This window comes from Microcoleus sp. B9-D4 (genome assembly GCF_036705105.1).
Taxonomy (GTDB): domain Bacteria; phylum Cyanobacteriota; class Cyanobacteriia; order Cyanobacteriales; family Microcoleaceae; genus Microcoleus.
This window is the reverse complement of the sequence record NZ_JAUBTS010000022.1, coordinates 1-57,671: the sequence shown is the minus strand read 5'-3', so window position 1 is coordinate 57,671 and position 57,671 is coordinate 1. Positions and strand designations below refer to the sequence as shown.

Below are 57,671 nucleotides of genomic sequence, written 5' to 3'. Positions count from 1 at the left end.
GCGGCAAAGGAGTTGACCCCCTCGCCGGCGCGGAAGCTGTGATCAGCCACCTCGTCGTCAGGACGTTTAAAATCCCCTGCGCCCACGCCCCCGCGCTGTCTGCGCTTCCCCTCGATCCGCACCTGTCCCCGCGATCAGCTGCTGAGGAAATCGGCTATACTTTCCTACCTTGTGTGCTTGCCGGCCTCAGCAAAGCTCCCCAATTGGTAGCGCCAGAAAGCCAGCAGCACAATCAATTATCAATTACCGCTGATCGAGTCGATGCGGTGGTGATACCCGCCACAGCCTGCGGCGGCAGTGCTATTCTGAGTTTGAGTGGGCGATCGTCCGTACAAATCATCGCTGTCGGGGACAACAAAACCCAGATGCAGGCGACTCCAGAAAAACTCGGAATCAAAGCTTTGCAGGTAAACTCATATTTAGAGGCGATCGGAGTTTTGGTCGCTTTGCGAGCCGGCATCAGTCCAGCTTCCTTGGGTGCAGACATCTCCCCCCTGCGTTGTTTGTCTGACTCAACAAAACAAATCTAAAATCTCAAACCTCAAATCTAAAAGTGATTAAGTGGCAGAAAAACTTCCCGGAAATCCTGAAATTGAACCCTTGACGCGCACCCAAGTTTTAGTAGCAATGGGCGTGACAGCAATTATGTTGCTGGCGGTAGCTAAATTGTGGTTACTATTTGGATCGGTATCGCTTTTGCCAGTCAAATTGATAGGAATGGACTTGCTCAAAGGATTTGCGCTCGGACTGGCAATTACAGGCGGCAGTGCGATCGTTTATCACCTCTGGCCCGGTTATCGCCGGAGTGCGGATGTTTACTTGGAAGTAGTGCTCAAACCTTTGTTTTGGCCTGATTTAATTTGGCTGGGACTCCTGCCGGGACTTAGCGAAGAATTGCTATTTCGAGGCGTGATGCTGTCTGCTTTGGGATTGAATGTTACCAGTTTAGTTTTATCGAGTTTTTGTTTCGGCATTCTGCACTTGGGAGCCCTGGATCAGTGGCCTTATGCTGTTTGGGCAACGGCTGTCGGATTGCTGTTGGGTTACAGTGTTTTAGCTACTGGGAATTTGTTAGTGCCAATTACGGCTCATATCTGCACAAATTTGATTTCTAGCTGTGTTTGGAAGTGGGAACACAATCTGGTGAAGCGTTAGCTCGATCGCAATTCCAAAGTGATTGAAATCGCGCCTGGGCGGAATATATAGCAATAAATGCCAAGGCGCAAGGGGGTTTTGAGATTGAAGGAACCGCGAAGACGCGAAGGGCGCGTTCGGCGAAGCCGTTCCCGAAGGGTAGGGAGAGGAAGAGTTCACAGAGGTGAAAAGGTTTTAACCGCCGAGTTTTATCTGTGTTAAGGCAGTTTGTAGCTGCTCGATCGCACAATCAATTCACCTTGACTGGGGTTACGACTGAAAATAAAAGCTCCTTCTTGAGTTTCACCACTTGACAAAAAATCAATTTGCTGGTCGCCGGATTCTACAACTTCACCGTTGACGCGCAATTCGGCACTAATTTGCACTGATTCTGCCGTTTCGCCGCCCGTGTTTGTCACTGTAAACGGTACATAAAATTGCCCTTGAGTTTCACGAATAGGCGTGTTCCGAGTGACAGAAATAATCGGAGGTTCGTCTTTTTTAGTCACCCAGTTGTAGATTACGAGTCCGGTGAGGGTAAAAAGGATCAAGCAGGCGATCGCAAATGTCACCCATTCAGCAGGAGTTCTTTTTTCTTGCTGTTCGTTATTACTTTCACTCATACCGCCAACCTCCCCGCCGCGCCCCCAATAGTCGCCGGCAATCCCAATACTAACGTATAGTTCAACCAAATCGACCACGGGTCGTCAAAACTGAGTTTGTGGAAGAAAAACATCATAAATGCAGAAGCCGCCAGCGACACTAAATAGGCCATGACAGTTTCGCTGAGGGGACGCTGAAAAATCCCTTGCTGCTGCTGTCTTTTTGCTTGATAAGTAAAGCCTGCTACAAATACAATACCGTAGGAAATTAGCAGCGAAGCGGCGATAATTGCTAATTGCGTAGGTGGCGAAATACCGGCCGCTAGCATGGGAATTTCGTCAGTTGGGGCGATGTTGAAAGCTATGATCATCGCGCCGATTAAAGTAGCGCCGATATCTGCTACAGTTGGATTGATGCTAGGTTCCTTTTCGCTGTCTGAGCTTTGATAGCGATCGCCGCTCAAGAAACCGCTTGCCAGGGCAACTCCCAAGGAAAACGGTAGGCCTTCAAATATGATTTTTCCCAAAGTTTCTTGCAGCGGAGTCTCCGGGGTAATTTCCCTGAGCAAAAATAGGACAAAAGCCGCACAAACAATGCCAATGGCGATCGCTTCTACGGTATCGATTGCAGCATCTAGCCAGCGGATGTCCTTAGTTTTGCGAAAACCCTCCGTGCGAGTCAACAAGAAAACGACGAGAAAAGTAGTTGCGATCGCGATCGACATTTCCGCTGGTTTAGTATACGAACCAATCCACCAAACCTCCATCGTATAAAGCAGGGGAATCCCGAACAAAAAGCCGCCAGATGCACCTCGAATGATGTCGTTTAGTTCATTTGACCACTGATTTTTACGTCTTTTTGATTTTTTCATGTTTGATTGAAAATGCACCTCAAAAAAGGCAATCTCTAATTTGACATATTTCAAGTGTTATCGTATATAGCATCTGCACTCAACTTTGTGCATAAGCTATTAAAAATTCCTCTCTAGAAATTCCCACCTGAGTACAAATTGCTCTCAGTGTCCCTGATTTTATTTGATCGTGGTTAGGCATTACTAACGGAGTCTCCGTGCCATCCTGATTCTCTCGCACCATGACAATATGTTCGCGTTCTCTAATAATCCGAAAACCCAACAACTGAAAGGTTCTGATGACTCGTCTTTTAGAAGCATCGACAGGAAACTTTGACATTAAATAGCCACCTCTGCTTCTACTAAAAAAGTCTCGATCGCAGGTGATTCGTTTTCCATTGTTTCTTTGCCAAATACTTCCATGTAGCAGCGAATAGCTGACTTGACATCAGCTAAGGCTTCTTCATAGGTGTCACCTTCACCAACTACGGCACCTTTGATGCCAAGGGGATAGGCTACATAACCATCGGAATGTTTTTCAATGATGATTCTAAATTGTTTCATCTTCGCCTCTTTATTTTTAAACTAACTTACTTCACCACACCCGCGCGATCGCATAAGCATCAAAAATAGCATCAACACTCAAAATCGGTATCTGTTGGGCCATAGATTGTGCAATTATCAGCCTGTCAAATGGATCGCGGTGATGCAAAGGCAGTGAAGCCACAACCTCAATGTGCTGGAGATTAATCTCCAGTAGTCCGATATTGCTAACAGTGAGTTGCTGTCCGACAAACTCCATAAAAGGCAGACTAAAGTTTAGCCTGCCTATGCTGTGCTTAATCGCCATTTCCCAAATGCTAGCTATACTGACTAGCTTCTCGTTATTTTCATCCTCAATTAGCAGTTTGACATGGGCGCTAAGTCTAGGGTTGTCCGTGACATACCAAATGAAAGTATGAGTGTCCAACAACAACCTCATTCCATATACTCCTTAAACTCTTCTAGCGGTTCGTCAAAATCATCGGACATCCAAACCATTCCTTTAGCACTCCCAGCTTTGGATGGCCAGCGCTTCTTATTAGCTGACGGTATTCCTACCAATTTTACAACAGGCTGGTTATCTTGAGTAATCGCAACTTCTTCGCCTCTCATCGCCGCTGCGATTAATTCCAGAAGCTTTTCTTTGGCCTCAATAATGTCTACTTGATACATACTTCGTGCCTCCTTACTCTCAATTTTCCACATCACCATTCTAACTCAATTAAACAAATCCTCTGCCTCCACATCAACAGACTGTAATTCCATATCACCCGACTGCAACTGAGCCGGTGTAGCAGGAATCGCTGCAATTATTGCATCGATTACCTTCGCCACCGGAATAATCTCCATTCCTAACTCCGGCACCGGTTGATTCTTAGGAATAATCGCCCTTTTGAACCCCAACTTAGCCGCTTCCCTTAGCCGCAACTCTAATTGGGAAACTGGCCGCACCTGTCCCCCTAAACCCACTTCCCCAAGCAAAACAGTGCGTGCATCAATTACCCGATCGCGAAAACTGGCCACAACGGCGATCGCAACTGCCAAATCCGCCGCCGGTTCATCCACTTTCAACCCGCCCACCGTCGCCAAAATCACATCTAATTTAGATAAAGGAATCCCCACCCTTTTCTCCAAAACAGCTAAAATTTGCTGCAATCTAGCATTGTCCACACCAGTAGTAGTGCGGCGCGGGGAACCGAAACTTGCAGGGCTAACTAACGCCTGAATTTCCACTAAAATCGGTCGAGTTCCTTCGCAAGTAACAGTCGTCGAAGTACCAGGAGAAAATTCATCTCTATTCCCTAAAAACAACTCCGACGGATTATCTACTTCTCGCAAACCGTTGGCTACCATTTCAAAAACACCGATTTCGTGAGTAGCGCCAAAACGGTTTTTCATCGATCGCAAAAGTCGATGAGAAGCAAAGCGATCGCCCTCAAAATACAGTACAGTATCTACCAAATGTTCCAAAACCCTCGGCCCCGCCAAAGCTCCATCTTTCGTAACGTGACCGACAATAAATAAAGTAATATTTTCCCTTTTCGCAACCTGCATCAAAGCAGAAGTACATTCCCGCACCTGAGCCACCGAACCCGGAGCCGATGTTAAACTAGCAAAATAAATAGTTTGGATGCTGTCAATCACCGCCACATTCGGTTTCAGCGCTTCCAACTCCCGCAAAACAACTTCTAAATCCGTCTCTGGAAGCAAATAGAAATTCTCCGCTGAATTGTCCTCGGAATCCTTTTTAGCTTCCCCGTTACTGCCAGATTTATGCCCGCCGTTGCTTGACAATTCAACCGGATTAGCCACACCCAAACGCTGCGATCGCAACTTCACCTGCTGGCCGGACTCCTCCGCACTGACATACAGTATCCGATCCTTGCGGGCCAACATATTCGCCACCTGCAACAGCAGCGTCGATTTCCCGATTCCCGGTTCCCCCCCAATCAACACCAGCGAGCCCGGAACAATCCCGCCTCCCAAAACTCGATCGAGCTCCCCGTAACCAGAAGGCCAGCGAGACTGAGTTTGGTCGGAAATCTGCGATAATCTGAAAGATACCCTGGGTTGACCCTTCGACTTATCAGGGGGCGAACCGCCCACTGTCTTAGTTGTCACCCCTGTTAAACCAGCCCGCGGCACACCAACAGTAGGTTGTTCTAACTGCTCGTCAAAAGAATCCCACTTCTGACAGCTAGGACACCTGCCAAAATATTGTGGTGAATCATAGCCGCATTCCCGACAAATATATTGTATTCGAGGCTTAGGCATTGTTTACTATGATAAATAGTCACCCTAACATTTAGAAAAGTCTGAGTTAAAGCAATTATCAAGCTTTCAGACCGATACCCACACATGATTCAATTTGTGTCTTCTATGATAGGGTACAAAAAATTAACATTATCTGAAATGTAACTTAAGGAGTGCTCGGTAACTTGGAAAACCATAAAGAAAAAATTCTGGTAGTCGATGACGAAGCCAGTATCCGCCGCATTCTGGAGACTCGCCTTTCCATGATTGGCTACGATGTCGTCACCGCTGCTGACGGCGAAGAAGCTCTCGAAACATTTCGCAACACCGAACCCGACTTAGTGGTTTTGGACGTGATGATGCCGAAGCTAGACGGTTACGGCGTCTGTCAGGAGTTGCGAAAAGAGTCAGACGTGCCTATCATCATGCTAACTGCTTTGGGAGACGTAGCCGATCGCATCACCGGTTTAGAATTAGGTGCCGACGATTACGTCGTCAAACCTTTCTCTCCCAAAGAACTTGAAGCCCGCATCCGTTCGGTACTGCGGAGGGTTGACAAAAACGGAGCATCGGGCATTCCCAGCTCTGGAGTCATCCACGTCACCAATATTAGGATTGACACCAACAAGCGCCAAGTTTACAAAGGCGACGAACGAATTCGCCTCACGGGCATGGAATTCAGCCTGTTAGAACTGCTTGTCAGCCGTTCTGGAGAGCCTTTTTCGCGATCGGAAATTTTGCAGGAAGTGTGGGGATACACGCCAGAACGCCACGTAGACACCCGCGTAGTGGACGTTCACATCTCCCGGCTTAGGGCGAAGTTGGAAGACGACCCCAGCAATCCCGAATTAATTCTCACCGCCCGCGGCACCGGCTATCTCTTCCAGCGAATTGTCGAAATTGGAGAAGTAGGATAAAGTCACTTGGCAGTTGGCAGTTGACGGTTGACGGTTGACGGTTGACGGTTGACAACCAACAGTCAACAGTGAACAGCCAACAGTGAACAGTCAACAGTGAACAGCCAACAGTGAACAGCCAACTGACAAATGACTAAATCTGATCCCAATAAAGTTTTGCGGCAATTGCCCTTAGTTGCAGGAGGGTTAGCAGGTACGCTGCTAATGGTCAACCGCTTGCTGACAGAGCAAATTACAGATTCTCAAGCTCGATCGGACGCTTTGGGAGTAATTATCAGCGCTTTGCTGATTTTAACAGGTTTGCTGTGGCAGCAGGTGCAAGCGCGATCGCCCGATTCCGTAAAACTTATCGGCGAAGAAGGTTTTGAATTTGCGCCGGATTTGCCGGAGGCCGTGAAAATAGAATTAGCCTGGGCGTCGCGTTTGCTGTTGACAAATACCGCCACAAGGTCGATCGTAATTGTGTATCAGGGAAAAGTTCTATTGCGGCGCGGTATTTTAGGCATCAATCCCGAAGTCAAACCAGGGCCGATATTGCAGCGAGTGCTCGACAAAAATAAACCAGTTTATTTAGTAAATCTTAATATTTACCCCGGCAAAATTGAATTTGACTATTTGCCAGAAAATACTCAAGGAGTTATCTGTCAGCCGATCGGCACCCAAGGCGTTTTAATCTTAGGTGCTAACGCGCCCCGCAGCTACACAAAACAAGATGAAAACTGGGTTGAAGGCATTGCCGACAAACTAGAAAATACCATCAATCGATTTTAGATTTTAGATTTTAGATTTTAGATTTTAGATTGTGGATTGTGGATTTTAAATTTTAGATTGTGGATTTTAGATTAGGGATTTTAGATTAGGGATTGTGGATTAGGGATTGTGGATTAGGGATTGTGGATTGCACAATGCCAGCCCGCGTCAAGGTGCGATCTTCTTCGAGGGCTGCGCTAACGACGAATTTGCCTCATTCTCGGTGTTGGCTATCGGCAATAAACAAGATTTATTACCGATATCTTTTGAAAAGAAGAAGAGCCAGCGCTGCCCCCAACGAAATTTCCAGGGTTTGAGGGTCTTCTTAACCACCAAGACGCGGGCTGCGTGTACAGGGCGCATCTTAGTCCTCAACAAGACTCTCCGGGTGCGCTAGGCGCACCTTAGTAGCTCAAAACTCGCAACTCAAAACTCAAAACTACTAGCGAGCCCAGTCAGTACCGCGCCACAGCGTAAAAAACAAAACACTAGAAATCAGCGCGCCCAGCAGCCACTTAACAGCATTTTTAAATAACCCCACGCGCTGACTTTGCTGAACCGCAGCACTTTGCGTCTGTAACCGTTCCTTAGCCGGAGTAATTCTCGAAAGAATTTGCTCTTTCAATTGCTGTGGGTTTTGCGTATCCGCTTCTACCCCCAAACGAGTAAGTTCCCCCGCCAAATTCCTTAAATCTTCAGGACTACCCTTATTCAGCCGTTCTTCCACCTGCTGTAACTGAGCTAATTGTTGGTTTGCTTGAGTAGTAATTTGCTCGTTGTTTTGGTTGTTGACGTAGATAGTGCCAAAAATTCCCAAAGGCAGCATCAACAGAAAAACCAGACCTAGCAGCAGACAAACCCAAGACAAAACCTTCAAAAAAACGTCTTCCAAACCTCTGCGGTCGTACCCTTCGCCAAAAAATATCAGCGCCATTGCCAGTAGTGGAACGGGAACCCGTTCCACTACAGCCCCAATCGTTTGCAATTCCCAGAGGCGATTGCCAAAATTGGCTGGTATAAGAACTGCGATCGTATCTAATACAGACAAAATTAATAGACCGTAGCCAATCCAACGCAGTCTGTAGATAGAAAAACCTTGTTCGCCTTGTAAGTCATTCATAAAATAATCAGAGTTGTTGTTAAGAAAAATGTCTCTTGACCCCGCTCAAGAACGGATACAAGCCCCCGACAACAGTCGTGGAGAGTCAAACATTTTAGACTTTTGTCCCAGCTTCCCGATTCACCTGTGGAGTAAATCTAAAAGCTAAAAGCTAAAATCGACTGAATCGAGTCAAGGCTCGGGGAATCGCGGCTGCCACCACTCATACCAAGAAACCCAAGCATTCTCTAGAATTTTTTTGGCATCTTCTGGAGTTGTTTTATCCAAAGGCACAGACATCTGAGTCCACAAACAGCGCCGGTCTTGAATATTTCCCCTACCCAACAACCAAAACAGAATACGGTTTGGCTGCCAATCGCGAGTATTTCGATTATATCTAAACTGTTGGGAAGTTACTGTAGCACTGCCACGAGGATTGATACACGAACTCAAATACAGTCGATCTTGCTGTTGCAAAATTCCGTGAAACCCCGCGCCTTGAATGTTTGCCAATGCTAGTTTACCAGGAGACGACTTGAGAACTGTATGTCCCCTCATCATACCTTCCACTGCCCCAATGGTGTCTACCGCATAGCGCATCTCTATTTCTAGAGCCATGCTATTTTTTTGATATTCATATTTCCTGGCAGCTTTGAATTCTGAATTGTCGCTAAGTTCGATCGGCGCGCTCTTGTTTAGTTTCCAATCGGCTAAAGGCACCGACTCGGGAAACTCAAACGGGGTGGCCACAGGCTTGCCATCCGAGGGATAGAAAACCAATTTTCCGGCAACCAACAAAACCCCTCCCAAAGTAACAGCCAACAGGGAAAGCCTAATTGGTTTCCAAGAGGTAATAGCCATTAGCAATTCTGTCCTTCCTTATTTTGGGGTTGGTCTTTCAAAATTGCAAACCAGCAGAATAACCCGAAAATAAATACAGCAATCATCGAAAATATTACCGAACCATTTCCTTCGTGCCAGTATTTAAATGCTGCGGGTTGAGATAGCGATACCAGCACGGCTAGGAGACCCACTCGCGCGGCATTAACTACAAATGCAGTAATTATTGCCACGAATGGCAATACAATTTTCTGACCCGTAGTGGTAGGAAACATCAGTAAGAAAACCAGAGCTAGTCCTAACAATTGTAGCATCGCATTCACCCCGGAACAGCCGTGATTCACTTCCACGCTTCCCTTTTCCAGAATTAGAAAAACCCCTTTTCGCACCACGTCAAATCCTACATAGTGCAGGATGAAAGCTGAAAATTTAGCGGTTAATTGGGGGACATCAACCAATACTCCGATCAATCCTGGAGGAATAGCTGTATAGCCAAGAATTAAAAGTTCCTGCCAATATTGTTTCAGTCCTTTTGTGCCGGAAGCAAGCAAGGCGAGACTGATTGCCGACAAAAAAGGCGTTGCTCTGATAAAAAAGTCGTATCCAGATATCGACGAACTTTTGAGCAATATTAAAGCAATTAACGATGTCCCAAATAAGCTGGCAAAAATTCCGCTTTCAAAAGTTAAGGATTCGTGCCTTTCCCAAATGAGAAATGCTACGACTCCCCAAAACAGGAACATTGTACCGAACAGGTCTGTGTCGTTTGTTCTGGAAGTTAGAGTTAGGTGTAGGGCAATCAAACCGGAGGCGATGCCTAACAGCCAGTATTTAGGTTCTTGGATGTGCTTGAGCCAGTTGATTTCCGTCATTGCTGCTTTGTGTTTTTCCTAAAAGCTTCTAAAATGCTTAATCTTGTAACTCTATTAAAATTATCAGCTACAAACACTTGAATTTATACGTTTGGGATGATTTTTCACTAAATCTTCACAAAGATTGACAAGGGGGAATGTGTGTGATAGTCACCTGCACCTAATTAAATCTGAAGTTAGGAGCAAAGACCAAAGAAAACAGGTTTTTTAACTCGGATCGATCGCACTTAACGAAAGATTTTCCTTTCTCTAACCGGGTTTTTGCGCCGGGAGTTTAAATGTAAAGTTTGAAGGCAAGACAGAAACCTTTCTGGACGCACTCTTGAGCTGGAAAACCAGTTTTTTACTGGTTCTGGTTTTTTGTAGCCGGTGCGTCCAGGAGGAGATTAGTTAGAGTAGACTTTCCGGTAGTAAGTTTGATATTCCTCCGAAAGCAGGGGTTCCCACCACTCTCGATGGGCTAAGTACCATTCTACAGTCTGTCGCAAACCTTCTTCAACTGTTACTGAGGGAGTCCAACCTAACTCTGTTTTAATTTTGGTGGCATCAATAGCGTAACGCCGATCGTGCCCCGCTCTGTCCTTGACAAATGCGATCAATTGTTCGCAAGGACGCGCGGGCAAATCAGAAGCTAATTCGTCCATTAGCTGGCACAGCATTTTTACTAAATCGAGATTTTTTACCTCGTTGTTACCGCCAACATTGTAGGTTTCCCCTGGTTTGCCGCGGTGGATAACGGCATCTAAAGCGCGGCAGTGGTCGAGAACGTAGAGCCAATCTCGCACGTTTTGACCGTCGCCGTAAACTGGTAGCGGTTTGCCCAATAGCATATTGATGCACATTAATGGAATGAGCTTTTCGGGGAAGTGATAGGGGCCGTAATTGTTGGAACAGTTGGTGATAATTGTTGGGACGCCGTAGGTGTGGAAATAGGCGCGGGCGAGGTGGTCGCTGCCAGCTTTGGAGGCGGAGTAGGGACTGTTGGGCGAGTAGGCTGTTGTTTCTGTGAAGGCTGGGTCATCGGGGCCGAGACTGCCGTAAACTTCGTCGGTAGAAACGTGGAGGAAGCGCATTTGTGCTTTGAGAGATGCCTCATCAATTGCTTCAAAATGCTTGCGGAAGGCTTCTAACAGTGTGAAGGTTCCGACAACGTTGGTTTGAACAAAGGCGGCAGGCCCGATAATTGACCTGTCAACGTGGGATTCTGCGGCAAAGTGCGCGACTGTGGTGATGTTTTCTTCTTTGAGCAAGGTATCGACTAAGGTACGATCGCAAATATCCCCCTGCACAAACCGAAAATTTTCGCCTCCTTCCAAAGTTGCCAGGGTTTGTCTGTTTCCGGCGTAGGTTAAAGCGTCGAGTACGACTACTCGATCGCCCGGATAGCTTTTGCACCAGTGATGGACAAAATTCGAGCCGATAAATCCAGCCCCCCCCGTCACCAACAATCGGCGAGGGTATCGCTCAATGCCTTGAGTCGCGTTGTCTGTCATAAAAATAAGAGTTATTCCAATAACTAAGCCTTTACAAAAGTAGCCTTAAAAGTAGTTTGTCACCAAGTGTTTGCCGCTCTGTAATTAAATTTTCTACTGTCTCACCTCAGATTTTCTAATTTGGGCGCGATCAAACTCTTGGATCACTTGACTGGAAATTCTACCCCTGTCTTAGTCCAAACGCCTACATATCAAACATTGCAGATTTTTGAGCGGGCAAATTTAAATTTGATTGGGTGAGGCTATAGCTGACTTTTGCGATCGATTCTCGATATGGGCGGCGCGCAGAGTTGATAGATTTGTAAAGAGCTGTTACCATTAATTTTTTAATTATCCTTTACAATCTCCAGAACATCATGAAGAAGTTTCAAGTGTTAGCTGGCATTGCTTCCGTAGTCGCGATCGCAAGCAGCATCGCCATAGGTGACGCCGCATCTGCTTTCCCCTGTTCCTACAGCAAATCTGGCGCTGCTAAATCTGGTTCTGCGACAACCCTCCTAGGTTCCGGCGGCTCGGAGCGCATTAATCCGTGGAAATCCTACAAAACAGCAGCTCTCGGTTTCCTAGGTTTGGCTGGAGTTGTGGGTGGCGGTGCGGCCTACATGAGCTACCGTGCCGGCAAGCGCGCCTCTGCTGCTTGCGCTGCGATGACCGATAATTTTGAAGTTTTTGAAGAGTCGGCTCCGATCGCAGATGCAGGTGTTTCTGGACACATGGAAGTTCCTGCCTTGCTCGATTTGGCGGCGGCGGGTGCTGTAGCTGAGTCAGCAAATGCGGTTGCAGTCGTTCGCGAACACCCAGAAGCTCCAGGTGGCGAGCTGGATTTGCCGGTTTCGCCAGTTGCTGAGTTGAGTTCTGAAATTGCGATCGAACAAGTCCAAAGCGCGATCGTCAAATAGTTATCTCAAACCAACGTATTCGCTTAGCGCACCTCCAATCTTGCAAGATTGGAGGTTTTTTGAGTCTAAATTATCTACCCTACAATTTCTTGTCATGGCGATCGCGAAGCACTGCGAACAATAGGCAGATGAATCGATCGCACACAATATCATATTCCGGCTCAGCAAACGAGCGCTGAATTAATATCAATTAAAAAAACTCTTCCTACAATCATCAATCTCATAGCAATTATTAAAAGTTGCCGCTCTCCGTCAGGACAAGGCTGTGCGGTTTTCCTACTGTATTTGAACTGTATTTGATCCGATTCAAAACTGCTATAAAATTAGATGAGTCAAAGCGAGACAGTAGGCAGCCGAGGCGATCGCTAAAAATACTCTTCAGATCAATCTGAGGGTAGACGGCAAGAGTTCAAATCCCCTGCTATGGTGGGAAATATAGCCATACAGATTACAACTATAGGTTATTATGAATGCTTGGCGCGATCGATTCAATCAATTTACAGGTAAAACTCGACTGGCAGTTTGCCGGGTGTTCGTTTACCTAACAGGCGAAGAAGTTGCACCGCTGTTAGGAGTTCTCAACCGCACCGCCAGACAAGCAATTGATGCCGATGGCGACATAGCAGTTTTAGGAGAAGGTCTTGTAGAAATTTGCAATCACCTGTTGCAGTACGACAACTACTGGCAAGCAGCCGCCAATGAAGGCGATGTTTTTTGGAATGAAGGCGAAGCGGGCGATTATGTGGATGAACTTTTCATTGATTCAGCCGATCGCTATCTCAGCGAGCCTCAATACAGTACATCTGTTTACGATAAAAATTCCCCCTTGTCTTTGCCGGTAACTAGAAATGTGGTGGTGATGCTGACAGTTGCCTATGAAGGCGAAGTTCCGGCCCTAGAAACTGACCTTGCGGACATCAGCGCGCTGAAAGTCGGTTTAAAAGCACTGATTAATTTACATTACCAAGAAAGGCTCCGAGCTGTGCAAGTTCACTTTTCTCCCGCACAGTTGGGAGACGAACTTACCAACGACCAAGTGTTGGTCAATTTCCCCGAACTTATTCCCATTTAAGGAAAGAAGAAGGAAGAGGGAGAAATTACCAATTACCAATTACTACAGCACATTCCATCTATATCTAGTACACGCAATTTTCTAGTAAGCATCGGTGCGTCGCCACCCACAATCTGCAAGTTTTATCCAAGAGATCGCAGCGACGCACCTTACAGATTAACATCACACAATATATCTGCTACTGTATTTGTTCAAGATGGAATAGGCCGTATTTACTCATTACCAATTACTATTTATGATGCTGCGAAAACTGACAATTTATTTAATGGCTTTAACTTTTTTGTGGACGGCAACCGGCTGCGGTTCACCTCGCACACAAACTTCTACAAATCCTGGGGTAAATCCGAATATTAACACTGTGCGTCCTGCACCAAATAATAACTTGGCTCAAGGTCAATATCCTGTACAGCAAGCTACCTACGACGATGCGGATGGCGAATACAGTTTGATGTTGCTGAATACTCCCCCCGGCAGTCCCCCAGTTTACCGCACTAGGGATTTGCAAATGGCTCGCTTAACAAATGAAGAAATATCGGCAGGCAAGAAAAGTTATCTAAATGTGGATAACAATCAAGCGGTTTTGCATTTGACAGAAGATTTTAAAATAGAGTACGTTCACAACGTTACCGAAACTGTTCCTAATCCTCAAACCGGTCAGCCACAAACCGTAGTAGTGCGACAGCAATCTGGCTTCTGGGCACCGTTTGCTGGAGCTGTGGCCGGTCAGGCGATCGGCAGTTTGTTATTTAGACCGCAATATTATATGCCGCCAGTGTATCAGCCGGGAATTATGACAGGATATGGCGGGTATGGTAATACTTACGGTCAAGCTGTTAACCAATATCAAACTCGCTACCGAACTCCGCCTCCAGAGGTGAGAAACCGTCAAGTTTTAAGGACGACCGGCCGCTTGCGATCGCCCACATACAACCAGCCAGTAAGACCCTCAGTACGTCCTAATGGCAATCGATCGACCGGTTCGGGTTACGGTGGCAGCACTTTGAGGCGATCGCCACAGCCACGTCAAAATCCAAACAAGCGGCAGCCCAGTTTTGGTAGCGGCAGAAATTCTCGTCAACCGAGTCGGAATCGCTCTTTCGGGAGTAGAAGGCGCTGAGTTGAAGAGTACAAAAATTAGCAACTGACATCGGTAAAAGTTGATTTTATCTATAGCAATCCTCGCATCATTTGTGTAATTTTTGTAGGGGCAAACCCCCCGTGGTTGCCCCAGGAGGCTGGGGTAGGCACTTAGCACTACCCCTACATCTTTTTACAATTCATTTAAGATTGCTACATCCTCCCGATGCCCCGTCGCCGCAGGTATGGAGAATGAAAACTTTGGAATAATTGATTTAGCCTTCTCTGTTTCCCCCAGACCCAAAAAATATGTGATTTAATTTCTACAGTGATATGTAGGTGACAATATGTCTTCTTCACAACCCCCGTCAGGGGAAAGAAATCCTCTAGGATTGGATGAATTGATTGCTATCTTGGTTGCCTTCGGCACGATGGGAGCAATTTTATTTTGGGTAACAGGTAAAAATCCCGATCGATTGAATGCCAGAAATTGGCAATTTCCAGCCGTTTTCTCTCAGCCTGCTGTTACTCCCGCGACTCCGGGAATATTAACGCCAGAATCGCCAAGTTCGGATTTGCGATCGCCCGCGACAACCCCCGTTCCGTCAAAACCGGATGTCGCACCTGTGGCACCTTTAGGGCCGATTTTACCGGCAACTCCTCCGGTGGGTGTAATCGTTGTTCCTCCGAAGCCAATTGCGCGATCGACTCCCAATCCAGCAATTACCAAACCGAAAGGCGATAAACCCAAAGGCGCTAAACCCAAAGTTGGGCCCGTTATATTATCCGATGTTCCAGACAAATATTGGGCGCGTCCGTTCATTGTCGCTTTAGTCGATCGGAAAATCTTTACTGATTTCACCGACAGCAAATTTCGTCCCGACGAACCGATGACGCGAGCCGAACTAGCGCGCTTAATTCAGCGAATGTCCGACGACAAAAAGCCGATCCGAAAACCCATTGATTTTAAAGACGTAAAAGACAAGAGTCCTGTCGCTCCTGCGATCGACCACACCGTCACAACTGGATATCTTAAAGGATACCCAAACAATGAGTTCCGTCCCGACAAAAATATTCCCCGTGTCGAAGTCATCGCAGCTTTAGCGAGCGGTTTGAGCCTGAAACCCTCAACAAAAACAACCAAAACTTTACAAGTTTATACAGACAGGAAAAAAGTGCCGAAATGGGCAGTTAACAAAGTAGCAGCAGCCACGGAAGCTGGCATTGTGGTCAACCATCCGAAGCGCGCACTTTTGCAGCCTAATAGAACAGCAACTCGCGCTGAAGTAGCCGCCATGATTTACCAAGCTATGGCAAAAAAAGGCCAAGTACCTGCAAAGGCTTCTGAGTATGTTGTGCGGCTTTAATTATAGGAATGAAGCCCTTCTTTTTTCTATTAGTCTGACTTGGGCTTGCGGGTAGTCAGAAACCGGGTTTTTTGCGACAATACTTCCTCATAGCTGACAGAATCAGCCAAAAACCCGGTTTCTTGAGTTTGCGAGCCGTCAGAAACCGGGTTTTTTGCGACAATACTTCCTCATAGCTGACAGAATCAGCCAAAAACCCGGTTTCTTGGGTTTGCGGGCAGTTGAGATCGATGTTAAAATCACAGGAATCATGCCAAATCATCATTCCACACTCATTGATTCGATTTGAGGCAATTATTATGTATCATCAGATAAGACTTGGGGATAATCAGCTAGATAGCAGCGATGTTCAAGAAACAGTAGTTATTGATACTGATGGAGAAGTGATCTTTTATCCCAATTTTTTTAGTATGGAAGAAAGCGATCGTCTTTTTTCAGATTTATATTCTAGTATTAACTGGAAACAGGACATTATTCATTTTTATGGAAAAAAGATACCTTTACCCAGACTTACAGGTTGGTATGGAGATGAAGGCAAATCCTATACATATTCCGGCATCGAACAGCATCCCGATCCTTGGACTCCCACACTCAAATTAATTAAATCAAAGGCTGAAGAGATATCAGAAGTTACTTTTAATAGCGTGCTTCTCAATCTATACCGTCACGGTAAAGATAGCGTTTCCTGGCATAGCGATGACGAGCCAGAATTAGGTGAAAATCCTATTATAGCCTCAATTAGCTTTGGGGGAACTCGCCGATTTTCCTTAAAACATAAAACATTAGAAAACTACAAAATTAATCTGGATTTGCCCAAGGGTAGTTTACTATTGATGAAAGGTGAAACCCAGCACTGCTGGCAACATCAAATCCCTAAAACTTCTAAATTTGTGGAACCGAGAATCAATCTAACTTTTAGAGTTATCAAACCAGTTTAAAACAAATAAAATAAAATTTCAGCGCTGCTATCAAATCAGGGTTCATTGAGTTATGAAAAATCTACTTTTATTGGGAACTTTAAGCTTTAGTATTGCTTTTTGTTTGGGTATAGCAGTAGAAAAAAATATTCCTAAAAGTGCTGCCATCGGTGGTATAGCGACAATTAGCACCCTTAGTAGTGCCTTCGTTTTAAGCAAAAAATCTGACCGAGAACTTGAAAATATCCGCAGCCATGCCGAAAATTTAAAAAGCATTGAAAATCAGATTTTAAGCCTGAAAAATAAAAGAATAAAACTTGTACAGGCAATTGATAGCAAAACTAAATCAAAAACCACGATTGAAGCAGAATACAACTCAATTGTGAGCGAAGTAGAGCGGCTTAAAGAAGAGGTTAAATCTCTCAATATACAGCGAGAAAGTCTGCACAATGTAATTGCTAATCCTAAAATTCAAGACATAAAAATTAAACCTCAAATTCCTGTTAAAACTGAAGTAGCAAAACCAATCAAAAAGACAAGAAAGACAATATTGTACAATTGCATTTTAGATGGATTAGAAAATTCGACATACTTTTATCACAAAAACAACCAGGGAAGCTTTGAAAACTATTTACAATCATTACAAAAACCCGCAGAAGAATTGTGGTATTCTTATAGATCGAATCAGGTTAAAGTAAATTATTCGGAGCCGTCAATTCAAGCAGTTTATTTAATGCGTTATTATCCCCATTATGCGTACATGAATTTTCAAATATTAGAAATGATACACGCTCAAAATTTATTAAAGAATCTAACAAATGAAACGCTAGAAGTATGCTTATTTGGTGCAGGGCCCTGTCCAGAAATCGTAGGTTTAAGTAAATACTTATCAGATAAGTATCAAAACATTAAAAAATTAACTGTTAATGTATATGATATTGCTTCTGAGGAATGGACTTTAAGCAGAAATATTACCGAAAAATTTGTGATACCGGAATACTGGTCCGGAGATTTAAAGCTAAATAGTAATTACCTAGATTTATGCGAATCTAATTCTCTTCACTCAATCAAAACAACAATTCAAAAAAGCCAAATGTTCATTTTTCAAAATTGTTTGAATGAAATTTATAATATATCTACAGTTCAAACAAATCTCAATTTTTTGCTTAATGAAATACCTGTAGGTGGTGTAATAATAATTATTGATTTATGTAACTATAACCAAAACACCACCATAATCGATCGATTGAAAGAACAAGTAAGTAATCGAGATGATTTTGAAATTTATTGCCCTCAAGCTAAAGATACTAAAATTAAAGCTTGCTTTCCCATTCCACCACTAATCACACAACATCTCTTAACTGGAAAAGATAAGTTAGTACCTCGTAGTAAAGATATCGATTGTCTTTTTATAAGTTTGCACAAAATTAATCTAAAAGCTTCGTAATTGATATGAAATTCGGTTGCAAAGGCATCGTCACCTTTGCTACCGCCTTAATTCTGAGGACTAAAGTTCTCACTCCGAACCATTTTGTAGTAAGGACTTTAGTCCTTCTTTCTTAGTCCACGCTTGAGTGAACATAGAAACAAGCTAAATTAATCTTGAAACACCATAATACTGCCCGAATAGCAAGCTACCCAAACCTGATTAGTTTCCGGATCGTAAGTAATCCCGATCGGGCTTGAATTAACCTTCACTGTTTGCAGCACTTTCATATCGCTCGTCCTAACTTTGCTAACAGTATTCGAGAAATAGTTCACCACATAAAGTAGTTTTCCCTGATCGGAAATTGTCATGCTGCGAGGTGCTCTTCCTGTCGAAACTTTGTCCACCACTTTACCAGTTTGTAGGTCAATTTTGGCCACATTTCCTTCACCATTTAAAGTGGCATAAAGATACTTTCCGTTAGGATCTATCGTCAAATGACGCGGCGCATTGCCAATATTTCTCAGCCATTCTACCGAAAAGTCTATCAGATTTACTTTCGCAATGTCGGAAGAACCCATGATGGCAACATAGGCATTTTTTGAGTCGGGAGTAACAACAATACCGCGAGGATATGCACCCAGTTTCACCCGCTCGATTTCGATATTTTTATTGATATCAACTATGCTCAAATCCCAACTGCACCAATTGCTAGCCAGGGCGAAGCGATTGTCAGGCGAAACAGCATTGAATTTCGGCACTGCACCTACAGGAATTACCTTTTCTATTTTCAAAGTTTTGGTATTGATGCGGTACAGAAAACTTTGGTCGTGTTTTGCGGCTGGAGAACACCTGTCGGTTCCCGGATTGCTAAACCCAGAACCGTACATTTTGTAGTTGGAGACGTAGGCATATTTGCCATCAGTTGAAAAAGCGGCTTCTACGGGAGATCCTTTATAATTGCCTTTGAATTTAGAAAAGCCGAACTTCGACAAGTTTACTGTATCGGGAATAGTCTTGACTAATTTAAAGTTCCTGTCGTAAACTGTGATGGTGTGACGGTACATCATGTTTTGAGCAAAAAACAAGCCGTCTCCCGAATAAACTATTGATTTTGGCGAGATGTTGCCGTAAATTGTTTTTTTCAAGGTCATTTTTCCTTGAGTGTTGTCGGGAGGATTTACTAGCCTTGTGGTTGGTGATTCACTTTTTTTATCCTCGGAATTTTCAGTTTTAAAAGGTGGCAAAGATGGTTCTTGAAATAGAGGTTCTGGGGGCTGAGTTTTAGTTTTATCTTCGACTTCGTTTGTGTTTTCTGTGGCGGTAGGAGATGGCGAAGGTCGATCGACATTTGGCGCGATTTTTTCCGCAGCTTCAATACTCCCCTCTTCCGGCTTACCTTTCAGCGCTGACAAGGTTTTAGGGCCGACAATTCCGTCAACTTTCAGGTTGTTCTCTGCTTGAAACTTTTTCACAGCAGCCTGGGTGAGAGAACCGTAAAATCCTGTAGCCTTACCGCGAAAATAGCCTGCGTTTTGTAGAGTTTTCTGAAGTTGGGCTACTTGGGGGCCTGAATCACCTTTTTTGATGGCGAGTGCGGGATTGACTAAATTTAAAATTGTGAGAGCGATCGTAAAGAAAAGTAAAGGAGCAGAGGCTAACTTTAGGTGCATTTTTGAGTTAGTTCTTTGAAGCAGACATCTTGTACCATTTTCATGAACAGGCAAGATGCCTGTTCCACAAGAGTTTAAGTTGTTGTTTGTGGGGAGTAGGGGTTGGGCATCTTGCCCGCCCTTGAAAGCCTGATTTGTAGCCGTTTCCCAAGTTTTAGCTAAATGTAGGTAGGCTAGTCCGTCCATAGTTTTTACCGGGTATTTTTGGTGCTATGATACACCAGTTAATACCATTTTAGATTTTAGATTTTAGATTTTAGATTTTAGATTTTAGATGGGGAATGACTTATGGAATATGGGTTTGCAGCTTGCCGACCGTTGCATTCTTTTTTCAAACTTGTATAACATTGATTAAAGGAAAAATCTTATAATCAAACTTAGGGTAAAATATCCTAGCAGTTTTGAGAGCAGTTTTTAATGGTGTAAGCAAGTAGGAGCGATCGACAATGTGGAGTGGGGAACAAACAACCGCAGAATCAACGACAAAAGAATCCCGCCAGACTTTGCTGTGGGAAGGTGACGGGGGACTATGCCAGCGGGCTTGGGTAGAAATCGATTTAGCAGCTTTAACTCACAATGTAAAACAGCTTAAAAATCGCTTATCTCCCCACACGGAACTGATGGCCGTTGTGAAAGCGGATGCTTACGGGCACGGTGCTGTTGCAGTCAGTCAAACAGCATTGCAAGCAGGTGCTAGTTGGCTGGGAGTGGCGACAATTCCCGAAGGAATAGAATTGCGAGAAGCTGGGATAGAAGCGCCGATTTTGCTGTTGGGGGCAACCCATACAGCCCAACAGGTAAAGGCGATCGCCCAATGGCACTTGCAGCCGACTATTTGTACTGCCAAACAAGCCCTAATTTTTTCGGAAGTTCTCGCTGGTCTTAACCAATCTTTGCCAGTTCACGCTAAGTTGGATACGGGAATGTCTCGCTTGGGTACGCCCTGGCAGGAAGCAACAGAATTTGTGCAATTAGTCAAGCGGTTGCCAAATTTAAAATTAGCCAGTATTTACTCTCACTTGGCGACTGCAGACAGTCCCGACCCCACAGTTATGAGAGACCAGCACCAGCGGTTTCAACAGGCGATCGAGCAAATTAAAATAGCAGGAATTAACCCCCCTCGCCTCCACTTAGCAAACTCTGCTGCCGCCCTCGCTGACCCGGATTTGCACTACGATTTAGTGCGAGTCGGTTTAGCTACCTACGGTCTATATCCAGCTCCTCACTTGCAGTCGAGATCCAATTTGAAGCCCGCAATGCAGGTAAAAGCTAGAGTAACCCAGGTGAAAACAATTGAAGCAGGAACCGGCGTAAGTTACGGCTATCAATTTATAGCTCAGCGGCAGACACAGATTGCCGTAATTGGTATCGGCTATGCAGATGGTATTCCGCGCAATCTTTCTAATAAAATGCAGGTTTTAGTCAGGGGTCAGTTCGTGCGGCAAGTGGGCGCGGTGACGATGGATCAATTAATGCTGGATGTAACTGATATTCCCGATTTAGAAGTCGGCGAAGTGGTGACGCTGTTGGGCAAAGATGGGGAATATCACATTACTGCTGACGATTGGGCCGCGACTTTAGGAACTATTTCGTGGGAAATTCTCTGCGGTTTTAAACACCGATTGCCCCGCGTAGCAGTAAACTGTTAACAATAGTCCGGCAGGGGTTTAAACCCCTGCCTCATAGCTAAAGTCGGTTAAAACCGACTCAAGAGTTTGAAGGATAAAATTATCGACTTTATACCAATTTTTATGAGGCTACATAGAATCCGATCCCCCCTAGCCAAGAGGGCGGGCACTCTTAGCACCGCCCCTACTAAGGGGGGGACAAGATTCCGATCAAAGTCAACCCCTACTTCCCTTATTAAGGGGGAGTAGGGGGTATGCGAGGGGGAGCGAGATATGTGAAAATTCACATTAAATGGGTATTAGTCCTCTTTTAGAGGACTTTAGCTATGAGACAGGGTTTTCAACCCCTGTCGGACTCTCGGAATAAGCGATAAGACTGAGACTGCAATTTTCAATTTCCCATTCCCAATTCCAAATTAACATGACAGTTATTCAGACGTTTTTACCAATAGCCCAAACATTCTATTCTCAGCTAAATGCAGAAAGAACACAAGCCTTGGAAGTAGCCCAAGAATTCTCGAAAAAATTCGTAGAATTGGGGTTTAAAATTGTACCTCAACTGCTGTGGGCGATCGGCATTTTGTTAATTACGCGATTTGCGATCGGCTTTGCGGGCCGCGTGACTCGCCGTGCACTGAGTCGCACCGAAGCCACGCTGCGGAAATTTTTAGTTCAAGCTGCTGAAATTACGATTTTGGTAGTGGGAGTAGTCGCCGCTTTGAGTCAGTTGGGAATTCAAACTACCAGTGTGGTTGCGGTGGTGGGCGCGGCGGGTTTAGCCATTGGTTTGGCGTGGCAAAATACTTTGTCGCACTTTGCTGCTGGGGTAATGTTGATTAGTTTGCGGCCCTTTGAAGTCGGGGATGGGATTGAAGCTGGCGATGTTAAGGGAGTGGTGGACAGCATCGGGATTTTTTCAACAACGGTGGTGACAGACGATCGCATAAAAATTATTGTCCCGAACAATCAGTTGTTTAACGGTACACTGAAAAATACAACGGCAATGGGAACGAGGCGAGTAGACTTGAAGATTGATATTGGCGATCGGCCAATTCGTCCAACTGTAGCTGAGTTATTAGAAATTGCCCACTCTCACCCGCTGGTGTTGGAGAATCCGCCCCCGACTTGTTTGGTGGCCGAGATTACTCCCGATACAACTATTTTATCTCTCCGACCTTGGTGCGCGTCGGTGGCCTACGAACAAGTGCGATCGCAAGTTCAACAATACGTCAAAGAGGCAATGGATGCCGACAACAATCAAGAACAATAGATATAAATCTCAAATCTAAAACCCAAAATTGATCCGAGGTATTTCCCATGAGCAAGTGGTATCCCCAGCAAATTTTGCAAGAACCCGGTGTCAGAATCACTGCCACCGAAAAACAAACAATTCTCAGCAAATTTCCCCCTCCCGACGAAAACGGTCACATCTATGCCGACGGGGTTTTTGAAGGCGGCGGCGTGCGCGGAGTTGCGTTTTTAGGAGCACTCCGGTGTTGTAGCGATTTGGGCATCAACTGGCGAAAATTGGCCGGCACTTCCGCAGGTGCAATTACTGCAGCAGTATTGGCAACCGACTTGTCAATAGATGACTTAGAGGAAATTTTAGGACAGCTCGATTACAGCATATTTTTAACTAAAAAAAACAGTCCTCTAATTTTAAACGGCGACCCCGCCGACGACTTGCAATCTCCTGCTTGGACGCTGCTTTTCCTAACAGTTAGCCGTCAGATGGGAGAATATTCGGCGCAGCCCTTCCGGCAGTGGCTGGAAGCAATGCTCGGTCGAGGTAACTTGCACACTTTTGCCGATGTCAAACAAATCGTAAAAGACCGGGAATTAAAAGTAGTAGTATCCAACCTGACTCGCGGTGAAATGTTGGTGCTGCCCGACGACTTACACCGACGAGAATCGACGGATTCCGATCCTTTGTACGAGCAGTTGCGACTCCAAAGTGCTGAACATTTTAGCGTGGCTGAAGCCGTTCGGTTGTCGATGAGTATTCCGCTATTTTTTGAACCTGGAAAACTCGGCGATGACTTAATTGTAGATGGCGGAATTTTGAGCAATTTCCCCCTGTGGATTTATGACAAACAATCCGTCGGTGCGACTCCTGCTATGCCGCGCTGGTTTACCTTTGGGTTTCGATTAGTCGATACCGGAATTGAGACTAAAGTTAAGATTGATACTCCGCTGTCGATGCTGGCGGCGATGTTCCGAACGATGATGAAAGCAAGAGACCGCTATCACCAGCGGGAAATGGATAAAGGCAGGGTGATTAATATTGATGTGACTGATGCTGGGGTGACGACGACGGACTTTAATCTCGATGGCGATCGCAAGGCTCACCTGTACCGCTTGGGGTATTTGTATACTAAGAGGTTCTTTTTGAGTTCCAATTTTAGTTGGGAAAAGCACTTGAAGGCGAGGGGCTTTGGGGAATAGGCTGGAGGTTGAGGTCGCGAAAAGTATACAGAGTAAGGGATTGAGGAATTTTTAAATTAGGGGTTGGCAAAAATAAGATGTGTGTGCTATAGTTAGTTACTGTCATCTTGGAGAGGTGGCTGAGTGGTCGAAAGCGGCAGATTGCTAATCTGTTAAGGGTGTTAACATCCTTCGAGGGTTCAAATCCCTCCCTCTCCGTTTTAGAGCTTCTAGGAAAAAATTCCTTTTAATCAAATTTTGGGACGGGCTAGAAGCCCATCCCACAAAATTTTATTGTGGGATGGGCTTCTAGCCCGTCCCAATTATTTTTGCAGTTCAAGTCTAGTCTAGCCGCAATAATCAACTACTAAATCTAATTCAATGTCTTCATCGCTTCGACAAATTGCCGCGAGATAAATGGCAAAATTTCTTCATTCTTGCTATTCTCTTTCCCCTCGGTAAATACAACCAACAAATACGGCCGCAAACCCGATATTTCAATATAAGCAGCATCGTGACGAACTTGACTTGTCAGTCCCGCTTTTGACCACAATTTTGCTGATTCTGGCAATCCGCCACCTAAAAAACCTGTAACTTGATTTTCGGGATCTGCCTCTAATTCTGCTGGGTCTAAACTGCGTTTCATTAAACCCATCATTTCTTGTGATGCTTGGGCAGAAACAGCTACGCCGCCGATTATAGTGTGCAGCAAACGCGCCGCTGCATTTGTGGTCAGCATATTTCTATTTTCCATTAATTCTCCCAGAACTGCTCGCTCGCGACCGTAGGGGCCGTCACACCAGGTTTTCTGATTGACGTTAATATTTTCTAATTCTGGCCAATCCAATGATTGAAAGTAACGGTTGACGATGTTTCGCTGCTGTTTCCAAGTTTCAAAGGGCGCGGGTGATAATTCTGGGCCGCTGGTGGTGCCGGTGAGGGCGTCTACTACTAAACTGGTGGCGTCGTTGCTGGAATCAACTATCATATCTCGGACGGCGCGTTCTAATTCGGGCGATGTTTGAATCATGCCTTTTTGCGCCCATTCCCAGATGGCAACGAGGTAGAATAATTTGACGATGCTGGCGGGATAAATTCGTTGGGAAGCTCTAGCGCTAAAACCTCGCGGTTGATACTTCCAAAATTCTTCTGCACTCAGCGCGCCGCCTGTATTGACTCGCACCGGCGGATCGTAGACTATCCAGGTAATGGCTGTACGATCGCCACTTAATCCTGTAAATTCTGACAATGCGGAGTCTATAATGCTACTGCCGAGGGTTTCTAATTGTTCGTCTTTGTGAAAAAATGTCATGGTTAATGGCTGACGCTTAACGGTTAACGGCTAGCAGCTAATGGCAATCTATCGTTAAATGCGAACAATAAATGCGAACAATTAACAGCAAACAATGAGCAATTAGCAATGGCCAATTATCAATTATCTGATGTTGTGGAGTACCGGGCGCGATCGCACATAAATATTTACGATTCCCCAAAGTGCGATCGATTGGCAACTCAAGCAGCCCTAGGGCGACATTTGCTCCTTTTTGACCCCCCCCAGCTTAGGTCGGGGGGGAGAAATGGCATAGACTCGGTTTTTCAGGGGGATACAACGGCTGTGATGGTGCGCCTGTGCGAAGATGATTATCCGGGATGGCTGGATATTCGAGATGTTGAGTTGCTCGATGTGGCAGAAACAGTGTATCATCCTCTGGTGGTTTCTGAGGCCCAAATCAAGGAAAAATTACCAATTGTAATTACTTTCGCTCGCGAGGCTATGAACCAATCCAATTATTATCTTTGGGGCGGTACAGTCGGGCCGAATTATGATTGTTCGGGCTTGATGCAAGCTGCTTTTGTGGCTGCGGGCATCTGGTTGCCGAGGGATGCTTATCAGCAGGAAGCTTTTACTAAACCTATTAGTATCACTGCTTTAGAACCGGGGGATTTAGTATTTTTTGGTACGCCCGAAAAAGCCACTCATGTAGGATTATATCTCGGAGATAATCGCTACATTCACAGTTCGGGACAAGCACAAGGCCGCAACGGTATCGGTATCGATGTTTTGTCGGAGGATGGCGATCGAGTCAGTCAAGCTTATTACCAGCAATTGCGGGGATATGGTAAAGTTGTGGCAAGTTATCAACCTAATTAGTTGTTGACGGTTGACTGTAGACGGTTGACTGTTGATATTATCGAATAAAAAAATGGACGCTGCATTATTTTTGGAAAAATTGGCGAGACAGCAAGCTGAGGCTGAGGTTGTTCTCGATGTTTCGGTGGTGGTGCCGGTGTATAATGAGGTGGAAAGTTTGCCTCATTTGATTGAGGCGATCGCCTCTTCTATCCAACCATCTGGCCTCAGCTATCAAATTATTTGTGTAGATGACGGTTCTAAGGACGGTTCTGCTGAACTTCTCCAGCAGTTAGCCAGCACTCGCGATGACCTTTGTGCTGTAATTTTGCGCCGCAATTACGGGCAAACTGCTGCCATGTCGGCAGGTTTCGATCGCGCTCGCGGTCGTGCTATTGTTACCCTAGACGGCGATTTGCAAAATGATCCGGCTGATATTCCGCTATTGTTGGCAAAGTTAGATGAAGGCTACGATTTAGTTAGCGGATGGCGGAAAAATAGGCAGGATAATACTATTAGTCGGTTGATTCCTTCTAAAATTGCTAACTGGTTAATTGGTCGCGTTACAGGCGTAACTTTGCACGACTACGGCTGTTCTTTGAAAGCTTATAAATCCGAGTTGGCAGCAGACTTGAATCTCTACGGGGAATTGCACCGCTTTTTGCCTGCTTTGGCGTTTATTGAAGGGGCTAGAATTGCAGAACTTCCGGTGCGACACCACGCCCGCCGTTTCGGTCAAAGTAAGTACGGAATTTGGCGGACTTTTCGGGTGTTGATGGATTTGTTAACTATTTCTTTTATGAAAAAGTTCCTGACTCGACCGATGCACGTTTTTGGACTTTTGGGACTGAGTTCTATGACGTTGGGAACGGTTTTAGGGATTTATTTGACTTTCCTGAAATTTGCTTTTGGTCAAAGTATTGGCAATCGTCCTTTGCTGATTTTGGCTGTGGTTTTGCTGTTAACGGGCGTGCAGTTATTTTGTTTTGGTTTGTTGGCTGAAGTGATGATGCGGACTTATCACGAGTCGCAGGGAAAACCGATTTATCGGGTGCGCGAGGTGTTTGGTTCTAAGTAACTAAATGACTTTTTTTCATCTTCCCGATCCCCCCTAGCCCCCCTTAATAAGGGGGGGACAAGAGTATGTTCATAGTCAACCCCTACTCCCCTTATTAAGGGGGATTTAGGGGGATCGAGACTTTGATAAAAATGAGAGAGACAGTGGGTTTTAGGCTTAAGTTGACACCAATACTTTCTAACTCATCACTTTTTGAGCTTGTCGGAGAGATTGAATAGTTGCGATCGCGTGTTCGGCTACTGCATCTATTTCGGCTTCGGTATTGAACCGGCCAATACCAAACCGAATTGAAGCATAAGCTAATTTGTCCGATCGCCCGATCGCTGCTAAAACATGAGATGGAGATATTTTCGCCGAAGTGCAAGCAGAACCCGAAGAAACTGCCGCCGCCGGTTGCAAACCCAACATCAACGCTTGACCGTCAACGCCGCCTACACTAATATTGAGATTCCCCGGCAATCTCTTAGTAGCGTGACCGTTGAGAAAAACATCGCCCAATTCACTCAAATTTTCCCACAAACGCTGCCGCAAATTAACCACTCGTTCTGTTTCCGACTCCATTTCCGCAATTGCCAATTCTACTGCTTTGGCAAACCCAACTATTTGCGGCGGGTAGAGAGTTCCAGATCGCATTCCCCTTTCGTGGCCTCCTCCGTGCATTTGTGGCGCTAGCTGCACTCTCGGTTTGTTGCGGCGCACGTAGAGAGCACCGATCCCTTTTGGCCCGTAGATTTTGTGGGCTGTCAAGGACATTAGATCGATATTCATCTCCTCTACGTCGAGGGGAATTTTGCCGATCGCCTGTGCCGCATCTGTGTGGAAAAGAATGTCATTTCCCCGACAAATTGCTGCAATTTCTGCGATCGGCTGGATGACGCCAATTTCGTTGTTAGCCGTCATCACTGAAACCAAAATTGTCTCGGCCCGAATCGCTTTGATCAAATCGCCTATATCAATCAGCCCGTCGCTTTTCACCGGTAAAACCGTGATGTCAAACCCCAATTTTTGCAAATAGGTACAGGGGTCGAGAATTGCATTGTGTTCGGTTTTTACTGTGATAATGTGCTTTCCTTTACTGAAATAAGCTTCGGCGATACCTTTGATCGCTAAGTTATTTGCTTCGCTTGCACCGCTGGTAAAAACAATTTCTTCTGGGGAGGCGTTGATCGCTTCTGCTATGATTTGTCGTGACTGTTTTACCGCTGCTTCTGCTTCCCAGCCGTAGACGTGGTTGATACTGGCTGCGTTGCCGAATTGTTCGGTGAAATACGGCAGCATCGCATCAAGTACCCGTGGATCTACGGGGGTTGTGGCGTGGTTGTCGAGGTATATAGGACGTGCGGACATAGTGCAGTTTTCGCTGAAAAAAGTGTTAGGTTTATTGTAGACGAGCCCCTTGTTCTACTACAAAACTTTATAATTAACATATATTTGTAAAGATTTATGCGAGCTGACATTCAGGGATTAGAAATTACTGTTGGTGAGCTCAAGCATCTCACCGGCGCGGGGCCCGATCGCGTATACCGCCCGCCGACAGCGACTAAGTTTGCCCGCGAAGCTTTGAAAACAGTCGGTTTAATTGTTTTGCTTCTAATCAGTTGTTGGCTACTGGTTGCGATATTTCCTAGAGCTTATTTGTTGTGGTTCGCCCTCCACTTAGCTGCGATACTCGGTTTAATCCTTGAGGATGGGTGGAAAATTCGATGCAGTCGGCAAAACAAAGATTTAATCAATCTTTTTGATGATGTCGATCGCTATAATGGTATAATAGAAGCGATCGCCATTAATGATCGGATAGAAGATGCTGGCAATGCGGGAGTCAAAATCGGCGATCGGGCAAAAGTCATTCAAGCCTTGCAGCTAATCAGAGACGATTTAGTTCGAGCTTTGAAAACCGAAAGAATTCTCAGGGAAAACAAAAAATTTGTCGCTACTAACTCCGAATTGTTTGCCAATAATTTGAGAACTTTGAATGCCCTGCAAATTAGCGATAAATCGAGCCAGCCGGGGCGATTGCTCAACGAAGCTTTGCAAGTAGCCGTGGGAGTTCAAGCAGAAATGAAAAAGTTGCAAGATCGAAACGCTGCTAATTTTAAAAATGGCAAAAGTTAGTAGCGTGCAAGGCTGCGTGCGCCTCTTACCCCGTAGCAATATGCAGCTTACTGAACCGCAACAGGCAGGATGCCTGTTCCACTCGAACTCAAAGACCTTTTTAAAATTATGAATTAGGAGAATTGTTAAAAAAATATCATAATTATTGTAAATTTTTTCCTGTTACGTAACAGGTAAGGATATCTTGGAAAGGTGACGTTAACAACCAGGTCAGTATGTCTTCTGCCAAACCCAAGATTATAGTTCTCGACGACGATCCGACAGGTTCTCAAACCGTGCACAGTTGCTTACTGCTGACACGTTGGGACGAAGACACCCTGCGTTTGGGGCTGCGGGACAAGTGCCCGATTTTCTTCATACTGACAAATACTCGATCGCTAACTCCCGAAAAAGCAGCCTCCGTCACCCGCGAAGTGTGCCAAAATCTAAAAAGGGCGATCGCCAGCGAAAAAATCGAAGACTTCCTAATAGTTAGCCGTTCCGATTCTACCCTGCGCGGTCACTATCCCATCGAAACCGACGCGATCGCCGAAGAACTCGGCCCCTTCGACGCCCATTTTCTAATTCCCGCCTTTTTTGAAGGAGGCAGAATTACCCGCCACAGCGTCCACTACCTAATAGTTAACAGCGTCCCGACACCAGTACACGAAACCGAATTTGCCAAAGATTCAGTCTTCGGGTACAGTCACAGTTACCTGCCAGACTATGTAGAAGAAAAAACCAAAGGTCGCATCCCCGCTGATGCAGTCGATCGCATTTTACTCGGAGACATTCGCTACGGAAGTTTAGATCGACTGATGGACATGACAGACAACCAATGTGCAGTTGTTGACGGCCAAAGCCAAGGCGATTTAGACAAATTTGCCAAACACATTCTCAATGCAGTCAGTCAAGGCAAAAAGTTTTTATTCCGCAGTGCAGCAAGTATTTTAACATCCTTAGCTGACCTCGGCCCGCAGCCAGTAGCAGCCGACGAAATGGCAAAATACGTCAGGGGCGGCAAACCCGGTGCCGTAATAGTTGGTTCCCACGTTAAGAAAACTACTGAACAATTGGAGCGCTTGTTAAAAGAACCCAATATAGTTAGCATTGAAATAGATGTATCTCACTTGTTAGAAGATTCACCTGAGTATCGCACCCAACTGCTCGATGAAATTCTCGAAAAAGCCCGCACTTCTCATGCCGATGGCAAAACGCCTGTAATTTATACCAGCCGCAAGGAACTCGAATTTGAAAATGCGGAAATCCGGTTAAAATTTGGAGAGGCGGTTTCTGCTTTATTGATGGATATCGTGCGGGGACTGCCTGCCGATATCGGGTTTTTGATTAGCAAGGGCGGCATTACTTCTAATGATGTTTTGAGTACAGGTTTGTCGCTGAAAAGTGTCAGGCAAATCGGTCAAATTATCGCAGGTTGCTCGGTGGTGAAAACCGAGGCTAATCATCCTCTGTTTCCCAATTTGCCAGTTGTTTTGTTTCCGGGAAATGTGGGGGATAGCCATGCTTTGGCTACGGTTTACAAGCGGCTGAGCAAGTAATCAGCAAACCAATCTAAAAAAACAGAACACCCAGAACCCCGACTTCTCTAAGAAGTCGGGGTTCTAAGATCGATACCAAGCTGGAGGCTTCTATTATTTTTATGACCTCCAGCCCGGTACATATCATCTTGGACTTAGATACCACATTTCCGCACCAAGAGCAACTAACATCAAAGAACAGGTATTAGAAAAAGTCTGGACTGGTTGGATAGCGATGCCTTTTGTGGACTTACACTTAGTAAATTGATGCGGAAGCTGTACCGAAGGAAGTATCTTGGCGGAAGCATAGAATGCTGCTGTGGTTTGGTACGATGCGACATATTTGGCGGAAGCATAAACAAGTTTAATAGGTGCTATTTATTAAATTAATCGATCGGAACGCATTATCAGTAAATATGCGGTTGTCAAATTAATATGAGAGTGAAATTTACTGGTTTTATTGGAGAGGGTCAGGAAACTATCATCTAAAAAAAACAGTATTTTTACCGTTTCAACTTTGATGGAGCAGTCCTAATATATAGTCTTATAGTTAATAAATCACTTTCAGAAAGCAAGGCAGTTTGATGTGATGAAGCACTTTTCCCTATTTTTATTGGTTTTAATTATTTCTGGCTTAGTGGCATTGAGTCATGTGCCTAGAGAAGTTATGGCGATCGAAGAGGTGGAAAGTGAGAGAGGATATAACTTGACATCTGTAGAAGCGACTAACAAGAATGCAGTTGAAAGAAATGGTATTCGGTTGGAAATTTTAGTACCAGACCGGGTGTGGCGCATACCTGAAAATCAGCCAAATGCTACTACTCCTGTTCGGATCGGTTTTCAACTTACAAACAATACACCTTACCCGATTCGCTTTCCTCCACTCGATCCCCTGCTGATATTTCCATTAGAAATAGTGGATGCTGATGGCAATTTATTACGGCGTTCTGGGGGTAGAGGTATGCTTCTCAACTCTCCGCAACTGGCTTGTCCCTTAGTTCAACCACGAGAAAGTCTAACCTTTTTCTTGAAAGCGGAACTTTTCTGGCAGAACAATCAGCTTCTCTTCGGAGGCAATGATGGATTGGGTGGCGGATGGACTTTCGAGATTGGGCCTGGTAACTATCAAATTAGGTTGACATACGTCAATTTTAGACCAGTATTATTCTGTGATGAACCCCAGATATATGAACACAAATTAACACAAGGGATTTGGACGGGTCAGATGGTAACACCCTTTGTGAAGTTCCGCGTCGTCCAGTCTGAATCTAAATAGAACTTAAGAGCCAATTTTTACTCGATTTCAAGCCGAGACCGATATTTTCTACCCCATAACAAGGAGTTGTCAAAAATGAAACTATCGCAACACTGGATAATTTTATTAAGTTCGCCCCTACTAATTTTACTCACAGGTCGAGCCAGTTTCGCGTTTTCTTTCACAATGCCATCCCAAAAACCAGATCCGATATGCACTCCTACCTCGCCTTACTGTTCCTCAATATCCTATACGAAGCCTGGTGTTGGTACTGTGACTGTCTCTACTACCTCAGTCTCAGAACTCCCACTAGGCGGCACAGATGATTTTTTTAACCTGCTAACGTCATCTGTCTGGGCACAAAATGGTTGGACTTTTAACAAGGCGCAACCTGTACAGTCTTTAACAGGTAGGTTTGATATTGGGGTTTATGCTCCCTTTATTTTTGTTACTAACCCTAACCCAGAAACTGTTGGGGCTGAAATACAAGTTCTTTATAACCCTGGTGCTGGTTTCGATCCAGTAGGAAGTAACGTTCATTTTATCCAACGGGTAGTTAACAATCATGCTTACACTGTTACCCTACAGGGAGTCATTAAGCAGCCACCAGGAACTCCTGACAATAAAATTGATACGGTACTAGAGCAAACTCAACCAGGTTTTATAGACCCCCAAAAACCAACATTTAACCCTTTTTACGACACCTATGGTCGGGTGATAAGGCCTCCCGCCGATCAAAGAATTCTTTTTGTGGATACTCCATCCCGAGATGATATCTATTATAACAACAAAAACTGGAGTGCAGAACTTTATCTTGCTGAGGTCAAAGATCCCATTAATAACCCAACTCAAGTGACAATATATAATGGGATATCATGGGGGTGGAAAAGCATATTTACTCCCCCTAAAACCACTAAAAAGTTCTCCGACAGCCTCGCCTCCGGTTTTGAAGTAGATCGTTTTAACCTCTCTGACCTTACCCCTGGTTCAAAATATATAGCCTGGACAAACAACGACCTCCCTTCCAATCGCTGCAACCCCAACACATTCTTAAGCGCTGACAATGACTCAGGTTTTCAGTTAGGATTTGACGACGACAGTAGCCCTGTAGGAAATGGCTTTGCCTCCGCACTAACCGGTACTGTGGGCAGTAGCGGCAATATCAACTTCGATGTCCGTGCTGCTGGTGGAGGTGCTCGCGGTCAAGACACAGGCAATTACGAGCTTTTTGTTGATGTTTACGACCCACAAGACTCGCCAGATTTTAGCGTAGCAAGTAGCGGTGGCGGCGGCTTCGGAAAAGAAATGCGCGGCCTGACACAGCAAAACCCCATCCTTCCCAATTCTATCCAAAATGGCTGGCAAGTCTTCAACAAAGTTCCCGGCTGCCGCTGGTTTGACCCTCCAACTACTTACGGCTTTGAATTCCAATCTCTGGAAGACACTTTATTTACTGAAATTCTCGATTTTCCTGCGGGCGATGACCAGGAATTTACTGTTGCAGTAGGAGATTCGATTCTCGGTAATTTCAGTCCGGGAGATAAATTAGACTTTGTTTCTTTATTGGGTTATCCAGTAGATAATTTTAGAATCACTGGGATTGATTCATTATTTGGTGAGACAGCAGAAACAGCATTTCCGATTCAATTAGCTTTTCAGGAACGGGAAGGAAGTTTCAAGATGCGGCAAATTTGCAAGCCAATTGATGCGGAAGCTGTACCGGAACCTGGGAGTATTTTGGCGACTAAGGGAATGCTGCTGTGGTTCGCTGGGATGCGGCATATTTTGCGAAAAAAGCGGCAGGCTGGATAATTTTTATAGACCCTAATATCCAGACCGGGGCGGGTTTTTGAGATTGTCAATTATTAGCAGATATTGTTGGTGAACCCGCCCCTACAGGAATCACTATCGAATGAGCCTAATATCCAGACCGGGGCGGGTTTTTGAGATTGTCAATTATTAGCAGATATTGTTGGTGAACCCGCCCCTACAGGAATCACTATCGAATGAACTGAAGATGCTGCGATTGCTTCGATTCGCTGGCACTGACACAAAGCTCGCAATTATTACACAACTATATTTCAGATGAAAAATCTTTACACTTTGCTATATGCTTTCAGTCTCATTCTCATCAACCCTTGGGGAGGCAGCCGCGGCGAAATTTGGACGCAGCCTAAAGTTTTTGTTGTCCTGCTGATTGTGCTTTCAAATTTATCATTTTTATGGGAAGAAAGGAAACTTTTAACTTTTTCCCGGCAGTGGAAAGTCTGCCTGATTTTGTGGGGATTTTTTTTGACTGTGGGAGCGATTTCTACCCTCAACAGTCCTTTCCCGGAGCGTTCTTTTTGGGGACAAGACCAAATGGGAGACGGCTGGCTGTACTGGCTGTTAATTTCTATTTTTAGCCTCACCAATAGGCTGCTGTTAAAACTGCATCCAGAATTGTTTGGCTGTCAAATACGGGGTTTGCTGATAGGAGGTGCGGTTGTAGCTATTAACGTTTTTCCGCAAGTTTTCAACTGGCAAATTGATTATACAGCAACGAACGGTCAGTCGATCGCACATGATGTTTTGGCTAGCACGATTTTTCGGGGACAGCAGCCGATCGCACTTTTCTCGCACCGCGGCCACGCAGCTATAGTATTGGCTCTGACAGCCGTTATTTGTGCGGTAGCTTGGAAGCGGAAATTAATTAGCGATCGCACTGCCACTCTCGCTTTATTTCTCATTCTCCCCGCTTTGCTATTTGCCAACACTCGCACAGCAGTTTTATCTTTAATTATATCACTATCTTACTTATTGGAACGGCAATATTACAAACAATTAATTCCTGGTATTTTTATTGGTTTGCTGGCCATTAGTGCGATGACTTTTACTAGACCTCTGGACTGGAATCGAGTATCTGTTGCACAAGTAATGTCCAGCCGATCGCCTTTGTGGGAAATTGCTGTGCGCGGGATTCAAAAACGACCTCTCTTTGGCTGGGGTTTTAACGGATTTGGCATCGCATATCCTTTCGTCGCCACTCCCAATAAGGTTCCTGAAATTGTGAATTTAGGTCAGTTTTCTTATGATTATATGGCCCCAAACGGACAGGTTCGCACTGAAAAAATACCGAGTTATAAAGCTCACAATTGGATTTTAGATACTGCTATTTCTACAGGCATTCTGGGACTAATCGCTGCTGTTGCTTTGTGGGGATATTGCTTGAAATGCGCGATCGTGTCGCTAAATACCGATTTATCAGCAGTGGCGATCGGCTATTTAACTTTCATTCTGCCTTGGTTTGAGTGCGCTCAATACGCGCAGGTGCTTTGGTTAGCGCTAGATGGCTCCGAATCGAGTTTTCCGAGTCCAAAACTCTCAATCCTGCAATAATAGTCGGCTTTTATCTTGCACCCACCGCTAACAAATGATATTATTATAAGTCTGCCTGCAATTAAAACCTCAGCCAAAAATTAAAAATCGTACCCGTAACAAAAACTCTTAAAAAAATTAGATTGCCAAAAAAGTCATGCTCGATACTCCACATCTAGGGCTGACCCCCCAAGTCCCACTCCTATCGGTAGCGTTTTGATACTTGTATCTGGCTGAGCCGGAAAACTCAGTACAAATTTTTGCCTCGTAATTTTTAGCTGAAAGGATTAACATATAAGGGTGACAGAACATTATCATCCCCTAAACTCATTAAAAGATGGCCATTGGTTCAAGCTGATCTGTGGGGCGAGCTTTCAGCACCTACCGGCTGTACGGAATCTCACCTTGGCTTACACCTTAGCAGGCGCTGACTGTATCGATGTCGCGGCAGATCCCGCCGCCGTCGCCGCAGCGAAAGAAGCCCTACAAGTGGCCAGCGACTTACAGGCAAGAACTCAAAACCGCAGGTTTGGCGGCAAAGGGTTGCCGTTGCTGATGGTGAGTTTAAACGATGGGGAAGACCCGCATTTTCGCAAAGCCGAATTCAACCCAGCCGATTGTCCGGTGGACTGCTGGCGGCCCTGCGAAAAAATATGTCCAGCCGAAGCAATAGTTTTTCAGAGTGCTGGCAGTGGTTTTTCCGGGGTGATAGACCAGCAATGCTATGGCTGCGGTCGCTGTCTGCCGATTTGTCCGAGCCAACTGATTTATACTCGTTCTTACGTGTCTGCTTCCGCCGCGATCGCACCTTTAATCTTGCAATCCGGTGCGGACGCCCTAGAAATCCACACGCAAGTAGGCAGAGAGGCAGATTTTGCGCGACTTTGGTCGAGCATAGCTCCCTGGGTCGCTCAACTCAAGGTAATAGCAATTAGTTGCCCCGATGGAGACGGTTTGATTGATTATTTGCGGACACTCTATCAAATAATTTCCCCCCTTCCTTGTCCCCTAATTTGGCAAACCGACGGTAGACCAATGAGCGGAGATATCGGAACAGGAACTACTAGAGCCGCAGTCAAACTCGGTCAAAAAGTTTTGGCTGCCCAGTTGCCGGGATACGTGCAACTTGCAGGCGGCACTAATGCTCACACTGTCAGCAAGCTGAGAGCCGAGGGACTGATGAAGGATGCCGGGAAAAATTTGTCAGTTCCCCCTGTCCCATACATTGCAGGTGTAGCTTACGGCAGCTATGCCAGGGTTTTGCTATCGCCAATTTTAGAACAGTTAGAAACAATGCAGACCGATCGAGCCTATGCCGTTCCGGTGGCAGTCACGCGGCCAGCAGCCGAAGTTCAAACATCTCGGCTACCTCAGCTCGAAGCCGTCCCAGAACTTCTCTCACAGGCCGTGAGTTTAGCTAGTTCTCTAGTTTCCCCGCTCAAAGAATTTTAGTCAGTAGTCAGTAGTCATTAGTCAGTAGTCATTTAGTTAGTGGTTAGTAGTTAGTGGTTAGTAGTTAATTCCAACAACAACTGGCAACTGACACATAACAACTGACAACTGGCAACTGGCAACTGACAACTGACAACTGACAACTGACTAAAAAGTTGAAAAAGTCACCGAACACATCGAGGCGAATGCAGATTACAGACGACCTCAACAAATTATTAGACATCGTGCCAGATGAGATCCGGCAGCCCTTAGAGCAGCACCCGCAGCGCAACAATCTCATTGAGATTGTCATGGATTTGGGCCGCCAACCAGAAGCTCGTTTTCCATCCTTGGCCGAACCTCTTTCCCAAACGCCGGTTTCCAAGGCACACATCAACTATTGCATCGAGCGAGTCGGCCACTTCGGCGGCGACAACCGAGCCGGTATCGAGCAAACCCTGCACCGAATTAGCGCCCTTCGCAACCGCAGCGGCGAGATTATCGGCTTGACGTTGAGGGTGGGCCGCGCTGTGTTCGGGACGATCGGCATTATCCGCGATTTGGTGGAAACCGGTCAGTCAATTTTGATGCTCGGCCGCCCCGGTGTTGGCAAAACCACGGCCCTGCGGGAAATTGCCCGCGTGCTCGCCGATGACTTGGAAAAACGGGTGGTAATCATCGACACCTCCAACGAAATTGCCGGAGATGGAGATATTCCCCACCCAGCGATCGGCAGAGCTCGCAGAATGCAAGTTTCCCGCCCCGAACTCCAGCACCAAGTCATGATCGAAGCAGTGGAAAACCATATGCCGCAAGTGATCGTGATTGACGAAATCGGCACGGAGCTCGAAGCTTTGGCGGCTCGGACGATCGCCGAAAGGGGCGTGCAGTTGGTCGGTACCGCCCACGGGAACCGGATCGAAAACTTGATGAAAAACCCGACTCTGGCAGATTTAATTGGGGGCATCCAAGCGGTGACGCTGGGAGATGACGAAGCAAGACGGCGTGGTTCTCAAAAGACGGTTTTGGAGCGCAAAGCACCGCCAACTTTTGAAATTGCCATCGAAATGCTGGAACGCCAGCGCTGGGTAATCCACGAGCGAGTTGCAGATTCGATCGACACTCTGCTGCGGGGACGCGAACCGAGCCAGCAAATCAGAAGCGTCAGCGAGACAGGAGAAGTAATTATCGAGCGCGAGTCAGCCGCTCCCCCCGCGCGGTTTCCGGGGATGGCCGCTTCCAGCAGCACGGCTGCGGTATCAGCAATCCGACCCGTCACACCGCTCTCTGGCTGGCGGAGTGCGGGCAAAATGGTGCCGATGCCCGCTCAAGGCGATAACTTCGCTGCTAAAAGCGCGCCGGTTTCTGAGACTCGGTATTTCGAGCAACTGCTCGAAGAATCCCTGTCCGTCGAACCGGTACCCAAGGCCGGACGCTATTCCCATAATGTCGGCCCTAACGGCGAAGATTTGCCCCTCCACGTTTATCCTTACGGCATACCTCGCCACCAGCTCGAACAGGTGATTTCGACGCTGAACCTGCCGGTGCTGCTGACGAAGGATATTGAGAGTGCTGACGTGGTTGTGGCTTTGCGATCAAACGTTCGGAACCAGTCGAAATTGAGGCACTTGGCAAAAACTCGCCAAGTTCCCGTGCACACAATTAAGGCCGCCACTATTCCCCACGTAGCCAGAGCTTTGCGGCGCCTGTTGGACATGGATGACCCAGGTACCCCGGAAGTGGCAGACCTCGCCTTATTCGCCCGCAGCGGTTCTTCTGACGAGCTCGAAGCTCTCGAAGAAACGCGCTTAGCAGTCGAGCAAATTGTCATTCCGAAGGGACAGCCGGTGGAACTCCTGCCCCGTTCTCCCAACGTCCGCAAAATGCAGCACGAACTTGTGGAACACTATCACCTGAAATCCCACAGTTTTGGGGAAGAACCTAATCGCCGCCTGCGGATATATCCAGCTTAAATTGGGAGATTAGTGCCTTTGAAGGCAGAAGGTGGAAGGCAGAAGGGATAATTTTTTCCTGGGTTCTGTCTTTGACCTTTTGCCTTTTTCCTTTAAGTAGCTGGCAAGTTTCTGATATGATGTGGTGTGACAGTGTTCTTTTTCAGGCGATCGGCTAAATTCCCAATTTATAATTCCCAATTTATAATTCCCAATTCCCCATACTTGGAATAGACGAGCTTACCACTTCCCCAATTTCCAATAGTTCAGCTACGCACTTCCCTTCGACTCCCTTCCGCGAAGCGGAGCGGACGAGCCGGGGGCTAGCAGCTATGCTCAGCACCAACTCAGCACCAGCTCAGTAAAAGTTCCCACTTCTCAAATTATTCAACGAATCTACCTGAGTTGACATGAATGATTCCATAATTCAGCTATTTATTAACTTAATTACTACTGAAATTGGGGTGCGAATTAGGTCCCAAGATCGAGCGGGTTTGTCTCATAAAGTCCTGACTCGGATGAGAGCCAAAAAAATTGCAGAACCCGAAAAATATTATAAACTTTTAACCGCCCAAACTTGGGAAAGTAAAAATGAATGGGCAGAATTAGTATTGCTATTAACAACAATTGAAAGCTATTTTATGCGAGATAAAGGACAGTTTGCTCTGTTAAAAAGAGTAATTTTTCCTGAATTGATAGAGCAGAAAAGAAACTTGCACAAAACCTTGGGAATGGAGCCGACACTGCGAATCTGGAGTGCGGGCTGCTCCACCGGTGAAGAACCTTATTCTTTAGCTATTGTTTTAAAAGAGTTGATTCCCGATTGGGAGCAATGGAAAATATTAATTTTAGGTACAGATATCAATGAAAAAGTAATCAAAAGAGCGCCCCAGGGAGTTTACAGTCATTGGTCGTTTCGCTTGGTTGAACCGCAGATACAAAAGCAGTATTTTCATCAGAGGCAAAATGATTGGGAAATTAATCTAGAATTGCGCGAAAGTGTCAACTTTAGCTGTGTAAATTTAATCAAAGATGAGTTTCCTAATATTTACCAAAATATTTATAACATAGACTTAATTTTGTGTAGAAACGTTTTTGTGTATTTTGAACATAAGTATATTTCATTGGTACTGAAAAAATTTTCCAATACCCTGAGACCTGGAGGATATTTAATGACCGGTCACGCTGAAGTTTACGGTCAAATTATGAACGAGTTTGAACCCAAGATTTTCCCGGAGTCGTTGGTGTATCAGCGTCGGGATGCAGTACCGGAGGAAGGCTGTCAAATAGAGTCTAGGGTTGCGACGGTAGGGGAAGCCAACTCGGCATTTCGGGAATTCCCGAAAGCAGATACTATGGGCGATGATAGTGGTGAGTTGCTAACATGGGAAACGATGCCACCTAGTGTTACTACTAACAGCCATTTCCCAGAGATAGAGATGCCGCCAGTATTAAAAATAAGTAATCCGCTGGGGAATATGCTGCCCTCTCGCTATCTGGAGGACGGCTTGCCGAACAAGGCCGTGTCAGTTACACAAAAAATAATAGCAGAAAATACTCAAAATAAAACGCCTCAAATGCTAATTTTAGAGGCTAAAAAATCCTTTAAAAATAAAAATTATGCTGAGGCAATCAACAAGGCACAAGAGGCAATAGACTTGCAGGGGCCTAATTTTGATGCTTATTTTTTAATCGCTCAAGTTCAGGCCAATGCCGGCAATTATTCTCAAGCAATAGAATACTGTAATAGAGCTAGAAAAGTAGAGCCTGCATCAGTATATACTGATTATTTACAAGCTCAAATTGCTGAAGAACAGGGGCAATTGGAAACAGCAAAAAATTTATTAAAGAGGACTATTTATATGTGTCCCTCTTTTGTTTCAGCTTATATAGAACTAGGAAATATATACAATAAAGAAGGTCAAGTAAAAAGAGCTCTTAAAATGTACAATTCATCTTGTGAAATCCTGAAAGCACTACCGCCAAACACTCCCATAGATTCACAGGGGAAAATGACAGCTAGTCAAGTGCTGATGAATGTAAAAAAATTGTTAAGATTATACAGTAAAGAAAGTGTACACTAAAATATGGAAACTCAACCGTATCTTATCTTTGAACAGAACGGTTTTCTCTGCGGTATAGAAGCCTGCTACGTTCGGGAAATTTTCTTTCTGCCGGAGTTGACAGCAATTGCAGAAGCACCTCAAGATATTGTTGGGGCGATCGACCTTCGGGGCGAAATTCTGCCCGTGATGGATCTGAATCTTCGTTTTGGATACGTTTGGCAAGAGTATTCTGTGACAGATAGTACGATCGTCATAGAGTGGCAAGAATCGAAACTCGGTATAATTGTCAATCAAGTTCGCGAAGTTAAGGAACTCTCAGAAGATGCCATCACTCCGCAGCTATCTTACGGACGAGGGAATTCAGAAGCCTCTCATCATTTTGTAGCTGGACTGGCCCGCTGCGAAGACGATATTATCATGCTGCTGAATCTCGAGCACTTAATTCGATATTCTCCCGAAAAATTAGAGGAAAGCTGGCCTGTTTCTCCAAGCAATGCAGGTAATGAAGAAAGAGGAGGTGAGGCAGACAGGGAAAATTTACAGTGGCAAATAAATGCAAAATTGTTAGGCGCAAATCCTAAAATTTTGAGCAAGAGTCAAGTTTTTTGTCCACAGGCTACGCCGGAAGAAAAGGAAATTTTTAAATCGCGGGCTAATAATTTGAGGCGGCGAGGCGAGGAGGAAAATGATGCTGCAATTAATATGTCTTTGGCAGTGTTTGCTTTGAATGGCGAATACTTTGGTATTCATTTGGATCTAGTCCGCGAATTTACTGACATTGGTCAAGTAACTCCGGTTCCTTGCACTCCAGATCGCATAGTGGGAAATATAAATTTGCGGGGAGAAATTGTGACCATAATTGATATTCGCAGTGCTTTAAATATGTCTTTCAATATGTCGGAGGCTGCCAATTATCTCTCTAAGGCGATCGTTGTTGAAGTAGCCGATTTGGTCGCTGGTATAGTTGTTGACGAAATATTAGATATTATATACTTAAATGTGTCGGAAATTGCGTCTGTTCCGGCAGCACTGCATTCTGCCAACCGTGAATATCTACGGGGGACAGCTATTTACGGGGAAAAAATGATGGCTATTTTGAACTTGCAAAAACTGCTGACAAAAGGAGGAGTAGTTGTTGATGAAGAGGTTTGAACCAAGAACAGGACTTACGCAAAGCCTATGTGCCATGAGTCCAGTGAAGCATCTGGCTTGGTACTTCATTTCCTTCCCAATCCCGATCCAACGCATAGATCAGAACTGGTAACGAGCGAGACGTAGCATGAGAGAATTATCTTGAAATGCGTCCAGGACTAAAGAAGTTAGTTATACCACAATACGGTTAAGTTAAGCTCGATCTCCCTGACGCCCCCCTTCTCAATGGGGGGAGAAGCAAGAACTTACTCAAAGTTCTCGCAACGATGCGGGGGATGCGAGGGGGACTCTGAGGAATAAATAGTTTTAACCAAACCGTATTAACTTATACCAAATCAGCTTTTCAAGCGAGATTTGACTAAGCAACCTAATTCGTGTATACACGTGCTTAAATTAAGGAGAAAAATATGTTTTCTAAGTTAATAAAATTAAATATTAGAAATAGAATGCTGCTGGCTTATGTAGCGCCCGCAACTATATACTTGGGTTTTCCCGTGCTAGTTTATACAACTACTAATCAGGTGTTGAATAATTTTGCAGAAGTAGAAAGGATCGAAAATGTGATCAGACATACAAATGAGATGTCCGCAGGTGCTGAACAAATGGTACGGGGGATGCGTGGGTATTTAATTAATAAAAATCAGCAGTTTTTAAATGATTTTAAAACAGGTGGAGAATTAGCTCGTGAGTCGGGTAATAGTGCGGAGTTGAAGATGGCAAATCCTGAACAGAAAATGCGCTTAGAGAAAATGCTAGAACTCTGCAACGAATATTATGACGGTTCTAGCGAAATAGTTGCTTTATTACAAAAAAATAATAGAACCGCAGCCTTAGCTCTCTTTAACAGCGGAAAACAGACCCAATTTGTGGATGAATTTGTGGAAATAAATAAGCAATTTCGCGAAATAGAAGTAAAAGCGATTAAGCAAGCTACAGAAAAAACCAAGCAATCTTTAGTTTTCTTGATCTCGGCATTGGTATTTGGTTCCGTATTTTTATTGGTGTTAGGTGCGGTTATAGCTTGGCTGATTTCGTCAGGAATTGCCCAAACTATCGATCGCGCAATTAGCTCGATCGCCACTTCTTCCACTGAGATTGCAGCCACCGTGGAAGAACAGGAACGCATGGCAAGTCAGCAAGCAGCTTCCGTAAATCAAACTACTACTACAATGGACGAATTGGGAGCATCTTCCAGGGCGACATCACAGCAGATAGAGACAGCCGTGGTTCAAGCAATGCAAGCTTTGAATTTAGCTGGAGGTGGCACAAAAGCTGTAGAACAAACTTTAGAAGCAATGGCAACTCTGAAAACTAAAGTTCAGGATATCCAAGGACAAATTATAGAGTTGAGCGAACAAACAGATCACATTGGTAATATCTCAACTGTAGTTAGCGATTTGGCTAATCAAACTAATATGTTAGCACTCAATGCTGCTGTTGAAGCTGTGCGGGCGGGAGAACACGGCAAGGGGTTTGGCGTGGTGGCGTCAGAAATTCGCAAACTTGCCGATCGCAGTAAAAAGTCAGGAGCACAAATTAATCTATTAGTTGCTGATATTCAAAAGGCAATTAACTCAACAGTAATGGTGACAGACGAAGGAACTAAAACAGTGGAATCGGGTGTGAATATTGCCTCAGAAACTGCAGCGGCATTTGCAGGAGTTGCCAATGCCATTAACAATGTGGTTTTGAGCTCTCAGCAAATTTCGCTGAATGCCAAACAGCAATCGATCGCGATCGAACAGGTAGTGCAAGCTATGAACTCTCTCAATCAAGCCGCAGCCCAAACCGCTTGCGGTATCAGTCAAACTAAAGTCGGTACTCAAAAATTGAATGAAGCAGCCTTAGATTTGAAAGCAGTTTTGTAGGAAATCGATTAATTATGAGTAGTTACCCAAGAATGCCAAATATATCCTTAAAAATTAAATCAATTGCTTTGGCGATCGAGTTCCCTCCAATTCCAGCGATATTAACGGGAGTAATAACTTGTTTCTGGGCAAATCAGAACCTAATCTCAAATCAGCAGTGTAGTTTGTTGTGAGTTGTGAGTTATTATTTGGGAGTTGTTATTTTTTCTTTACTACCAATTCCCAATTCCCTATACTTCGGCTACGCGGGAGCATCTCAATGAAAGCAGCCCTCCCCTAGAAATTGGAGCCAGCAGCCAGCAGCCAGCAGCCAGCAGCCAGAAGGAAGAAGCCTGAAGAAGTGTTTTTACAAATATGAGATGCTCCAGGCTACGCGAGCGTATAATTTCCCAATTCCCTATACTTAGACTATGCGAGCGTACAAGTTACCAGTAACCAATGATGAACAAATTTTTCCAAAAAATGCAGCACCGACTGTTGCTACTCCTAATTTTAAGTACCTTGATTCCAGTATCTATTGTTGGCTGGTATGGAATTTATTCTTCAACAGAAGCACTGCAAAATTTAGCATTAATAACCCTAAGTGACAGTGTTGATTCTAGCGCCAATCAAATGATTAACAAATTTGAAAATCTGAGAGCAGATATTTTGTTTCTCCCCAAAACTCCCCCTGTTCAGGGAATGATTAGAGCAAGGGCAGGAAATGGAGTAGACAAACAAACTAATTCAACTTATAAAGATTGGGTTTATCGAATGCAACTCACATTTTTAGCCATGATGGAAGCTAAGCCATATTATATGCAATTGCGTTACATAGATAACAGTGGCAAGGAGATCGTGCGCGTAGATTCTGACGGCCCAAATATCCAAGTGATTCCAGACTCTCAACTACAAAATAAAGCAGACAGAGATTACTTTCTAGCAACTATGAAGCTAAAATTAGGAGAAGTCTATGTGTCTTCTTTAGAGCTGAATCAGGAAAGGGGGAAAATAGAAATTCCTTACAAGCCAACAATTCGCTACGCAACTCCAATTTTTGATACCAAAGGAGAAAGACAAGGTATTTTGATTAGTAATGCTCTAGGTAGCACTCTGATCGACAGGGTTAAAAATCTTAATCATGAATTATCAGATCAATCTTTTATCTTAAATCAAGATGGGTATTATCTGGCTCATCCCAATCATAAAAAAACATGGGGATTTGAACTCAAAACTAAGGAAAATGTCAAAAATGATTATTCAGGAGACATTGTTGCTAAAATACTCTCAGGTGGTCAGGGAAATATTGATAATAGGGATCTAGTGATTAGCTATAATACAGTTTTTCCCAGCAAACAAAATACCAATAAGTTTTTAGTGATAGTGGATAGTTCACCCAAAAAGTTGCTATTTTATTCCATCGATTCGCTTCAAAAAATAGCAGCGATGATTGCTATTGTTTCCCTGGCTGTCGTGCTGGGATTTGGCTGGTTTTTCCTGCAACAGATTGTGGCTCTCATTCGGGGGCTGATTTACCAAATTTCCTCATTCTCAATGCAAATAGAATCTAATATGAATAGGCAAGAACAAATAGCAGATAGGCAATTTGTTTCGGTCAATCAAACAACTATAACTCTAGAAAATTTGGGCAGATCTTCTCAGCAAACAGCCGAGCAAGCTGAGTCTGTTGCCATTGCCGCTCGCCAAGCTTTAAATTTAGCCGAAGAAGGTACTAAAAAGGTAGATCAAACTCTCAATCAAATGCTGAATCTTAGAGAAGCTGTGGTGGCAATTTCTAAGCAAAATCATCGACTCGACGACAGCACGAGTCAGATTGGCAATATATCGACTCTCGCAAGTTTGGTTAGCGATTTAGCCAGCCAAACTAATATGCTGGCTCTTAACGCCGCTGTTGAAGCAGTCAGAGCCGGTGAGTACGGTAAAGGTTTTGCGGTGGTAGCAAGCGAAATTCGTAAGTTAGCAGATGAAAGCCAAAAAGCAGCACAAAAGATTAATGGTATTGTTCCAGAAATTAAGGGCGCGATCGACTCCACGGTGAAAGCAACTGAAGATAGTCGCAAAACGGTTGCAGAAGGGGTGAAAACAGCACAAGATACGGCAGAGGCTTTTATGGGTGTGAGGGAAGCTTGCAATTTGGTGTTTGCTAGCAACCAGCAAATTTCATTTAATGTTAAACAGCAGGCGATCGCGATTCAGCAAGTAGGTGATGCCATGAGTTCTATGAAGGAATCTGCCTCTCAAACAGTCAGTGGCATTACTCAAGTTAAAATCGGTACTCAGCAACTCACAGAAGCTGCATTTAATCTTAAAGAAGTAGTGTAGTCATTAGTCATTAGTTTTTAGTCATTAGTCATTAGTCATTAGTCATTAGTCATTAGCAATCGACTGAGTATTCAACATAATTATCATTACCAATTACCCATGAGTCCTGCTCAATTACTTATTCCTAAAAAACATATATGATGATTGAAGATAGAGAACTTCGAGATGTATTTAAAGTCGCTAGTCAAGAACACTTACAGAAACTAGATGACGGATTGCTGTACTTAGAACAACATCCAGACGACTTAGCTAAGTTAGAACAATTGTTGCGGGAAACCCATTCTCTTAAAGGTGATGCTGGGATGCTGGGAGTAAAAAATGTAGCATCTTTAGCTCATCAAATGGAGCATATTTTGGGAGGTGTCAAGCGGGGAGAAACTCCACTAAATTCAGATATTAGCGATCGACTTTCGCAAGGTTTAGACGCCATCCGCAAACTCGTTAACGAAGCCGTTACCGGCGAAGATTCCGGCGTTAATACTTTTTACATCCTCGCTAGCATGATGGGTGCTTCTAGTCAGCCACAGCCACAGGCTGCAGCCTCAATAGTAGAGTTCTCATCTTCACAAGTACCAGAACAACCGTTGGTAGAACCGCAATTTACTGAGCCTGCTACCCAAGAACTAGAAACAAATGTTGAAACTTCTGAAGTCCTTAACTTAGAGAAAAATTCCTCTTTTTTACCCCTACAATCCAAGCCAGAAATTCTACTGCAAGCTCAAAACTTGCCTGCACCTTCTGGGCCCGCCAGTGAGTCGGCTCCGCAGTCGGCAGTTACTGCATCCTCAACCTCATCTTACCGCATTGAAACCATTCGCGTTGCAACTCAAAATTTAGACGATTTAATGACTCAAGCAGGAGAACTTACTGTCACAAAAACTCGGCTAGGACACCGAGTTGCAGAGCTCGAACAAATTACAACTTTGTGGGAAGAGTGGAGCCGAGAATATTTTGTAACGAGCTTGACTGTCGATCGGATGCAAATAGATGAAAACGGTATTAAAGCCAACGGTAAATTTAGCCAATTGCAGGATTACTATCAACGTACAGAAGAACGTTTAGAACGTCTCGGAACTTTAGTCAACCGCTTGAGAAATCGAGTTTATGAAGATACTGCCCGACTCGAATTAATCGCTGAGGCATTAGAATCAGGAATTCGCACTCTGAGACTGCTGCCTTTGTCTACTATTTTTAATTTATTTCCTCGAACTGTTCGAGACTTGGCTAAACGGGAAGGTAAAGAAGTTGCATTAGTGATTGAAGGAGGCGAAACTACAGCAGATAAACGCATTTTAGAGGAAATGAAAGACCCTTTAATGCACATGATTAGAAATGCGATCGACCACGGTATTGAAACTGTTGAGGAGCGGAAAAAACTAGGTAAACCTGCCGTGGCTACTCTCCGAATCAAAGGCTATAATATTGCTAGCAATATTATTATTGAAGTGGCTGATGATGGTCGGGGACTAAATCTAGAGAGCATTAAACAAACGGCTATAAAACGTAATATTTGTACGCTTGAACAACTGGCAGAAATGACCGAAACTCAAGTACAATATTTGATTTTTACTCCGGGCTTTTCGACCAAAAAATTTGTTACCGAAGTATCGGGGCGCGGGGTGGGGTTAGATGTAGTTCGCACTAATGTTGAAGCCCTAAAAGGTAGTATTCAAGTAGAGTCTTTACCGGGAAAAGGATGCACTTTGAGGCTGCAAATCAGCACGTCTTTAGCTACAGCCAATGTATTAATTGTCATAGTTGAAGACATTCCTTATGCTCTGCCAGTCGAGTTTGTAGACACGGCACAACAGGTGTCTCAGTCTGAGATATTTGCTATAGAAGGTAAGGAAACTATACTTTCAAAGGATCAGCCTCTGTCAGTTGCTCATCTGACAGATTTACTAGAATTAAACAATAGACAAGGGTGGCAAAAAAGTCGGTATTTGAGACAGGAAACCTGGAGCGAAATTCTGAAAAAGAATCAAAACTACTTCCGAAATTCAACTTCTTCAAAAATGCCTTGTATTGTTTTGAAAGTTGGGGAGGAAAGATTGGGATTATTTGTAGATGCTTTGATAGACGAACAGGATGTGGTGATGAAACCTCAAAGTCAATTGCTGAAACGGGTGCGAAATGTTTCGGGTGCCACAATTCTCGGTACTGGGGAAGTTTGTATGGTACTCAATCCCCACGATTTGATAAAATCTGTACGCCAGCAAGTTTCGTCTCGTGGGGTTGGGAGTGCGCGATCGCAACTTGAGACTGCCAGCCGAAAACAAGTTATACTATTAGCAGAAGACTCGATCGCCACGCGCACTCAAGAAAAGCGCATCCTGGAAGCTGCGGGTTACGAAGTTGTGACTGCGGTAGACGGATTGGATGCTTTCCATAAATTAAAAACTCGCGATTTTGATGCTGTGATTTCTGACATACAAATGCCAAATTTAGACGGTTTGGCTCTGACTATTAAGATTCGGGAGCAAAAAGAATACAGTGAGTTGCCGATAATTTTAGTGACATCTTTGGCATCGGATGAAGATAAAAAAAGAGGGGCTGATGTGGGGGCAAATGCTTATATTCCTAAAGGCACTTTCAATCAAGATGTGTTGGTAGAGACACTAAAAAGGTTAGTTTAGTCATTAGTCATTAGTCATTAGTCATTAGTCATTAGTCATTAGTTATTAGCTATTTGTTATTTACTACCAATTAGCAAGGCCCAATGCCCTGTGTCTAGTGAAAAATTCCCCGTGCATGGATGCCGAATTTATCATTTCCCATTCCCCATTCCCCATTTCCCAGCAAACTGATGTTATCGCCCATTAAACTATTGTTAGTTGAAGATTCTCCAGTAGTTACGCTCGTCCTCAAACGAATTTTTGAGTCCTCGCCAGACATCCAAGTTGTAGGAACCGCTTGCAACGGATTAGAAGGACTAGAATTAATCCCAAAACTTCAGCCCCAAGTAATCTGTACGGATTTGAACATGGCACCAATGAACGGGTTAGAATTTACGGAAGAAGTAATGAAGAAATATCCGCTACCAATTTTAGTAATTAGTGCTTCAGTGCAAGCGAATGATACTCAGAATGTATTTCAAGTATTAAATGCTGGTGCATTGGATGTTTTTCCGAAACCGATTGGCGGGTTGGTATCTGATTACGCTCGCCTAGCCAATCAATTAATAGCTAAGGTTAAAATACTCTCAGGAGTTAAAGTATTTACACGGCATCAAAAAAAGATGCCAACAGAATATAATAATCAACTTGTAAAAATCAACCAAGCACCAGTTGCTAATTACAAGTTTTCCAAGGAAAATGCTAAATCTCCAACTATTAAAGTATTGGCTATAGGGGCTTCTACAGGGGGGCCGCAAGCACTGTACGCGATTATTTCTAAACTTCCGGCTAGTTTTCCAGTGCCTATAATTTGTGTCCAGCACATCAGTGAAGGTTTTTTGCAAGGATTAGTTGATTGGCTGGGTAATGAATCGAAACTGCCTGTTAAGATAGCTGCTTTTGGGGAAGTGCCACAAGCAGGGACTGTTTATTTCCCGCCAGAAAAACGTCATTTAGAATTGGACTCTCAAGGGCGATTTATTTATTCAGAAGCTGCTCATGCTACGGGACACTGCCCTTCTGTAACGGTGACATTTAAGTCGGTAGCTAATTTTTATAGTCGGGCAGCAGCAGGGGTTTTACTGACAGGAATGGGTAGAGATGGTGCTGACGGAATGTTGGCTATCGCCAGACAAGGGGGGTTGACAATCGCCCAAGACGAAGCTAGCTGCATTGTCTTCGGAATGCCCAAGGAGGCGATCGCCCTCGGTGCCGCCCAATATGTTCTACCTGTCAGTGCGATCGCTCCCCTACTCTTGGCTAAATTAAAAATTTAGGACTTACCTCGCAAATAGTGCAGAATGCCCCGCCCCTCGACTTGTTAAAGAAGTCGAGGATCACAGAGCGCGATCGCAACTTTTTAGTTCATTAATTACTCAAATTACTTGATTAATTACTCAAAACAGATTTTTTTTCTAAGTCCGATTATTTGATTTTGATAAACTTACCAATTACCTCGCGCAACTTATCAGCATCAAACGGCTTAGTTAAATACTCTGTTGCTCCCGCCAAACGCCCCTGTACCTTATCAAATGCTCCATCTCGCGCTGTCAGCATTACGATCGGCAAATTCTGAAACTGAGGCAAGCTCCGCACCGTGCGGCAGAGTTCCAATCCGTCAATACCAGGCATCGAAACATCCAGCAACAAAACCGAAATTTGTTCGTGATAAATCGTTGACAAAGCATCCACTGCATTGTCGGTTACGAGAACTCGAAACTCTTTGCTTAAGGCCTGTTTAACAAGTCCTTGCATCACGACGCTATCATCAACTGCCAAAATAGTTGGTACTTGACTGCTACTTGCAGACATATTCTTCTCCCTGTTTATTTATAGTTCTTGAAAATACAAAACATACTTCCTGCAGTTATTTTTTGAGAGTTGCCTCTACGCAATTGTCAACCCCGTTGGAGCGTTAGTTGAAACTTTACCCCTGTTTTTTTACGTCAAACTCGAAAAAAGGGATTGGGAGAGTGGTCGATCGGCAATTACAACAGTTGCAAAATGTGCATTCCAGCCCAGAAACCCTATACGGTCGAGTTTGACAAACTCTTGTTACAAAGTTTAACATCTTAGCAATCTTTTGTAGTTTATCTCCTAACTGTAGTTGAACTCCCGGCTAAGGCACAGCTCGGTAAAGGACACTGGTATTGTGCCACAAACCCATGATTTAAATCTACCAGCAAGTCAGCTACCCACGATTAGACAAGTCTGTTAAAATACAATTAAACTGATAAAAAAATTCTAGGTAAGCAATCGTCATATATTTGGGAAAGGTGCTTCCTGCCAACAGAGGCTCTTAGATTTAGAGAGCCGGAGGTATTCAAAAGCATAGTCAACTGGAAGTATAATTTATATAGTCTTAGATCAGGGGTGCTCTAACTCCCATAACCCAAAAGTTTCCAGATCAGTCAAGAGGTTAGTCTGAATTCGGCGCAAGCAGCCTGCGCCGAATTTGCGCCCACAGTCTCACATCACACAATTCATAGCTTGTTTTTCTCGAAAGTATTGAGAAGGGCGGTTGCCAGCAACTAGACGGGCAGTTACACATGATGAAAGCACCCTTGCCTCTTGGTAAAAAAGTGTTCAAGCTCCATAACATTGACTTGTATCAGCTTCTGGGATCTGCTCCAGAGGCTTGCTTGGACAGTTTGGTCGGTTTGGCAGCTCATATCAGCCGAACTCCTATTGCTTTCTTGAGCTTGATTGACGGTAATCGCCACTGGTTGAAGTCGCAGTTAGGTATCGATCGAACTTTGGCCCACCGTTACCTGAATTTTTGCGCTCGCGCCCTGGAGCCAACTCCCGAAGATTTCGCCCAGAGTTCAAACTCAAACTCGGAATTTGACCGGGTAATTTCCCTGCAACAACCGCCAGTTGCTCCCGAATTTGCGATCGAACTCCCTATAAATTCCTTTAAAGAACAGCCTGCGGCCATTGTTCGAGACGCTTCCACAGATGTGAGATTTGGCGAGCATCCGCTGATCGTTTTCTACCCCTTCGTGAAATTTTACGCCGGAATCCCAGTTGTTAGCTCAGATGGGCAGGTGCTGGGAGTGCTATCCGTCATGGACTCGGTGCCGCGAGACTTGACAAAAGAAACGATAGAAGCTCTGCAAGCTTTGAGTCGGCAAGTTGCGAGTTTGGTGGAGCTACGCTGGCAATTAGTCAAAGCCCAGAAACAGTTGCCAGAGGTAGAAGATATCACCTCGGACAGCCCGCAAATCTCGGAGTTAGTTCCTGGCTCGACCCGATCGAGCTTGTGTGCGGTACATACGCCACAGAGTAGCAGGACAATATACGGAACAAAAAAGCTCCCGACGCTGGGGGAAACAGGCAAATCTCAATATGGGTGGGAAGCTTCAGCGGTCATCGGGCGCGCGGACGATACCCAACAAATCCGAGAAATCGTTGCAGGCCCCCGCGATACCTCCGATCGCCAACTAACGGCAGCGTCCCTACAAGAGCGAGCTCGGTTGGGAACCCTGCAAGCTAAAGTCGGTGCAGCCCTCGGACAAGGCGGGAAAATATCGGTCATCCTCAACCGCTGCACAGAGGCAATGGTAGAGTACCTCGACGCCACAGGGGCGAGCATCTGGACTTTCAACCTGCAGACAGAGCGGTTAGAATTGCAGGCCTATTCAGGACTTAGCAGCCAAGATTGGGCAAAAGAAATAGAAGATTGGGTGCGAACAGAAGCGGGAAAACTCCAAACGGCTCCTGTGTGTCTAATGTCGAACCCGTCTCTGTGTACCATTGCCTATCCGCTGATTGTCGAAGAGCGGCTGGTGGGAGTGATGGCTCTGTGCAGTAGCGCTTTAGCAAGCGAGGGAGCGCTAGAAGTTCTGAGTTGCATGGCTAACGCCATCGCCGTGGCGATCGATCGCCACGCAGCCCGAGAAGAATTGTTGAGCCGCCGGGAAGGCTTGCTCTTCGGCCTCGCCAGCCAGATGCGGAATTCCCTCGACCTCGACAAAATTTTAGATACGGCTGTCAACGAAATTCGCAGCTTGTTGCAGGTTGACCAGTGCTACTTTTTGTGGTACTCCATCTCGCGAGACGGCCAGCCCAGCTTTGCAATCACCCACGAGGCGGCAAATCCCGAACTGAAAGAGCGGCTCACAGAATACCCGATCGAACAAGTAACCCTGCTGGCCGAGAAAATTAGCCACCGCCAAACGCTCCGGATCGGCGACGCTGCAACAGCACTCTGCATAGAATCGCCCACGCGAGCTTTTTTGAGCAGTATCGGGATTGTTTCTAACCTGCTGCTGCCACTCAAGACTCGCTCCGGTCAAATGGGTGCTGTAGTTTGCAACCATTACAGCAGCCACCGTTCCTGGGCGACGAGCGAAGTGGAATTGCTGCAAGCGGTGGTGGATCAACTGGCGATCGCGATCGACCAAGCCGAACTCTACGCCCAAACCCGCGCGGCAGCCTTAGCCGCTCAAACTCAAGCCCGCCAACTGACGGAAACTTTGCAGCAGTTGCAGCAGAAAGAAGCTCAGCTCATCCAAAACGAAAAAATGTCCTCTCTCGGTCAAATGGTCGCCGGCGTCGCCCACGAAATTAACAATCCGGTTAATTTTATTTACGGCAACTTGACTTATTGCAAGCAGTACATGAAAAATCTGCTGGATTTACTGCACTTGTATCAAAAGCATTACCCCGATCCTTGCCCTGAAATTCTCGACAAAAGCGAAGAAATCGATGTTGATTTCATAGTGCCGGATTTGCTGAAAATTCTGTCTTCAATAGAGATGGGAACTGAACGCATCCGCCAAATAGTCCTGTCTCTGCGGAACTTCGCGCGCCACGACGAAGCCGAGATGAAGCTGGTGGACATTCACGAAGGGATTGACAGCACGCTGCTGATTTTGCAGAGTCGCTTGAAGTCCAATGGGCTAATACCGGGAATTGAGGTAATTAAAGACTACGGCAACTTGCCGAAGGTAGAGTGCTATCCCGGACAGCTCAACCAAGTCTTTATGAATATTTTGGCGAATGCGATCGACTCTTTGGAAAATCAGCCTCCACCCAAGACGATCAAAATCTCGACGGCGGTGGTGAACCCAGACTCGGAGGCTGATGAGTCAGGAAAGTCGAGGGGTCAAGTTGTGGTGATTCGGATTCAAGACAGCGGGCCGGGATTGGCCGAAAAAGCTAAATGCCACTTGTTTGACCCTTTCTTTACAACTAAACCTGTGGGCAAGGGTACGGGACTCGGCTTGTCTATCAGCTACCAGATTGTGGTGGAAAAACACGGAGGAAGCTTGAACTGTATCTCGAAACCAGGACAGGGAGCGGATTTCAGGATTGAAATCCCGGTAGATCGCCCCCGTGCGATCAAAGCATAAACCTGCGAGCGATGGGCTCCAAAAACATTTTTTAAATTTTATTGTCAAAATGCTTGACAGATTCCCGTGTCTGGGTGTTAATATATTAAATGTTGAGACGTTGGGGCGTCGCCAAGTGGTAAGGCAGCTGGTTTTGGTCCAGCCATTCAGAGGTTCGAATCCTTTCGCCCCAGTTAAATTGTTTCCGGTCAATCAATTGTTGAACTCATTTTTTTTACTCATAGTTTAGAGTTAGCGCTTGCCAGACGAGAGACAAAAAACTTCTTTACTACTCACATCTTGCACCATTCTCAGGAACGGGCTCTCCGGCCCGTTCCACAAAGACTAGATTTTCTTGTGGAACAGGCCGAAAAGCCTGTTCCTAAAAGACTAATTGAGAAGGGTGCAAGATATAAGTTACTAGAAACCTAATTAGGGCTTGCTCTTAGGATATAACAAACCGGGTTTCTTGCTGCGGGTTTTACCTAAAAGCCTAGATTTGTGGTCAAGAAATTGGTTTTTTTGGTCGCCAGTGCCCATTTTTCGCAGAAACCGTTGTTTGTGCGTAATCTCACTTCTGAGTTCGCCGGAATTGTATAGCAGAAGGAAGAAGGCAGAAGGCAGAAGGAAGAAGGCAGAAGGAAGAAGGCAGAAGGAAGAAGGAATAAAATAAATCGTTTCAGCCATTAACAACGTCCTAACTGTGTTGGCGGTTGCTATAAAATCGAGTCAACATTCAACACTCATATCAAATCCGGTTGCATTGGAGTCATTAAAAAGCTCTTGACGCCGAGAAAACAGAGGAAGAGAACACAGAGATGAATAATTCCCATGCTACCGGATTGGATATCAACCATCCTTCAGTTTTTTGACCCCGAGTTAACAGTCAACAGTCAACAGTCCACAGTCAACTGGCCCTACTCCATATCACTGCAAAGTGCTGGGCCCACGAGCGTTTAGCCGATCGAAAACGTATCGGGAAATGGCCGGAAATGTTGTTTCGTCCTTGGCATAAGCCGGATCATCTGCGAAAACAACTAAGATATAAATCGCGCGATCGTCTAAAGTTCTAACAAATGCCGCTTCACTGCGGGATTTGGAAGTATAGCCAACTTTGGAACCAAAATAAATATTAGTTGGTAAAGATTCGCCGAGAAATCCTTTTATCGAATTGCTAGGGTCATTTTTCCATGCCTTGGGGTCTAAGTCTCTAGTCAGCAAGTAAGCCATTTTACGGCTGGCGACGCTGGAAACTGCTTGCCTAGTATAGATTTCATATATTAATCTGGCCGCTTGGTCGGTAGTTACTTGATTGCGAATCGGCACAGAAGCATCGCCCCGCAATTGCAAGTCGCGACCGATTGGCCCTTCTTGTCTTAAATAGTATATGGGATAATTTTTGGTGCTTATACGAAGATCATTGTAGCCTGCTGACTGGAAAAATGTGTTAATTTGAGTGCGCTTTTTCAGCCATGTTTGCAACTCTTCTCCTGCGAGCCGTCCGCCGGATTTTGTATCTGTGATTTTGTCTAAAAGTCTGCTGGCAGCATCGTTGTTGGAGATGCGAATCATTTGCTCTAGGTCGTTTTTAAAGGCAGATTCTCTTTGCGTAATGATGCCTTTTTCTAGGGCGGAGTAAAACGCTGCCATCCAAAATAACTTGGCAACGCTAGCGGGAAATCGGAGAGTTTGATTTTGATATCCGGCAAAGGTGTGACTTTTGGAATTGCTGACATCAAATAAGGTAATTGATAGCCGTTCTGCGGGCATTCCTTTGGTGGTTGCAATTTTCACAGATTCATCAACAATCCCTTGCAATTCTTGAGAGTAAACTGGATTGGGAGGTGTTTTTATGTTGTAGCTAAAGGTAGGCTCGCTTTGACGATCGGCTAAATTTTCCGATGGTTCAATTGTCGGAGGCGAGAGTGTTTCTTGAGGCGAGACGGCCTGTTGAGCCAAGATGACTGGCGGTTCTGGGGCGCGGCGAATTCTGAACGGTATTGTGACAATCCAACCGATCGCGATCGCCCCGGCAATTAAACACAGGATGTTACGGTATTTTAAGCGAGAAAATTTCGTCCTGACTCGACGACGGGATTGGACAGGAGGCTGGCTGCTTTGGCGTCGTGGCCCGATTGGGCCTAGGGGCTCGATGGGGCGTCGGGCGGGAATTGGGCGGGGGCGGCGTCGGCGTTCTACTTGCATTACAGTTTTGTGCTATCAAACTCGCATGATCAGTTTATAATAGGGCGGCATCTAAATGACAAGTGTATCGATCTAGTCCGCTGTTGCCAATTTTATCGGTCTACTAGGCTGATTGAGAATTCTAGTAATTGTAAAATTTTCAGGATAGCACTGAGTTGAAGCAAAATCCTTTGAAAAACATGAGAAATTTTTGGAGTCTGGCTGTTTTGGGATTTGCGATCGTCGGCGTGAATAATTCTTTGATACCTGATGTTTGGGCATTTCAGTCTCAATCTGCTACGGGATATGTTGTTGAGCGACCAACAGCAGCACAGGGAGCGGATATAGCGTTTTCCTTGACGGGAGAAAGCGAAAATCTGGAAGTAACAAACAAGCAAACTGTTTCCAGTTTCCCGAGTATGTTGTGGGACTTCAACAATTTAGCGGAAATTTCCTATTCCGAATTGCTGAAAGTGCTTGCGAGACGATCGGACTCCAATAATACCGAGAGAGAAACCGTTGCACAACCCGAAGACATAGCACGTTTTGAACAGGTTGTACAGTATGCAAAACAACAAAATTTGCACGATCGCTTGATCGGAGAAATCGTCCAGGCGATCGCCGATAATTTCCTAGGGAAGCCCTACGCCGCGGGTTTGCTGGACAAATCCGGCGAAGAAAAGTTGATCGTAACTTTGAATAAATTTGATTGCGTTTTATTTGTAGAAACCGTTTTGGCGATCGCCAGGGGCGTAGCAGTACAAGATTACGACTATCAAAATTTTGTAAATCGTATAGAAGAACAGCGGTATTTAAACGGTAAAATCAACGGTTATTGCAGCAGATTGCACTATTTTTCCGAATGGATTAACGACAATCAAAAACGGCAAACAGTGGAAAATATCACAGCCGAATTAGGCGGAGTACCCATGAATAAAACACTAAATTTCATGAGCCAGCACCGCAGCAGTTACCCTCAAATGGTCAAAGACGAAGCAACTTATCAGTGCATAGTCAGCCAAGAAGCAGAATTAGCCAAAACTACTGTTAATTACATCCCCACAAATCAGATAAAAAGAGTTTATTCTCAGTTAAAACCAGGGGATATTGTAGCGGTAGCCACCGATGTTAAAGGATTGGATGTCACCCACACAGGTTTAGTCTACCGCAATGCTGACGGCAATATGGGTTTAATTCACGCTTCGCCGGCTGGGGAGGTGACAGTTGCTTACGACTTGCAGAGATATATTAGCAGAGTCGAAAGTGCGATCGGGATTGTAGTCGCTAGGGCAAAAACCCCTAATTAAATTAGTTTGTACTCCTAGGTTGCATCAGCTTGCATTATTTTAGCTGAAAATTTAAAATTTCTGTGCTGACCAGGAATTTCAAAGGTGGTACCCGCCACGTGATTTATCCGTGGAATCAATCCCAAATCGAAAATCGAAAATCCTCAAGCCC

At 44.9% G+C, this 57,671-nt stretch carries 49 protein-coding genes and 2 tRNA genes (1 of these 51 running past the window's edge); 33 read left to right on the top strand and 18 right to left on the bottom strand.

The window, feature by feature from the left end; all coding sequences use genetic code 11:
* Window positions 1-530 carry the 3' portion of a DUF3326 domain-containing protein gene (locus tag QUB24_RS15550; RefSeq protein WP_333154039.1) on the top strand. 553 nt of this gene lie to the left of the window's left edge, so 530 of the gene's 1,083 nt are visible here — the last part of the coding sequence; the start codon falls outside the window, past its left edge; its stop codon occupies window positions 528-530.
* Between the two features lie 31 nt (window positions 531-561).
* Window positions 562-1,155: a CPBP family intramembrane glutamic endopeptidase gene (locus QUB24_RS15545; protein ID WP_333154038.1), complete on the top strand. Its 594-nt coding sequence runs from the start codon at window positions 562-564 to the stop codon at window positions 1,153-1,155.
* A gap of 197 nt (window positions 1,156-1,352) precedes the next feature.
* Here the strand turns inward: QUB24_RS15545 and QUB24_RS15540 are convergent, their stop codons facing one another.
* From QUB24_RS15540 to radA, 7 genes are all read right to left on the bottom strand, one after another.
* Window positions 1,353-1,757, bottom strand: a complete 405-nt coding sequence (locus tag QUB24_RS15540; protein WP_333154037.1) for a TIGR02588 family protein — start codon at window positions 1,755-1,757, stop codon at window positions 1,353-1,355.
* Window positions 1,754-2,608, bottom strand: a complete 855-nt coding sequence (locus QUB24_RS15535; protein WP_333154036.1) for a TIGR02587 family membrane protein — start codon at window positions 2,606-2,608, stop codon at window positions 1,754-1,756. The genes QUB24_RS15540 and QUB24_RS15535 overlap by 4 nt, the downstream gene beginning before the upstream one ends.
* Window positions 2,609-2,687: 79 nt before the next feature.
* Window positions 2,688-2,927, bottom strand: coding sequence for a type II toxin-antitoxin system HicA family toxin (locus tag QUB24_RS15530; RefSeq protein ID WP_333154035.1), 240 nt, complete (start codon window positions 2,925-2,927; stop codon window positions 2,688-2,690).
* Window positions 2,927-3,151 carry a hypothetical protein gene (locus QUB24_RS15525; protein ID WP_333154034.1) on the bottom strand — a complete coding sequence of 75 codons (225 nt, stop codon included), beginning with the start codon at window positions 3,149-3,151 and terminating at the stop codon, window positions 2,927-2,929. The genes QUB24_RS15530 and QUB24_RS15525 overlap by 1 nt, the downstream gene beginning before the upstream one ends.
* A gap of 31 nt (window positions 3,152-3,182) precedes the next feature.
* Window positions 3,183-3,569 (bottom strand): type II toxin-antitoxin system VapC family toxin, encoded by a 387-nt coding sequence (locus QUB24_RS15520; protein WP_333154033.1) that lies wholly within the window; start codon window positions 3,567-3,569, stop codon window positions 3,183-3,185.
* Window positions 3,566-3,802 (bottom strand): type II toxin-antitoxin system prevent-host-death family antitoxin, encoded by a 237-nt coding sequence (locus QUB24_RS15515; RefSeq protein ID WP_333154032.1) that lies wholly within the window; start codon window positions 3,800-3,802, stop codon window positions 3,566-3,568. The genes QUB24_RS15520 and QUB24_RS15515 overlap by 4 nt, the downstream gene beginning before the upstream one ends.
* A gap of 45 nt (window positions 3,803-3,847) precedes the next feature.
* Window positions 3,848-5,404: a DNA repair protein RadA gene (gene radA, locus QUB24_RS15510; RefSeq protein ID WP_333154031.1), complete on the bottom strand. Its 1,557-nt coding sequence runs from the start codon at window positions 5,402-5,404 to the stop codon at window positions 3,848-3,850.
* Window positions 5,405-5,568: 164 nt separating this feature from the next.
* On the opposite strand from radA, the gene rpaB reads away from it, so the two are divergent.
* Together rpaB and QUB24_RS15500 are read left to right on the top strand one after the other, a co-directional pair.
* Window positions 5,569-6,300 carry a response regulator transcription factor RpaB gene (rpaB, locus tag QUB24_RS15505; RefSeq protein ID WP_071587789.1) on the top strand — a complete coding sequence of 244 codons (732 nt, stop codon included), beginning with the start codon at window positions 5,569-5,571 and terminating at the stop codon, window positions 6,298-6,300.
* A gap of 129 nt (window positions 6,301-6,429) precedes the next feature.
* Window positions 6,430-7,071 (top strand): cofactor assembly of complex C subunit B, encoded by a 642-nt coding sequence (locus QUB24_RS15500; protein ID WP_333154030.1) that lies wholly within the window; start codon window positions 6,430-6,432, stop codon window positions 7,069-7,071.
* 421 nt (window positions 7,072-7,492) lie between these two features.
* Here the strand turns inward: QUB24_RS15500 and hpsJ-A are convergent, their stop codons facing one another.
* The 4 genes from hpsJ-A to rfbB form a co-directional block, all read right to left on the bottom strand.
* Complete coding sequence (gene hpsJ-A, locus QUB24_RS15495; protein WP_333154029.1) at window positions 7,493-8,170, bottom strand: HpsJ-like protein, cyanoexosortase A-associated; 678 nt, start codon at window positions 8,168-8,170, stop codon at window positions 7,493-7,495.
* A 171-nt stretch (window positions 8,171-8,341) separates the two neighbouring features.
* On the bottom strand, window positions 8,342-9,010 hold the full coding sequence (locus QUB24_RS15490) for a cyanoexosortase A system-associated protein (protein WP_333154028.1): 669 nt from the start codon (window positions 9,008-9,010) through the stop codon (window positions 8,342-8,344).
* Window positions 9,010-9,861 (bottom strand): cyanoexosortase A, encoded by an 852-nt coding sequence (gene crtA / locus QUB24_RS15485; protein WP_333154027.1) that lies wholly within the window; start codon window positions 9,859-9,861, stop codon window positions 9,010-9,012. The genes QUB24_RS15490 and crtA overlap by 1 nt, the downstream gene beginning before the upstream one ends.
* 386 nt (window positions 9,862-10,247) lie before the next feature.
* A complete protein-coding gene (rfbB, locus tag QUB24_RS15480) occupies window positions 10,248-11,354 on the bottom strand; it encodes a dTDP-glucose 4,6-dehydratase (RefSeq protein WP_333154026.1) in 1,107 nt (368 codons plus the stop codon).
* A gap of 356 nt (window positions 11,355-11,710) precedes the next feature.
* Between rfbB and QUB24_RS15475 the strand changes: the two genes are divergently transcribed.
* The 4 genes from QUB24_RS15475 to QUB24_RS15460 all read left to right on the top strand — a co-directional run bounded on the left by QUB24_RS15475 (window position 11,711) and on the right by QUB24_RS15460 (window position 15,769).
* On the top strand, window positions 11,711-12,253 hold the full coding sequence (locus tag QUB24_RS15475; protein WP_333154025.1) for a hypothetical protein: 543 nt from the start codon (window positions 11,711-11,713) through the stop codon (window positions 12,251-12,253).
* 466 nt (window positions 12,254-12,719) lie between these two features.
* On the top strand, window positions 12,720-13,325 hold the full coding sequence (locus QUB24_RS15470) for a DUF1517 domain-containing protein (protein ID WP_333154024.1): 606 nt from the start codon (window positions 12,720-12,722) through the stop codon (window positions 13,323-13,325).
* 235 nt (window positions 13,326-13,560) lie between these two features.
* Window positions 13,561-14,442: a hypothetical protein gene (locus QUB24_RS15465; protein WP_333154023.1), complete on the top strand. Its 882-nt coding sequence runs from the start codon at window positions 13,561-13,563 to the stop codon at window positions 14,440-14,442.
* A 307-nt stretch (window positions 14,443-14,749) separates the two neighbouring features.
* Window positions 14,750-15,769: an S-layer homology domain-containing protein gene (locus QUB24_RS15460; RefSeq protein ID WP_333154022.1), complete on the top strand. Its 1,020-nt coding sequence runs from the start codon at window positions 14,750-14,752 to the stop codon at window positions 15,767-15,769.
* Between the two features lie 55 nt (window positions 15,770-15,824).
* Here the strand turns inward: QUB24_RS15460 and QUB24_RS15455 are convergent, their stop codons facing one another.
* Complete coding sequence (locus tag QUB24_RS15455; RefSeq protein WP_333154021.1) at window positions 15,825-16,034, bottom strand: hypothetical protein; 210 nt, start codon at window positions 16,032-16,034, stop codon at window positions 15,825-15,827.
* Between the two features lie 34 nt (window positions 16,035-16,068).
* On the opposite strand from QUB24_RS15455, the gene QUB24_RS15450 reads away from it, so the two are divergent.
* Both QUB24_RS15450 and QUB24_RS15445 read left to right on the top strand, forming a co-directional pair.
* A complete protein-coding gene (locus tag QUB24_RS15450) occupies window positions 16,069-16,707 on the top strand; it encodes an alpha-ketoglutarate-dependent dioxygenase AlkB (RefSeq protein WP_333154020.1) in 639 nt (212 codons plus the stop codon).
* A 52-nt stretch (window positions 16,708-16,759) separates the two neighbouring features.
* Entirely contained in the window at window positions 16,760-18,133 is a 1,374-nt protein-coding gene (locus tag QUB24_RS15445; RefSeq protein ID WP_333154019.1) for a hypothetical protein, read from the top strand.
* 149 nt (window positions 18,134-18,282) lie between these two features.
* On the opposite strand, the gene QUB24_RS15440 is transcribed toward QUB24_RS15445, so the two are convergent.
* On the bottom strand, window positions 18,283-19,971 hold the full coding sequence (locus QUB24_RS15440; RefSeq protein ID WP_333154018.1) for a peptidoglycan-binding protein: 1,689 nt from the start codon (window positions 19,969-19,971) through the stop codon (window positions 18,283-18,285).
* Between the two features lie 260 nt (window positions 19,972-20,231).
* Here QUB24_RS15440 and alr point away from each other — a divergent pair, with 260 nt between their 5' ends.
* From alr to QUB24_RS15420, 4 genes are all read left to right on the top strand, one after another.
* Window positions 20,232-21,434 carry an alanine racemase gene (alr, locus tag QUB24_RS15435; RefSeq protein WP_333154017.1) on the top strand — a complete coding sequence of 401 codons (1,203 nt, stop codon included), beginning with the start codon at window positions 20,232-20,234 and terminating at the stop codon, window positions 21,432-21,434.
* A gap of 400 nt (window positions 21,435-21,834) precedes the next feature.
* Window positions 21,835-22,683 carry a mechanosensitive ion channel family protein gene (locus QUB24_RS15430; RefSeq protein WP_333037311.1) on the top strand — a complete coding sequence of 283 codons (849 nt, stop codon included), beginning with the start codon at window positions 21,835-21,837 and terminating at the stop codon, window positions 22,681-22,683.
* A 47-nt stretch (window positions 22,684-22,730) separates the two neighbouring features.
* Window positions 22,731-23,858 (top strand): patatin-like phospholipase family protein, encoded by a 1,128-nt coding sequence (locus QUB24_RS15425; protein ID WP_333154016.1) that lies wholly within the window; start codon window positions 22,731-22,733, stop codon window positions 23,856-23,858.
* A gap of 109 nt (window positions 23,859-23,967) precedes the next feature.
* Window positions 23,968-24,056: transfer RNA gene (locus tag QUB24_RS15420), tRNA-Ser, on the top strand.
* Between the two features lie 154 nt (window positions 24,057-24,210).
* Here QUB24_RS15420 and QUB24_RS15415 read toward each other — a convergent pair.
* Window positions 24,211-25,149, bottom strand: coding sequence for a serine hydrolase (locus tag QUB24_RS15415; RefSeq protein WP_333154015.1), 939 nt, complete (start codon window positions 25,147-25,149; stop codon window positions 24,211-24,213).
* 108 nt (window positions 25,150-25,257) lie between these two features.
* On the opposite strand from QUB24_RS15415, the gene QUB24_RS15410 reads away from it, so the two are divergent.
* Entirely contained in the window at window positions 25,258-25,989 is a 732-nt protein-coding gene (locus QUB24_RS15410; protein ID WP_333154014.1) for a C40 family peptidase, read from the top strand.
* Between the two features lie 52 nt (window positions 25,990-26,041).
* Entirely contained in the window at window positions 26,042-27,046 is a 1,005-nt protein-coding gene (locus QUB24_RS15405) for a glycosyltransferase family 2 protein (protein WP_333105422.1), read from the top strand.
* Window positions 27,047-27,223: 177 nt separating this feature from the next.
* On the opposite strand, the gene QUB24_RS15400 is transcribed toward QUB24_RS15405, so the two are convergent.
* Window positions 27,224-28,393 (bottom strand): IscS subfamily cysteine desulfurase, encoded by a 1,170-nt coding sequence (locus tag QUB24_RS15400; protein WP_333154013.1) that lies wholly within the window; start codon window positions 28,391-28,393, stop codon window positions 27,224-27,226.
* A 96-nt stretch (window positions 28,394-28,489) separates the two neighbouring features.
* On the opposite strand from QUB24_RS15400, the gene QUB24_RS15395 reads away from it, so the two are divergent.
* From QUB24_RS15395 to cheB, 14 genes are all read left to right on the top strand, one after another.
* Entirely contained in the window at window positions 28,490-29,158 is a 669-nt protein-coding gene (locus QUB24_RS15395; protein WP_333154012.1) for a hypothetical protein, read from the top strand.
* Window positions 29,159-29,373: 215 nt separating this feature from the next.
* Entirely contained in the window at window positions 29,374-30,696 is a 1,323-nt protein-coding gene (locus tag QUB24_RS15390; RefSeq protein WP_333154011.1) for a four-carbon acid sugar kinase family protein, read from the top strand.
* Between the two features lie 568 nt (window positions 30,697-31,264).
* Complete coding sequence (locus QUB24_RS15385) at window positions 31,265-31,951, top strand: hypothetical protein (protein ID WP_333105428.1); 687 nt, start codon at window positions 31,265-31,267, stop codon at window positions 31,949-31,951.
* Window positions 31,952-32,026: 75 nt separating this feature from the next.
* Window positions 32,027-33,742, top strand: coding sequence for a hypothetical protein (locus tag QUB24_RS15380; protein ID WP_333154010.1), 1,716 nt, complete (start codon window positions 32,027-32,029; stop codon window positions 33,740-33,742).
* A 273-nt stretch (window positions 33,743-34,015) separates the two neighbouring features.
* On the top strand, window positions 34,016-35,308 hold the full coding sequence (locus tag QUB24_RS15375) for an O-antigen ligase family protein (protein ID WP_333154009.1): 1,293 nt from the start codon (window positions 34,016-34,018) through the stop codon (window positions 35,306-35,308).
* A 279-nt stretch (window positions 35,309-35,587) separates the two neighbouring features.
* On the top strand, window positions 35,588-36,739 hold the full coding sequence (ldpA, locus tag QUB24_RS15370) for a circadian clock protein LdpA (protein ID WP_333154008.1): 1,152 nt from the start codon (window positions 35,588-35,590) through the stop codon (window positions 36,737-36,739).
* Window positions 36,740-36,924: 185 nt separating this feature from the next.
* Window positions 36,925-38,691 (top strand): R3H domain-containing nucleic acid-binding protein, encoded by a 1,767-nt coding sequence (locus QUB24_RS15365; RefSeq protein ID WP_333154007.1) that lies wholly within the window; start codon window positions 36,925-36,927, stop codon window positions 38,689-38,691.
* Window positions 38,692-39,188: 497 nt separating this feature from the next.
* Window positions 39,189-40,754, top strand: a complete 1,566-nt coding sequence (locus tag QUB24_RS15360; RefSeq protein WP_333154006.1) for a CheR family methyltransferase — start codon at window positions 39,189-39,191, stop codon at window positions 40,752-40,754.
* Between the two features lie 3 nt (window positions 40,755-40,757).
* Complete coding sequence (locus QUB24_RS15355; protein ID WP_333154005.1) at window positions 40,758-41,888, top strand: chemotaxis protein CheW; 1,131 nt, start codon at window positions 40,758-40,760, stop codon at window positions 41,886-41,888.
* A 407-nt stretch (window positions 41,889-42,295) separates the two neighbouring features.
* Window positions 42,296-43,756, top strand: a complete 1,461-nt coding sequence (locus QUB24_RS15350; RefSeq protein ID WP_333154004.1) for a methyl-accepting chemotaxis protein — start codon at window positions 42,296-42,298, stop codon at window positions 43,754-43,756.
* Window positions 43,757-43,951: 195 nt separating this feature from the next.
* Complete coding sequence (locus tag QUB24_RS15345; protein WP_333154003.1) at window positions 43,952-44,092, top strand: hypothetical protein; 141 nt, start codon at window positions 43,952-43,954, stop codon at window positions 44,090-44,092.
* 102 nt (window positions 44,093-44,194) lie between these two features.
* Window positions 44,195-46,078, top strand: a complete 1,884-nt coding sequence (locus QUB24_RS15340; protein WP_333154002.1) for a methyl-accepting chemotaxis protein — start codon at window positions 44,195-44,197, stop codon at window positions 46,076-46,078.
* 140 nt (window positions 46,079-46,218) lie between these two features.
* Entirely contained in the window at window positions 46,219-48,714 is a 2,496-nt protein-coding gene (locus QUB24_RS15335; protein WP_333154076.1) for a hybrid sensor histidine kinase/response regulator, read from the top strand.
* A gap of 170 nt (window positions 48,715-48,884) precedes the next feature.
* Window positions 48,885-49,970, top strand: a complete 1,086-nt coding sequence (cheB, locus tag QUB24_RS15330; protein WP_333154001.1) for a chemotaxis-specific protein-glutamate methyltransferase CheB — start codon at window positions 48,885-48,887, stop codon at window positions 49,968-49,970.
* 148 nt (window positions 49,971-50,118) lie between these two features.
* Here the strand turns inward: cheB and QUB24_RS15325 are convergent, their stop codons facing one another.
* Window positions 50,119-50,505, bottom strand: coding sequence for a response regulator (locus QUB24_RS15325; protein WP_015175702.1), 387 nt, complete (start codon window positions 50,503-50,505; stop codon window positions 50,119-50,121).
* A 737-nt stretch (window positions 50,506-51,242) separates the two neighbouring features.
* Here QUB24_RS15325 and QUB24_RS15320 point away from each other — a divergent pair.
* Window positions 51,243-54,050 carry a GAF domain-containing protein gene (locus QUB24_RS15320; protein ID WP_333154000.1) on the top strand — a complete coding sequence of 936 codons (2,808 nt, stop codon included), beginning with the start codon at window positions 51,243-51,245 and terminating at the stop codon, window positions 54,048-54,050.
* Window positions 54,051-54,151: 101 nt separating this feature from the next.
* Window positions 54,152-54,223, top strand: a tRNA-Gln gene (locus QUB24_RS15315).
* 238 nt (window positions 54,224-54,461) lie between these two features.
* Here QUB24_RS15315 and QUB24_RS15310 read toward each other — a convergent pair.
* Together QUB24_RS15310 and QUB24_RS15305 are read right to left on the bottom strand one after the other, a co-directional pair.
* Window positions 54,462-54,716 (bottom strand): hypothetical protein, encoded by a 255-nt coding sequence (locus QUB24_RS15310; protein ID WP_333153999.1) that lies wholly within the window; start codon window positions 54,714-54,716, stop codon window positions 54,462-54,464.
* A 240-nt stretch (window positions 54,717-54,956) separates the two neighbouring features.
* The gene (locus tag QUB24_RS15305) at window positions 54,957-56,234 is read right to left on the bottom strand and encodes a serine hydrolase (RefSeq protein ID WP_333153998.1); all 1,278 of its coding nucleotides are present in this window, start codon (window positions 56,232-56,234) and stop codon (window positions 54,957-54,959) included.
* Between the two features lie 179 nt (window positions 56,235-56,413).
* On the opposite strand from QUB24_RS15305, the gene QUB24_RS15300 reads away from it, so the two are divergent.
* Complete coding sequence (locus QUB24_RS15300; RefSeq protein ID WP_333153997.1) at window positions 56,414-57,520, top strand: N-acetylmuramoyl-L-alanine amidase-like domain-containing protein; 1,107 nt, start codon at window positions 56,414-56,416, stop codon at window positions 57,518-57,520.
* Window positions 57,521-57,671 lie beyond the last annotated feature (151 nt).

What these genes read in the sequence shown, in the direction of transcription:
- QUB24_RS15540 (WP_333154037.1), bottom strand. Translation starts at nt 1,757, where the DNA reads ATGAGTGAAAGTAATAACGAACAGCAAGAAAAAAGAACTCCTGCTGAA.
- QUB24_RS15535 (WP_333154036.1), bottom strand. Translation starts at nt 2,608, where the DNA reads ATGAAAAAATCAAAAAGACGTAAAAATCAGTGGTCAAATGAACTAAAC.
- QUB24_RS15530 (WP_333154035.1), bottom strand. Translation starts at nt 2,927, where the DNA reads ATGTCAAAGTTTCCTGTCGATGCTTCTAAAAGACGAGTCATCAGAACC.
- QUB24_RS15525 (WP_333154034.1), bottom strand. Translation starts at nt 3,151, where the DNA reads ATGAAACAATTTAGAATCATCATTGAAAAACATTCCGATGGTTATGTA.
- QUB24_RS15520 (WP_333154033.1), bottom strand. Translation starts at nt 3,569, where the DNA reads ATGAGGTTGTTGTTGGACACTCATACTTTCATTTGGTATGTCACGGAC.
- QUB24_RS15515 (WP_333154032.1), bottom strand. Translation starts at nt 3,802, where the DNA reads ATGTATCAAGTAGACATTATTGAGGCCAAAGAAAAGCTTCTGGAATTA.
- radA (WP_333154031.1), bottom strand. Translation starts at nt 5,404, where the DNA reads ATGCCTAAGCCTCGAATACAATATATTTGTCGGGAATGCGGCTATGAT.
- QUB24_RS15500 (WP_333154030.1), top strand. Translation starts at nt 6,430, where the DNA reads ATGACTAAATCTGATCCCAATAAAGTTTTGCGGCAATTGCCCTTAGTT.
- hpsJ-A (WP_333154029.1), bottom strand. Translation starts at nt 8,170, where the DNA reads ATGAATGACTTACAAGGCGAACAAGGTTTTTCTATCTACAGACTGCGT.
- QUB24_RS15490 (WP_333154028.1), bottom strand. Translation starts at nt 9,010, where the DNA reads ATGGCTATTACCTCTTGGAAACCAATTAGGCTTTCCCTGTTGGCTGTT.
- crtA (WP_333154027.1), bottom strand. Translation starts at nt 9,861, where the DNA reads ATGACGGAAATCAACTGGCTCAAGCACATCCAAGAACCTAAATACTGG.
- rfbB (WP_333154026.1), bottom strand. Translation starts at nt 11,354, where the DNA reads ATGACAGACAACGCGACTCAAGGCATTGAGCGATACCCTCGCCGATTG.
- QUB24_RS15475 (WP_333154025.1), top strand. Translation starts at nt 11,711, where the DNA reads ATGAAGAAGTTTCAAGTGTTAGCTGGCATTGCTTCCGTAGTCGCGATC.
- QUB24_RS15470 (WP_333154024.1), top strand. Translation starts at nt 12,720, where the DNA reads ATGAATGCTTGGCGCGATCGATTCAATCAATTTACAGGTAAAACTCGA.
- QUB24_RS15465 (WP_333154023.1), top strand. Translation starts at nt 13,561, where the DNA reads ATGATGCTGCGAAAACTGACAATTTATTTAATGGCTTTAACTTTTTTG.
- QUB24_RS15460 (WP_333154022.1), top strand. Translation starts at nt 14,750, where the DNA reads ATGTCTTCTTCACAACCCCCGTCAGGGGAAAGAAATCCTCTAGGATTG.
- QUB24_RS15455 (WP_333154021.1), bottom strand. Translation starts at nt 16,034, where the DNA reads ATGATGATTTGGCATGATTCCTGTGATTTTAACATCGATCTCAACTGC.
- QUB24_RS15450 (WP_333154020.1), top strand. Translation starts at nt 16,069, where the DNA reads ATGTATCATCAGATAAGACTTGGGGATAATCAGCTAGATAGCAGCGAT.
- QUB24_RS15445 (WP_333154019.1), top strand. Translation starts at nt 16,760, where the DNA reads ATGAAAAATCTACTTTTATTGGGAACTTTAAGCTTTAGTATTGCTTTT.
- QUB24_RS15440 (WP_333154018.1), bottom strand. Translation starts at nt 19,971, where the DNA reads ATGGACGGACTAGCCTACCTACATTTAGCTAAAACTTGGGAAACGGCT.
- alr (WP_333154017.1), top strand. Translation starts at nt 20,232, where the DNA reads ATGTGGAGTGGGGAACAAACAACCGCAGAATCAACGACAAAAGAATCC.
- QUB24_RS15430 (WP_333037311.1), top strand. Translation starts at nt 21,835, where the DNA reads ATGACAGTTATTCAGACGTTTTTACCAATAGCCCAAACATTCTATTCT.
- QUB24_RS15425 (WP_333154016.1), top strand. Translation starts at nt 22,731, where the DNA reads ATGAGCAAGTGGTATCCCCAGCAAATTTTGCAAGAACCCGGTGTCAGA.
- QUB24_RS15415 (WP_333154015.1), bottom strand. Translation starts at nt 25,149, where the DNA reads ATGACATTTTTTCACAAAGACGAACAATTAGAAACCCTCGGCAGTAGC.
- QUB24_RS15410 (WP_333154014.1), top strand. Translation starts at nt 25,258, where the DNA reads ATGGCCAATTATCAATTATCTGATGTTGTGGAGTACCGGGCGCGATCG.
- QUB24_RS15405 (WP_333105422.1), top strand. Translation starts at nt 26,042, where the DNA reads ATGGACGCTGCATTATTTTTGGAAAAATTGGCGAGACAGCAAGCTGAG.
- QUB24_RS15400 (WP_333154013.1), bottom strand. Translation starts at nt 28,393, where the DNA reads ATGTCCGCACGTCCTATATACCTCGACAACCACGCCACAACCCCCGTA.
- QUB24_RS15395 (WP_333154012.1), top strand. Translation starts at nt 28,490, where the DNA reads ATGCGAGCTGACATTCAGGGATTAGAAATTACTGTTGGTGAGCTCAAG.
- QUB24_RS15390 (WP_333154011.1), top strand. Translation starts at nt 29,374, where the DNA reads ATGTCTTCTGCCAAACCCAAGATTATAGTTCTCGACGACGATCCGACA.
- QUB24_RS15385 (WP_333105428.1), top strand. Translation starts at nt 31,265, where the DNA reads ATGAAGCACTTTTCCCTATTTTTATTGGTTTTAATTATTTCTGGCTTA.
- QUB24_RS15380 (WP_333154010.1), top strand. Translation starts at nt 32,027, where the DNA reads ATGAAACTATCGCAACACTGGATAATTTTATTAAGTTCGCCCCTACTA.
- QUB24_RS15375 (WP_333154009.1), top strand. Translation starts at nt 34,016, where the DNA reads ATGAAAAATCTTTACACTTTGCTATATGCTTTCAGTCTCATTCTCATC.
- QUB24_RS15365 (WP_333154007.1), top strand. Translation starts at nt 36,925, where the DNA reads ATGCAGATTACAGACGACCTCAACAAATTATTAGACATCGTGCCAGAT.
- QUB24_RS15360 (WP_333154006.1), top strand. Translation starts at nt 39,189, where the DNA reads ATGAGAGCCAAAAAAATTGCAGAACCCGAAAAATATTATAAACTTTTA.
- QUB24_RS15355 (WP_333154005.1), top strand. Translation starts at nt 40,758, where the DNA reads ATGGAAACTCAACCGTATCTTATCTTTGAACAGAACGGTTTTCTCTGC.
- QUB24_RS15350 (WP_333154004.1), top strand. Translation starts at nt 42,296, where the DNA reads ATGTTTTCTAAGTTAATAAAATTAAATATTAGAAATAGAATGCTGCTG.
- QUB24_RS15340 (WP_333154002.1), top strand. Translation starts at nt 44,195, where the DNA reads ATGATGAACAAATTTTTCCAAAAAATGCAGCACCGACTGTTGCTACTC.
- QUB24_RS15335 (WP_333154076.1), top strand. Translation starts at nt 46,219, where the DNA reads ATGATTGAAGATAGAGAACTTCGAGATGTATTTAAAGTCGCTAGTCAA.
- cheB (WP_333154001.1), top strand. Translation starts at nt 48,885, where the DNA reads ATGTTATCGCCCATTAAACTATTGTTAGTTGAAGATTCTCCAGTAGTT.
- QUB24_RS15325 (WP_015175702.1), bottom strand. Translation starts at nt 50,505, where the DNA reads ATGTCTGCAAGTAGCAGTCAAGTACCAACTATTTTGGCAGTTGATGAT.
- QUB24_RS15320 (WP_333154000.1), top strand. Translation starts at nt 51,243, where the DNA reads ATGATGAAAGCACCCTTGCCTCTTGGTAAAAAAGTGTTCAAGCTCCAT.
- QUB24_RS15310 (WP_333153999.1), bottom strand. Translation starts at nt 54,716, where the DNA reads ATGGCTGAAACGATTTATTTTATTCCTTCTTCCTTCTGCCTTCTTCCT.
- QUB24_RS15305 (WP_333153998.1), bottom strand. Translation starts at nt 56,234, where the DNA reads ATGCAAGTAGAACGCCGACGCCGCCCCCGCCCAATTCCCGCCCGACGC.
- QUB24_RS15300 (WP_333153997.1), top strand. Translation starts at nt 56,414, where the DNA reads ATGAGAAATTTTTGGAGTCTGGCTGTTTTGGGATTTGCGATCGTCGGC.